Source organism: Enterobacter sp. 2VL, from assembly GCF_005503595.1.
GTDB lineage: Bacteria > Pseudomonadota > Gammaproteobacteria > Enterobacterales > Enterobacteriaceae > Enterobacter > Enterobacter cancerogenus.
Genome location: NZ_SCNE01000008.1, coordinates 57,672 through 113,170, shown reverse-complemented (window position 1 = coordinate 113,170; position 55,499 = coordinate 57,672). Strand labels below are relative to the sequence as shown.

Annotated in this window: 61 protein-coding genes (2 of these 61 cut by a window edge); 18 read left to right on the top strand and 43 right to left on the bottom strand. The window is 56.3% G+C overall.

The window, feature by feature from the left end:
• Positions 1-209 carry the 3' end of a cation/acetate symporter ActP gene (gene actP, locus FFS28_RS17795; protein WP_137903594.1) on the top strand. Its footprint begins 1,441 nt before the window's first position, so the window shows 209 of its 1,650 coding nt (coding positions 1,442-1,650); its start codon lies off the left edge, out of view; the stop codon is at positions 207-209.
• Between the two features lie 30 nt (positions 210-239).
• On the opposite strand, the gene FFS28_RS17790 is transcribed toward actP, so the two are convergent.
• Positions 240-929, bottom strand: coding sequence for an LrgB family protein (locus FFS28_RS17790; RefSeq protein WP_006177372.1), 690 nt, complete (start codon positions 927-929; stop codon positions 240-242).
• Positions 922-1,332, bottom strand: a complete 411-nt coding sequence (locus tag FFS28_RS17785) for a CidA/LrgA family protein (protein ID WP_006177374.1) — start codon at positions 1,330-1,332, stop codon at positions 922-924. Before FFS28_RS17785 ends, FFS28_RS17790 begins: the two co-directional genes overlap by 8 nt.
• A 102-nt stretch (positions 1,333-1,434) precedes the next feature.
• On the opposite strand from FFS28_RS17785, the gene FFS28_RS17780 reads away from it, so the two are divergent.
• On the top strand, positions 1,435-2,322 hold the full coding sequence (locus FFS28_RS17780) for a LysR family transcriptional regulator (RefSeq protein WP_137903593.1): 888 nt from the start codon (positions 1,435-1,437) through the stop codon (positions 2,320-2,322).
• Between the two features lie 74 nt (positions 2,323-2,396).
• On the opposite strand, the gene FFS28_RS17770 is transcribed toward FFS28_RS17780, so the two are convergent.
• From FFS28_RS17770 to soxR, 4 genes are all read right to left on the bottom strand, one after another.
• Positions 2,397-4,043: a Na+/H+ antiporter gene (locus FFS28_RS17770; protein WP_137903592.1), complete on the bottom strand. Its 1,647-nt coding sequence runs from the start codon at positions 4,041-4,043 to the stop codon at positions 2,397-2,399.
• A 150-nt stretch (positions 4,044-4,193) separates the two neighbouring features.
• On the bottom strand, positions 4,194-5,543 hold the full coding sequence (gene ghxP, locus FFS28_RS17765) for a guanine/hypoxanthine transporter GhxP (RefSeq protein WP_042321127.1): 1,350 nt from the start codon (positions 5,541-5,543) through the stop codon (positions 4,194-4,196).
• A gap of 296 nt (positions 5,544-5,839) precedes the next feature.
• Positions 5,840-6,511 carry a glutathione S-transferase family protein gene (locus FFS28_RS17760; protein WP_137903591.1) on the bottom strand — a complete coding sequence of 224 codons (672 nt, stop codon included), beginning with the start codon at positions 6,509-6,511 and terminating at the stop codon, positions 5,840-5,842.
• A gap of 365 nt (positions 6,512-6,876) precedes the next feature.
• Complete coding sequence (gene soxR / locus FFS28_RS17755) at positions 6,877-7,335, bottom strand: redox-sensitive transcriptional activator SoxR (protein WP_006177388.1); 459 nt, start codon at positions 7,333-7,335, stop codon at positions 6,877-6,879.
• Between the two features lie 98 nt (positions 7,336-7,433).
• On the opposite strand from soxR, the gene soxS reads away from it, so the two are divergent.
• Complete coding sequence (soxS, locus tag FFS28_RS17750) at positions 7,434-7,760, top strand: superoxide response transcriptional regulator SoxS (protein WP_013095071.1); 327 nt, start codon at positions 7,434-7,436, stop codon at positions 7,758-7,760.
• Between the two features lie 6 nt (positions 7,761-7,766).
• Here the strand turns inward: soxS and pdeC are convergent, their stop codons facing one another.
• The gene (gene pdeC / locus FFS28_RS17745) at positions 7,767-9,332 is read right to left on the bottom strand and encodes a cyclic di-3',5'-guanosine monophosphate phosphodiesterase PdeC (RefSeq protein WP_137903590.1); all 1,566 of its coding nucleotides are present in this window, start codon (positions 9,330-9,332) and stop codon (positions 7,767-7,769) included.
• Between the two features lie 336 nt (positions 9,333-9,668).
• A complete protein-coding gene (locus tag FFS28_RS17740) occupies positions 9,669-11,069 on the bottom strand; it encodes a GGDEF domain-containing protein (protein WP_137903589.1) in 1,401 nt (466 codons plus the stop codon).
• Between the two features lie 438 nt (positions 11,070-11,507).
• On the opposite strand from FFS28_RS17740, the gene FFS28_RS17735 reads away from it, so the two are divergent.
• Positions 11,508-11,789 (top strand): YjcB family protein, encoded by a 282-nt coding sequence (locus FFS28_RS17735; protein ID WP_042321134.1) that lies wholly within the window; start codon positions 11,508-11,510, stop codon positions 11,787-11,789.
• 55 nt (positions 11,790-11,844) lie between these two features.
• Here FFS28_RS17735 and FFS28_RS17730 read toward each other — a convergent pair whose 3' ends face one another.
• The 12 genes from FFS28_RS17730 to FFS28_RS17675 all read right to left on the bottom strand — a co-directional run bounded on the left by FFS28_RS17730 (position 11,845) and on the right by FFS28_RS17675 (position 21,361).
• On the bottom strand, positions 11,845-12,363 hold the full coding sequence (locus FFS28_RS17730) for a hypothetical protein (RefSeq protein ID WP_058610876.1): 519 nt from the start codon (positions 12,361-12,363) through the stop codon (positions 11,845-11,847).
• Positions 12,356-13,405, bottom strand: a complete 1,050-nt coding sequence (parM, locus tag FFS28_RS17725) for a plasmid segregation protein ParM domain-containing protein (protein ID WP_006177402.1) — start codon at positions 13,403-13,405, stop codon at positions 12,356-12,358. Before parM ends, FFS28_RS17730 begins: the two co-directional genes overlap by 8 nt.
• Positions 13,406-13,485: 80 nt before the next feature.
• The gene (locus FFS28_RS17720) at positions 13,486-14,250 is read right to left on the bottom strand and encodes a C40 family peptidase (protein ID WP_137903588.1); all 765 of its coding nucleotides are present in this window, start codon (positions 14,248-14,250) and stop codon (positions 13,486-13,488) included.
• Between the two features lie 10 nt (positions 14,251-14,260).
• A complete protein-coding gene (gene lafU, locus FFS28_RS17715; RefSeq protein ID WP_058610873.1) occupies positions 14,261-15,181 on the bottom strand; it encodes a putative lateral flagellar export/assembly protein LafU in 921 nt (306 codons plus the stop codon).
• On the bottom strand, positions 15,181-16,044 hold the full coding sequence (gene motA, locus FFS28_RS17710) for a flagellar motor stator protein MotA (protein WP_006177405.1): 864 nt from the start codon (positions 16,042-16,044) through the stop codon (positions 15,181-15,183). Before motA ends, lafU begins: the two co-directional genes overlap by 1 nt.
• 7 nt (positions 16,045-16,051) lie before the next feature.
• Positions 16,052-16,753: a FliA/WhiG family RNA polymerase sigma factor gene (locus tag FFS28_RS17705; protein WP_137903587.1), complete on the bottom strand. Its 702-nt coding sequence runs from the start codon at positions 16,751-16,753 to the stop codon at positions 16,052-16,054.
• Positions 16,754-16,766: 13 nt separating this feature from the next.
• The gene (locus FFS28_RS17700; protein ID WP_058610871.1) at positions 16,767-17,237 is read right to left on the bottom strand and encodes a flagellar basal body-associated FliL family protein; all 471 of its coding nucleotides are present in this window, start codon (positions 17,235-17,237) and stop codon (positions 16,767-16,769) included.
• Positions 17,238-17,247: 10 nt separating this feature from the next.
• Entirely contained in the window at positions 17,248-18,306 is a 1,059-nt protein-coding gene (locus FFS28_RS17695; RefSeq protein WP_171007417.1) for a flagellar hook-length control protein FliK, read from the bottom strand.
• Positions 18,303-18,611, bottom strand: coding sequence for a flagellar protein FliT (gene fliT, locus FFS28_RS17690; protein WP_137903586.1), 309 nt, complete (start codon positions 18,609-18,611; stop codon positions 18,303-18,305). Before fliT ends, FFS28_RS17695 begins: the two co-directional genes overlap by 4 nt.
• Complete coding sequence (gene fliS / locus FFS28_RS17685) at positions 18,604-19,002, bottom strand: flagellar export chaperone FliS (RefSeq protein ID WP_042321138.1); 399 nt, start codon at positions 19,000-19,002, stop codon at positions 18,604-18,606. The genes fliT and fliS overlap by 8 nt, the downstream gene beginning before the upstream one ends.
• A gap of 15 nt (positions 19,003-19,017) precedes the next feature.
• Positions 19,018-20,310, bottom strand: a complete 1,293-nt coding sequence (gene fliD / locus FFS28_RS17680) for a flagellar filament capping protein FliD (protein WP_137903585.1) — start codon at positions 20,308-20,310, stop codon at positions 19,018-19,020.
• Positions 20,311-20,509: 199 nt separating this feature from the next.
• Positions 20,510-21,361, bottom strand: a complete 852-nt coding sequence (locus FFS28_RS17675) for a flagellin N-terminal helical domain-containing protein (RefSeq protein WP_137903584.1) — start codon at positions 21,359-21,361, stop codon at positions 20,510-20,512.
• A gap of 691 nt (positions 21,362-22,052) precedes the next feature.
• On the opposite strand from FFS28_RS17675, the gene FFS28_RS17670 reads away from it, so the two are divergent.
• Together FFS28_RS17670 and FFS28_RS17665 are read left to right on the top strand one after the other, a co-directional pair.
• A complete protein-coding gene (locus tag FFS28_RS17670; RefSeq protein ID WP_058610793.1) occupies positions 22,053-22,976 on the top strand; it encodes a winged helix-turn-helix domain-containing protein in 924 nt (307 codons plus the stop codon).
• Entirely contained in the window at positions 22,954-23,418 is a 465-nt protein-coding gene (locus tag FFS28_RS17665) for a hypothetical protein (RefSeq protein WP_137903583.1), read from the top strand. Before FFS28_RS17670 ends, FFS28_RS17665 begins: the two co-directional genes overlap by 23 nt.
• Positions 23,419-23,484: 66 nt before the next feature.
• On the opposite strand, the gene FFS28_RS17660 is transcribed toward FFS28_RS17665, so the two are convergent.
• The 12 genes from FFS28_RS17660 to flgB are packed head-to-tail and all read right to left on the bottom strand — an operon-like array spanning position 23,485 to position 33,239.
• Positions 23,485-24,495: a hypothetical protein gene (locus FFS28_RS17660; RefSeq protein WP_137903582.1), complete on the bottom strand. Its 1,011-nt coding sequence runs from the start codon at positions 24,493-24,495 to the stop codon at positions 23,485-23,487.
• Complete coding sequence (flgL, locus tag FFS28_RS17655) at positions 24,495-25,412, bottom strand: flagellar hook-associated protein FlgL (RefSeq protein ID WP_137903581.1); 918 nt, start codon at positions 25,410-25,412, stop codon at positions 24,495-24,497. The genes FFS28_RS17660 and flgL overlap by 1 nt, the downstream gene beginning before the upstream one ends.
• A 20-nt stretch (positions 25,413-25,432) precedes the next feature.
• Positions 25,433-26,803 carry a flagellar hook-associated protein FlgK gene (flgK, locus tag FFS28_RS17650; RefSeq protein ID WP_137903580.1) on the bottom strand — a complete coding sequence of 457 codons (1,371 nt, stop codon included), beginning with the start codon at positions 26,801-26,803 and terminating at the stop codon, positions 25,433-25,435.
• 3 nt (positions 26,804-26,806) lie between these two features.
• Positions 26,807-27,199 carry a rod-binding protein gene (locus tag FFS28_RS17645; protein ID WP_137903579.1) on the bottom strand — a complete coding sequence of 131 codons (393 nt, stop codon included), beginning with the start codon at positions 27,197-27,199 and terminating at the stop codon, positions 26,807-26,809.
• 9 nt (positions 27,200-27,208) lie between these two features.
• Positions 27,209-28,300: a flagellar basal body P-ring protein FlgI gene (locus FFS28_RS17640; RefSeq protein WP_042321141.1), complete on the bottom strand. Its 1,092-nt coding sequence runs from the start codon at positions 28,298-28,300 to the stop codon at positions 27,209-27,211.
• A gap of 11 nt (positions 28,301-28,311) precedes the next feature.
• A complete protein-coding gene (gene flgH, locus FFS28_RS17635; protein ID WP_058610796.1) occupies positions 28,312-28,977 on the bottom strand; it encodes a flagellar basal body L-ring protein FlgH in 666 nt (221 codons plus the stop codon).
• A 24-nt stretch (positions 28,978-29,001) separates the two neighbouring features.
• Positions 29,002-29,787, bottom strand: a complete 786-nt coding sequence (gene flgG, locus FFS28_RS17630) for a flagellar basal-body rod protein FlgG (protein ID WP_006177426.1) — start codon at positions 29,785-29,787, stop codon at positions 29,002-29,004.
• A 17-nt stretch (positions 29,788-29,804) separates the two neighbouring features.
• Positions 29,805-30,536, bottom strand: a complete 732-nt coding sequence (locus tag FFS28_RS17625; RefSeq protein WP_006177428.1) for a flagellar basal body rod protein FlgF — start codon at positions 30,534-30,536, stop codon at positions 29,805-29,807.
• Entirely contained in the window at positions 30,536-31,723 is a 1,188-nt protein-coding gene (gene flgE, locus FFS28_RS17620) for a flagellar hook protein FlgE (RefSeq protein ID WP_137903578.1), read from the bottom strand. Before flgE ends, FFS28_RS17625 begins: the two co-directional genes overlap by 1 nt.
• Before the next feature lie 12 nt (positions 31,724-31,735).
• Positions 31,736-32,440: a flagellar hook assembly protein FlgD gene (flgD, locus tag FFS28_RS17615; protein ID WP_058610799.1), complete on the bottom strand. Its 705-nt coding sequence runs from the start codon at positions 32,438-32,440 to the stop codon at positions 31,736-31,738.
• A gap of 3 nt (positions 32,441-32,443) precedes the next feature.
• Positions 32,444-32,869 (bottom strand): flagellar basal body rod protein FlgC, encoded by a 426-nt coding sequence (gene flgC, locus FFS28_RS17610; protein WP_006177431.1) that lies wholly within the window; start codon positions 32,867-32,869, stop codon positions 32,444-32,446.
• Between the two features lie 19 nt (positions 32,870-32,888).
• Complete coding sequence (flgB, locus tag FFS28_RS17605; protein WP_006177433.1) at positions 32,889-33,239, bottom strand: hypothetical protein; 351 nt, start codon at positions 33,237-33,239, stop codon at positions 32,889-32,891.
• Positions 33,240-33,325: 86 nt separating this feature from the next.
• Between flgB and flgA the strand changes: the two genes are divergently transcribed.
• The 3 genes from flgA to FFS28_RS17590 all read left to right on the top strand — a co-directional run bounded on the left by flgA (position 33,326) and on the right by FFS28_RS17590 (position 34,944).
• Entirely contained in the window at positions 33,326-34,111 is a 786-nt protein-coding gene (gene flgA, locus FFS28_RS17600; protein WP_137903577.1) for a flagellar basal body P-ring formation chaperone FlgA, read from the top strand.
• A 120-nt stretch (positions 34,112-34,231) separates the two neighbouring features.
• Positions 34,232-34,504 (top strand): flagellar biosynthesis anti-sigma factor FlgM, encoded by a 273-nt coding sequence (flgM, locus tag FFS28_RS17595; protein WP_006177437.1) that lies wholly within the window; start codon positions 34,232-34,234, stop codon positions 34,502-34,504.
• A 2-nt stretch (positions 34,505-34,506) separates the two neighbouring features.
• The gene (locus FFS28_RS17590; protein WP_137903576.1) at positions 34,507-34,944 is read left to right on the top strand and encodes a flagellar protein FlgN; all 438 of its coding nucleotides are present in this window, start codon (positions 34,507-34,509) and stop codon (positions 34,942-34,944) included.
• Positions 34,945-35,279: 335 nt separating this feature from the next.
• On the opposite strand, the gene FFS28_RS17585 is transcribed toward FFS28_RS17590, so the two are convergent.
• From FFS28_RS17585 to FFS28_RS17540, 10 genes are read right to left on the bottom strand one after another with little or no spacing between them, the layout of a single operon-like run.
• On the bottom strand, positions 35,280-36,356 hold the full coding sequence (locus tag FFS28_RS17585; protein WP_137903575.1) for a glycosyltransferase family 2 protein: 1,077 nt from the start codon (positions 36,354-36,356) through the stop codon (positions 35,280-35,282).
• A gap of 38 nt (positions 36,357-36,394) precedes the next feature.
• The gene (locus FFS28_RS17580; protein WP_212743978.1) at positions 36,395-37,333 is read right to left on the bottom strand and encodes a hypothetical protein; all 939 of its coding nucleotides are present in this window, start codon (positions 37,331-37,333) and stop codon (positions 36,395-36,397) included.
• A 35-nt stretch (positions 37,334-37,368) separates the two neighbouring features.
• Positions 37,369-38,754 carry a glycosyltransferase family 2 protein gene (locus tag FFS28_RS17575; protein WP_137903573.1) on the bottom strand — a complete coding sequence of 462 codons (1,386 nt, stop codon included), beginning with the start codon at positions 38,752-38,754 and terminating at the stop codon, positions 37,369-37,371.
• Positions 38,755-39,198 (bottom strand): flagellar export protein FliJ, encoded by a 444-nt coding sequence (gene fliJ, locus FFS28_RS17570; RefSeq protein WP_137903572.1) that lies wholly within the window; start codon positions 39,196-39,198, stop codon positions 38,755-38,757.
• Between the two features lie 6 nt (positions 39,199-39,204).
• Positions 39,205-40,524 (bottom strand): flagellar protein export ATPase FliI, encoded by a 1,320-nt coding sequence (gene fliI, locus FFS28_RS17565; RefSeq protein WP_137903571.1) that lies wholly within the window; start codon positions 40,522-40,524, stop codon positions 39,205-39,207.
• Positions 40,517-41,263, bottom strand: a complete 747-nt coding sequence (fliH, locus tag FFS28_RS17560) for a flagellar assembly protein FliH (protein WP_006177448.1) — start codon at positions 41,261-41,263, stop codon at positions 40,517-40,519. Before fliH ends, fliI begins: the two co-directional genes overlap by 8 nt.
• 3 nt (positions 41,264-41,266) lie before the next feature.
• Positions 41,267-42,301, bottom strand: coding sequence for a flagellar motor switch protein FliG (locus tag FFS28_RS17555; RefSeq protein WP_006177449.1), 1,035 nt, complete (start codon positions 42,299-42,301; stop codon positions 41,267-41,269).
• Positions 42,279-43,952, bottom strand: coding sequence for a flagellar basal-body MS-ring/collar protein FliF (gene fliF / locus FFS28_RS17550; RefSeq protein ID WP_137903570.1), 1,674 nt, complete (start codon positions 43,950-43,952; stop codon positions 42,279-42,281). The genes FFS28_RS17555 and fliF overlap by 23 nt, the downstream gene beginning before the upstream one ends.
• A 10-nt stretch (positions 43,953-43,962) precedes the next feature.
• The gene (gene fliE / locus FFS28_RS17545; RefSeq protein WP_137903569.1) at positions 43,963-44,337 is read right to left on the bottom strand and encodes a flagellar hook-basal body complex protein FliE; all 375 of its coding nucleotides are present in this window, start codon (positions 44,335-44,337) and stop codon (positions 43,963-43,965) included.
• Positions 44,338-44,358: 21 nt separating this feature from the next.
• Positions 44,359-45,390, bottom strand: coding sequence for a sigma-54 interaction domain-containing protein (locus FFS28_RS17540; protein WP_006177452.1), 1,032 nt, complete (start codon positions 45,388-45,390; stop codon positions 44,359-44,361).
• A gap of 479 nt (positions 45,391-45,869) precedes the next feature.
• Between FFS28_RS17540 and FFS28_RS17535 the strand changes: the two genes are divergently transcribed.
• Genes FFS28_RS17535 through FFS28_RS17505 form a run of 7 tightly spaced genes read left to right on the top strand, consistent with a single transcriptional unit; the run spans position 45,870 to position 52,165 of the window.
• Positions 45,870-46,751, top strand: a complete 882-nt coding sequence (locus FFS28_RS17535; RefSeq protein ID WP_137903568.1) for a FliM/FliN family flagellar motor switch protein — start codon at positions 45,870-45,872, stop codon at positions 46,749-46,751.
• Positions 46,744-47,145, top strand: a complete 402-nt coding sequence (locus tag FFS28_RS17530) for a FliM/FliN family flagellar motor switch protein (protein ID WP_006177455.1) — start codon at positions 46,744-46,746, stop codon at positions 47,143-47,145. The genes FFS28_RS17535 and FFS28_RS17530 overlap by 8 nt, the downstream gene beginning before the upstream one ends.
• Positions 47,142-47,894, top strand: a complete 753-nt coding sequence (gene fliP, locus FFS28_RS17525) for a flagellar type III secretion system pore protein FliP (protein ID WP_137903567.1) — start codon at positions 47,142-47,144, stop codon at positions 47,892-47,894. Before FFS28_RS17530 ends, fliP begins: the two co-directional genes overlap by 4 nt.
• Before the next feature lie 2 nt (positions 47,895-47,896).
• Positions 47,897-48,169: a flagellar biosynthesis protein FliQ gene (gene fliQ / locus FFS28_RS17520; protein ID WP_006177457.1), complete on the top strand. Its 273-nt coding sequence runs from the start codon at positions 47,897-47,899 to the stop codon at positions 48,167-48,169.
• 6 nt (positions 48,170-48,175) lie between these two features.
• Positions 48,176-48,949, top strand: coding sequence for a flagellar biosynthetic protein FliR (fliR, locus tag FFS28_RS17515; RefSeq protein ID WP_137903566.1), 774 nt, complete (start codon positions 48,176-48,178; stop codon positions 48,947-48,949).
• The gene (flhB, locus tag FFS28_RS17510) at positions 48,946-50,082 is read left to right on the top strand and encodes a flagellar biosynthesis protein FlhB (RefSeq protein ID WP_171007418.1); all 1,137 of its coding nucleotides are present in this window, start codon (positions 48,946-48,948) and stop codon (positions 50,080-50,082) included. The genes fliR and flhB overlap by 4 nt, the downstream gene beginning before the upstream one ends.
• Positions 50,069-52,165 carry a flagellar biosynthesis protein FlhA gene (locus FFS28_RS17505; protein ID WP_006177460.1) on the top strand — a complete coding sequence of 699 codons (2,097 nt, stop codon included), beginning with the start codon at positions 50,069-50,071 and terminating at the stop codon, positions 52,163-52,165. The genes flhB and FFS28_RS17505 overlap by 14 nt, the downstream gene beginning before the upstream one ends.
• On the opposite strand, the gene FFS28_RS17500 is transcribed toward FFS28_RS17505, so the two are convergent.
• The gene (locus tag FFS28_RS17500; protein WP_137903564.1) at positions 52,166-53,158 is read right to left on the bottom strand and encodes a lysozyme inhibitor LprI family protein; all 993 of its coding nucleotides are present in this window, start codon (positions 53,156-53,158) and stop codon (positions 52,166-52,168) included. It lies immediately after the preceding gene.
• A gap of 172 nt (positions 53,159-53,330) precedes the next feature.
• Here FFS28_RS17500 and FFS28_RS17495 point away from each other — a divergent pair, with 172 nt between their 5' ends.
• Positions 53,331-53,579, top strand: coding sequence for a hypothetical protein (locus tag FFS28_RS17495; protein ID WP_137903563.1), 249 nt, complete (start codon positions 53,331-53,333; stop codon positions 53,577-53,579).
• A gap of 534 nt (positions 53,580-54,113) precedes the next feature.
• On the top strand, positions 54,114-55,499 hold the 5' portion of the coding sequence (locus FFS28_RS17490) for a sensor domain-containing diguanylate cyclase (protein WP_137903562.1). 63 nt of this gene lie beyond the right edge of the window; 1,386 of the gene's 1,449 nt are visible here — the first part of the coding sequence; its start codon is at positions 54,114-54,116; its stop codon lies beyond the right edge, outside the window.

Below are 55,499 nucleotides of genomic sequence, written 5' to 3'. Positions count from 1 at the left end.
CGATTTGGGTGCAGATCCTCGGTCACGAGAGCGCCATCTTCCCGTATGAATATCCGGCGCTATTCTCTATCGCCGTGGCGTTTATCGGTATCTGGTTCTTCTCGGCGACGGACAACTCACCGGAGGGCAACCTGGAACGCGAAAAATTCCGCGCCCAGTTTATCCGCTCACAAACCGGCCTGGGTGTAGAACAGGGCCGCGCGCACTAAGCCTCCCTCCCCGGCCGCAGGGCCGGGGAGTTAAAACATCACCCACGCCACCAGCGGCGCGATCAGCACCATCACCACGCCCGAAAGCATCATCACCAGGCTTGCCACAACGCCCTCCTGCTGACCCAGCTCATACGACCGCGCCGTGCCCGCACCGTGCGACGCCGCACCAAACCCTGCCCCTTTGGCCATCCCTTCCCGGATGGAAAGACGCAAAAACAGCATATCGCCAACCGCCATGCCAAACACGCCCGTGACGACCACAAACAGCGCCACCAGATCCGGCTGGCCGCCGAGCGGTTTCGCCGCCGCCAGCGCAAACGGCGTGGTGACCGAGCGCACGGCCAGGCTGCGCTGGATCTCATCGGAGAGGGTAAACAACCGCGCCAGCCAGACGGAGCTGCACACTGCCACCACCGTGGCGGTCATCACCCCCGCGCTCAGCGACATCCAGTGGCGTTTGATGATCGCGAGGTTGTCGTACACCGGCACCGCAAAGGCGATGGTCGCCGGGCCGAGCAGCCACAGCAGCCAGTGGGATTCGCCGATGTAGTTCTGCCAGGAGATATGCCCGAACACCAGCATCAGCACCAGCAGGATCGGCGTGAACACCAGCGGCATCAGCGGCAGCGCGTGAAAACGACGATACAGCCGCTTGTTGGCAAAATAGATAACCAGGGTAGCCACCAGGCACAAAACGCTGATCTGAAAATTAGTCATGCTTCTGCCTGCTGATTTCAAAGCGGTACACTTTATCCACCACCCACGCGGTAGCACCCAGCACCATCAGCGTGCTCAGGGCGATGACCGCAAAAATACGCCAGCCGTCGACCATCAGCAACTGCGCGTAGTTCACCACCGCCACCACCGCCGGTACAAAGAACAGCAGCATTTCCGCCAGCAGCCAGCGCGCCCCGGCGCGCACCCAGTTCAGGGGAAGTATGCGGCAGAGAATGAGCGTCAGCATTAGCACCATCCCCACCAGATTGGCGGGCAGCGGCAGATGCAGCCAGCCGACAAGATATTCAGCAAAAACAAAGAGTCCGGCATAAAGCAGTACCTGAACCGGTACCTGGAGTCGTTGTACAACGGCAGGCGTAACACGGCTTAACGCCACGGCCATGGGTGATTTCCTCAAAAATGAGACGGAGCGCCAGTATAGTGAGCGCACGCCCCGGGCAGAAATGAATTAAAATCATCGAAGGTATAGTTCCGAGGAATAATCATGGACATAAGAACGCTGCGCTATTTTGTCGAAGTGGTTCGCCAGCAAAGTTTTACCCGCGCAGCGGAGAAGTTATTTGTCACCCAGCCCACCATCAGCAAGATGCTAAAAAACCTTGAAGATGAACTGAACTGTACCCTGCTTATCCGCGACGGGCGCAAGCTTCTGCTGACCGACACCGGGCGCGTGGTGTTTGAGCGCGGGCTGGCGATCCTCGCGGAGTTCCGCCAGCTGGAAGCGGAGCTGGGAGATATCAATCACCTGACGAAGGGGCTGCTGCGCCTGGGCATTCCGCCGATGGTCGGCATGATGATGGCCGGGCCCATCAGCCTGTTTCGCCAACGCTACCCCGGCGTGGAGCTTAAAATTTCCGAGTTTGGCGGCCTGACGGTGCAGCAGGCCGTGACCAACGGCGAACTGGACGTGGCGATGACGGCGCTGCCGGTTGAGGAGGAGAGTGGTCTGGCGACGCTGCCCCTGTTCAGCCATCCGCTGTGCGTGCTGGTGCCACGTTCCGGTGAATGGCTGCACATCGACTCGGTGAAACCCGAGCAGCTCGGCGAGCATCCGCTTTTGATCTACAACGAAGATTTCGCGCTCAGCCGCCAGCTGATGGCGCTGTTTCAGCAGCATAACGTCAAGCCGCGCATCGCGGTGCGCAGCGGCCAGTGGGATTTTCTGGCGGCGATGGTGCAGGCGGGCGTGGGGATTGCGATCCTGCCGCAGCCCATTTGCGAACGGCTGGATAAAAACACCCTGCGCTGGATCCCGCTGGAGAGCGAGCTGCACTGGCAGCTGGGCATGATTTGGCGCGAAGGGGTCTATTTGTCGCACAGCGCGCAGGCGTGGCTGAAATGCTGCGAGGGGTTTTGGATGCCGCCTGAATAGCCGGGTGGCGGCTTCGCCTTACCCGGCCTACAGGACTTGTAGGCCCGGTAAGCGCAGCGCCACCGGGCAAAACGCTACTGATTCTCTATCAACAGCGCTTCCAGCAGGTCCAGATCGTGCAGCAGCTTTTGCAGCGTCTCGTTGCTGATCTGGCGCGTGGCGCGCAGGTGATACAGCTCGGCGCGCTCGGAGCGCAGCGCCGCCAGGCGGAACCGGCGCTCCAGGTTCTCTTCCTGCAGCGAGCTTTCCACGTCGTTACGTCCGTCCGCGCGGCGGCGCAAATTACCGATCACGCGGGAACTCACCTCGGTCAGCAGCTGGTTATCAATGTTCTCTTCGCTGTCTGCGGCAAGGCGCTCCTCCATCTTCTGGATCGCCACAATCGCCACTTCGGCCGTCGCTGCGCGGGCAATCCGCTCCTCTTTGTGCTGCTGGCCAGAGTCACCGACATCAATATGCTGGAGCAGCATCGGCAGCATGATCACCCCGACAAACAGCGAGAACAGGATCACGCCCGCCGCCAGGAAGACCAGCTCGTAACGCGCCGGGAAGACGTCGCCCGTGGGCAGCAGCAGCGGAATGGAGAGCACACCGGCGAGGGTAATCGCCCCGCGCACGCCCGCAAAGGAGGCGATCAGCAACTCGCGGGTGGACCATGAACCGAACTCCATCGGCTTTTTCTTCAGGAAGCGCATGCTGAAGTTCTTCATCGTCCACAGCCAGCCGAAACGCACCAGCATCAGCGCCAGGTAGATCAGCACGATATCGGTGAACAGCATCCAGGTTTCGACGTTAGGGTCAGCTTCTGCCGCCACCAGCGACGACTCCAGAATGCCCGGCAGTTGCAGGCCCAACAGCAGGAACACCATGCCGTTAAAGACAAATTCCAGCATCGCCCAGGTGCTGTTGGCGCGCAGACGCATCGCCAGCGGCGCGCGGCGCATCACGCCGGAGCGGGTGATGGTCATCCCCGCCGCAACCGCCGCCAGAATGCCCGACACGCCAATGTGTTCGGCAATCAGGTAAGAGGCAAACGGCAGCAGGAACAGCAGCACGATCTGGGTGGCCGGCTCATCGCCGCCCCAGCGGCTGAGGAAGCGCAGCGAACGGCCATACAGCCAGCTCACCACGAAGCCCGCCAGAATACCGCCGATCGCCACCTTAAAGAATTCCATGGTCGCACCACCCACGGTGAAGACCATCGTCCCCATCGCGACTGCCACGGCAAACTTCAGGGCGACCAGGCCAGAGGCGTCGTTCATCAGCGCCTCGCCCTGCAAAATGCCCATGATTTTCTTCGGAATACGGCCTTCGCCGACAATGCCTGACAGCGCCACGGCATCGGTTGGCGAGAGCACGGCCGCCAGCGCAAAGGCCGGAATAAGCGGAATGCCCGGCACTGTCCAGTAGATCAGGTAGCCAATCCCGACCACGGTGACCACCACCAGCGCCAGCGCCAGGCCGAAGATCTCTCGCCCGTGCTCAAGGAATTCGCGGGTCGGCGTTTTCCAGCCATCGGCGAACAGCAGCGGCGGAATAAACAGCACGAGGAACAGCTCGGGGTCGAACTCGACGTGCAGGCCAAACGTCGGCCACGCCAGCAGCGCGCCGATAGCAATTTGCATAAGTGGAAGCGGTAGCTGGAAGGGCAGTACGCGTGTGACCACCCCCGATAACGAAACCACCAGGATCATGATGAGTATTGTGAAGAAGATTTCCATGCGTTCCCTGTTTGCTGTGTTGCTTATGTACCTCAAAAGGCGTCGTGCCTTTCAGTCTATCCTCTCCAGAGTAACGCAAAAGGCAACGAGATGAGTTCTGAAAATAAAAACGGGCGGCCTGGGCCACCCGTTTTCGCAGGAAAAGACAAATCAGATGGCCCAGCCGCCTGCGTAGAACGCCACCAGCGCGATGGCGATCACCACGGTGCCGATGTTCAGCTTGCGCCACTCGCCGGAAACCAGACGACCAATGACCAGCGACGCGAAGCCGATCATGATACCGGTCACGATGTTGCAGGTCAGCACGATGAACACTGCGGTAATAAGGCCAGACATGGCATCCACGAAATCGGCAAAGTCGATTTTCGCCACGTTGCTCAGCATCAGCAGGCCGACGTACATCAGCGCCGGTGCGGTTGCGTAAGCAGGCACCAGGTAGGAGAGCGGAGAGAGGAACAGGATCAGCAGGAACAGCACGCCCACGGTGATCGCCGTCAGGCCGGTTTTACCGCCTGCCGCCGTGCCCGCTGCGGACTCAATGTACACCGCTGCCGGGGCCGCCCCAACCAGACCGGAGAAGACGCTGCTCAGGGAGTCAGTCGTCAGCGCTTTGCCGCCATCAATAATCTGGCCGTCTTTATCCAGCAGGTTCGCCTGACCGGCGACCGCGCGGATGGTCCCGGTGGCATCAAACACCGCCGTCATCACCAGCGCCAGCACGCTTGGCAGGATCACCGGGTTCAGTGCGCCCACGATATCCAGGCTGCCAATCAGGGAGTTACCGTTGTCATCGCTCAGCGACGGCATGGCAAAAATGCCGGAGAAGTGCACGGTCGGGTCGAAGATCAGGCCAACAATGGACACACCGATAATGGTCAGCAGAATGCCGCCAGGCACTTTCAGTTTTTCCAGACCAATAATCACCGCCAGCCCCACCAGGGACATGATCACCGGGAAGCTGGCGAAGTTGCCCAGCGCAACCGGCAGGCCGTCCAGCGGGTTCTTGATCACCAGGCCAACGCCGTTTGCGGCAATCAGCAGCAGGAACAGGCCGATACCGATACCGGTGCCGTGCGCCACGCCCTGCGGCAGGTTGCGCAAAATCCAGCTACGAATACCGGTTGCGGAGATAATGGTAAACAGCACGCCCATCAGGAACACGGCGCCGAGGGCGACCGGTACGCTAATGTGTTGACCCAGCACCAGGCTGAACGCGGTAAAGGCGGTCAGCGAGATGGCGCAGCCGATAGCCAGCGGCAGGTTCGCCCACAGGCCCATGACGATAGAACCAACGCCCGCCACGAGGCAGGTGGCAACAAAGACAGCCGCTGGCGGGAAGCCCGCCTTGCCCAGCATGCCCGGCACAACGATGACGGAGTAAACCATCGCCAGAAACGTGGTCAGACCGGCAACGACTTCCTGACGCACGGTGCTGCCGCGCGCAGAAATTTTAAACATGGCGTCAAGCGAACCGCCGGTACGCGCAGATGGCGTAGACATAGAAAACATCCCCTGAGAATTTTTTTAGATCGCCTGCAAACGTGGTGGAGACTCCACTGCCAGCTAAACGTCAAATCCTTGTGCTACGTTTGCGACGAAAGGGGCGTCACAAAAAAAGCAAACGTTTAGCTCCGCGCTTACAAAACGGGTGGTCAATTTAAGGCAAACGATTATCTAGCCTAATCCCCGCCCTTTTCAACTGAACTTTCTCGTTTTGGACTAATTTTCGCGTATGTCGCCGAAGAAATAAGCAGAGGATGCGCAAACGTTACCGTGGATGCGCATTTTCGTAACAGCTACGCGTCACCGGGAAGGGTCAGCGGCCCGCCTTTTTCGAGGGTTCTCTGCCAGGCCGGGAGGTTCTCAACTTTCGCTTTCCACGCCCGGGTGTGCGGCAGGTTTTCAATGCCGCCTCGCGACAGCAGGGCAAAGATCGGGAAGCTCATCTGAATATCGGCCATGCTCAGCGTCTCCCCGGCAAACCAGCTGTGTTGCGCAAGATGGGATTCGATAAAGCGCGCGTGGGTTTCCAGCTGGCGGTTGAGATAGGCTTTTTGTACCCCCTGCCCCAGCGCTTTACCCAGCGTTCGCAGACCAAACGGCACCGGCGGTTTGCCGAGGCTGTTGAAAACCAGCTTCATCAGGAGCAGCGGCATCAGCGAGCCTTCGGCATAATGCAGCCAGAAGCGGTACTGCACCTTGTCGGCGGCATCCTGCGGCTTGAGCCGGGAATCAGCATCGTAGGTTTCCTGCAGGTATTCGAGGATCGCGCCTGATTCCGCCAGAATCAGGCCGTTATCTTCCAGCACCGGCGATTTCCCCAGCGGATGCACTTTTTTGAGCGACTCGGGTGCCAGCATCGTCTTTTCACGCTGGTAGTGAACAATCTCATAGGGCAGAGAGAGCTCTTCAAGCGCCCAGATGACCCGATGTGAACGCGACTGGTTAAGATGGTGGACCTTTAGCATCGTCTTCTCCTGTGAATGATCACTTTTAACTATAGAAAATCGAACAACATCGCGAAAAAATTTCGGCTAAAAAGCGTTCAGCTGCGCTGGCGAAATAGCCGGGCCTGGGTAGAATTAAAGTGTCAGCACAAACCGGAACCTCACCCAACTTGCTCGACACGAGGGGTGCTGATGTCGGGGGAAACCCTCCTGTGAACCAGCGGGATAGAGAGAAAGACAAAGACCGGGAATAAACTAAAGCGCCCTCCTGTGGCGCTTTAGTTCTTTCTGCGTACGGGATTTTGCCGGGTGGCGGCGCCGGGATTGAGGATTGCGGGCATAACGCAGGCCGGGTAAGCGAAGCGCCACCCGGCGAACGCACGCATTCACTCCTCCTCCAGCAATCGCGCCCCTGTGCCCTGCTCGCCCAGCCTGTCGCCAGGGTTACGCAACGGGCAATCGCTGCGCGACAGACACCCGCAGCCAATGCACCCGTCCAGTTCATCACGCAGGGCCACCAGGGTGTGGATGCGCCGGTCAAGCTCCTCCCGCCACTGGGATGACAGCTCCTTCCACTCTTTTGGGCTGAGAGAGTGGCCTTCCGGCAACACGCCAAAGGCATCGCCGATGGTCGCCAGGGGGATGCCGATACGTTGCGCTATTTTGATAATCGCCACATAGCGCAGCACGTCGCGAGTGTAGCGCCGCTGGTTACCCGCATTGCGGATGCTTTTAATTAACCCTTTGCTTTCATAGAAGTGGAGCGCCGATACCGCCACGCCGCTTCGCTTAGCCACTTCTCCGGGGGTTAACAACGCTTTTATTCGCGGCAATCTCTTTTCCATAAAACCTCTTTACCTCAAGTTAACTTGAGGAATTATACTCCCCCGCAGAGAAAACGACGAATTAACCGAGATAGATGTATCTACAGAGGGGCAACCTTATGTCGCATCAGCAAATTATTCAGACACTTATTGAATGGATTGATGAACATATCGACCAACCGTTGAACATTGATGTGGTCGCAAAGAAGTCGGGCTATTCAAAATGGTACTTACAGAGAATGTTCCGCACCGTCATGCACCAGACGCTGGGTGAGTACATCCGCCAGCGCAGATTACTGCTGGCGGCGCAGGCGCTACGCTCTACGCAGCGGCCCATTTTTGATATCGCGATGGATCTGGGATACGTGTCACAGCAGACCTTTTCCCGCGTCTTCCGCCGCGAATTTGACCGCACGCCGAGCGATTATCGCCACCAGCTGAACTAAGGCGTGTTAGCCCAGAGGTTGCTGCTGCCAGGAGATAAACTCCTGCGGCGGCATCGCTTTCGCGAAGTGCCATCCCTGACAATACTGCACGCCGCGCTTTAACAGCCAGCTCACCTGCTCTGCCGTCTCCACCCCTTCCGCAATGGTTTTCAGACGCAGGCTCTGCGCCATTTCGATGATGTGCTCGGCAATCAGGTGGCTGGTGCTGTTGGTGGCTAAGGTATCGATAAAGGATTTATCAATTTTCAGAATATCGACGTTCAGGGAATAGAGGTTGTGCAGGTTGGAATAGCCGGTGCCGAAATCATCGATTGCCACCTCATAGCCCGCCTGGCGGAAGGCCTGGATCACCGGCGTGGTTTTCGGCACATCGATAAACCCGCGCTCCGTCACCTCGATTTTGATCTGCTGCGCGCGCACGGCGAAGTATCTGGCTTTGTCAGAGATCATGGCGATCAGCCGCGAGGAGTGGAAGTCCGATGCCGAAAGGTTAATCGAGATATACAGCTGCGGATGGTTTGCCAGGTAGTGTCCGAGATCGCTAAAGACCTCTTCCACGACGTAGTCCGTGATGCGTTCGATCATCCCCTCTTTTTCAGCCAGCGGGATGAACTCTGCCGGGCTCATCACCTGCCCGTTAAATCCCGGCCAGCGCAGCAGCGCCTCCGCACCGACGCACTGATTATTTTTAATATCGATAATCGGCTGGTAGTGCACGCAAAGCTGGCGTTTATTGAGCGCCCGATGGAGCAATCGCCCCGGAGAGTTGAATTCACGGTGGGTACGCGACCAGACCAGCAGAATAATCAGGCTGCAGATCATGCCCAGCGGCAGCGTCAGGGTTGCCTGGTGATAAAGCGTTTCATAAAAGCGGGCAGTGGATGTGGACACAATCGCCGCTATAGGTCTTTTTTCAGATTTGACGATCGTATAGAAGCGGTCATCTTTTTGAAATGCCGATTCCTTATCGCCAATCACCGAATTTAATAATGAAATATCCGCTTTTGCGCTGACGGAAAATAATGCATTGGTGACCGTGTCATACATCCCCCACAACAATGAATGGTCGGATGACATCACTTCGCTGTAAAAAAGCGGATTGACCACCACCACATAATTTCCCCGCTGCATATACGTCATTTTATAGCCCGGGAAAAAGGGCGTATCGCGATAATAATAGATAGCGACGTCGGGTTTACGGATGAAATTGGCGGTGGGGATAGCGTAAGGCTGGTCTGGGGTTAATACGGTCGAACAGAGAAAATTTTGCCCCTCGGCATAAATTAAATCAGCGACGAAGAGGCGGGCGCGAACAACATTCAACATATATTGACGATGCGCAGGGGTACACCGCTCTCCCTGATATTTTTCGGCATCGTCCCGGGTTAAATCAACCTGTTGAATCACCAGCTCGGTTTTATCCAGCGCCAGTTCGGCAAAGGTGCGCAGCTGGCTGGTGGTCTCCGACACGGCTCTGAGCTGGGCAAACCATAGCGCAAGCATCACCGGCAGCATAACTACCATGATGATCCCTACCACCCTGAGCATCTTGCGCCGCGCGCTACGATTCATTTCCCGCCCTATATCCCTGCATGTTGTACGCCTGTAGTACTGAAGGCCGGATGCTTTGACAAACAGGTGATTACGTTGCATGAATCATGCGAAGTTAGCAACTGACTTTTCGTATTAAAAATCTTAAAAATCGTTATGACGATAATATTTTCCCGTAAGCCAAACTGAAGGAATTCGTTCCGTTTCAATTAAGGAAAATAATTATCCACCAAAAGCAGGACGTTTAAGATAACACAGCCGGGGATCGTTGATTAAAACAACTGACGTCAGCATGAAAAAAGTACAGCCTGAACATAAATGTGGCGTTATTTGCACGCACGGCGTTAATGCGTTGCGTTATAAATAATCTGACGCCACCACGGTTTTTCCTCTTCCCGTACGTTTGGCATCATATAATGCTTTATCGGCTCGCGTGAGTAACGCCGATGAGTCGCGTTGTCCCAGACACACCTCGACCACGCCCGCGCTAAAGGAGAGCACCAGGCTTTTATTGCCCACCTGCAGAGGTTTGCTGCTAAGCATCGTCCGTAACCGGGCAGACAACAGCGTGGCCGCCTCCCCGTTGCCCCTTGCCAGCAGAAGCAAAAACTCTTCACCGCCCACGCGCCCCAGCAGCGAATCCGCCGGGCTGAGCGCGCGAATGCAGTCGCAGAAATGGCGCAGCGCCGCATCGCCCACCTGATGACCCCACTCATCGTTAATCTGCTTAAAGTAATCCAGGTCGAACATCAGCACGCAGAAATGGCTGCGGGGATCGTGACGGGAGTTCACCGCCAGCGCCATTTTCAGCTGGTGCAAAATGGCGGAACGGTTAAGGCAGCCGGTGAGATCGTCAGTGGTCGCCTTCACGGCCAGCCGCTGCTCGGCTTTTTTACGTTCGGTGATGTCGAGGCCAATATTGAGAATGGAGTTGTCCGGCAGCAGGATGTTCGACCAGAGGATGGTGAGCGGCGTGCCGTCCTTGCGTACCGGATGCCATTCATACATGTCTTTTAGCGGCGAGTGATGAACCGACTCTCTGACCCGCCGTCGCTCGTCCGGATCGGGATAAAACAACGTTAGCGGGTCCGCATGGGCCGCAATTTCTGCCCTGCTCCAGCCGAACACCTTTTCACACTCTGCGTTCCATAAGACGCAGCGGTTATGCCTGTCGAACGCGTTCATTAACACCGGGGCACGTTCAAACAGGGTTTTATATTGCGTGACGACCCGCTGCATTTCCTGCGCCGTTTTTTCACGGGCAAGCATCTCTTCAAAGTAGTCTTTTAATTTTTCGACCAGCAGCGCCACAATATTTTTCAGGATCGGCAAAGCAGACAGTTTTTCATCGAACGCCAGAAAGAAATACCCGCTGCACTGCCCGTGCCGGGTTGAGAGTTTGCAGAGCACCCCGCTCTGCAATTGTGCACAGCCCGGATGCTGCGGGGCGAAGTGCGCCCGACCAATGTTTTCTTTCCAGTAGATCACGCGCCAGGCGCGATGATGGCGTTGCAGCAATGTGCTGGCAAGAAAATCCGCCACTTCAAAGGGGTGGCAGGTGACCTCACCTGCGCTCACCACCCGCTGCACCCCTTCCCCGTCAACGCTGACCCAGGCGAGCGTCGAGCCCAGCGCGCCGTTGATGGTTTTCAGCATCTCCGCCAGGGAACACTGTGCGTTAAGTTGAGGGATCAGTTTTGCCAGAGCGTGCAGCGCCTGCATGCTGTCATTAACAATCTTGTTTCTTTTTTCTTTCATCTTTTTTTCGCAGGTCATTAATGAAATAGCAACCACAGCAAATCAGATAAGAAAAAGAATAAACCGAATGGTCAAATAAGGGCTGAGTGTAAATGAAAAGGTACGAAATAATAAAAAAGCCAAATAAATCATCAATCTGACGTATTTGCCGCTGGTACATTTATTTATCCACTCAAGCATAATCCATAGGTCAACTACTGTAAACGTTATACACCTTACGGGTTATTGCCGCACTTTGGCTATCCTGATGAATTTATTATAAAGAGAAGGAGAAATGGCCTGCTGCTCCTGCGAAGATATATTTTCACTGGTTATAAATACCCGCTTTTTACCCACCCGAGGCTGGCGAATAAATCTACAAACGTGATATAGTTCACACATATTATGTAACGCAAGACACTGTTTCAGTGTAGTTCGTCTGTTTTGAGGATGGGTTTTATGGCAACCATTACAACCAGCATGGTTCTCCTGCGCTGGCCCTTGTGCAGTGCGGTATTGATGTTTTTAGCCAGCACGCTGAATATTCAGTTTCGTAAATCTGACTACGCCGGTCTCGCGGTGATCAGCACCCTGCTGGGCGTCGGCGCGGCCTGCTGGTTCGCTACGGGGCTGCTTGGCATCACCCTGCTGGATATCGCCGCCATCTGGGAAAACGTTAAAGTGGTGATGGTAGAAGCCATGAGCCATACCCCACCCGACTGGCCGGTCGTCATTACCTGATCCGCGTTTCCCTTTGCCCCCATCACTGACGATGTTCAGACAAAGGGACCTCGCCTCAGAAGATCCCTTTCTGGCGGATCTTCTGCATTTTCTCTACCGGTGCGTCAACCTTGCTCACTTCAACGTTATCGCGTTCGGGCGCTGGCGCGCTGGCGGTCTTTGCCGCCATGCGTAGCTGCTGCAGTGCGAGTTTGTGCTGTTCCATCAGAGGTTTAAGCGCGGCGACCTCCTCACGAATTTTTTGCAGTTCCATCAGCTGTGCGGATGGCTCCTCCTGCTTTTCCGGCGCGGGCTGAAGCTCGCCCAGAAGCGCACTGAGCGTGAGATTTTCGCGCCCCAGCGACTCCGCCACATGGTGGCAGAGCGCCGGATCTAACAGAAACAGCTGCAAACCGGCCAGGTAGACGTCACGATGAAAACCACGGATAGCCATGTTGGCATCGTCAACGCTGTCTGCCTGGTTTACCGACTGATGCCATTTTTGCAGCTGCTGCATCGCACGCCGATCCGCGTGCGACTGTTCCGGCGTCAGGTGAAGGGAGAGGTTAACGCGGCGGATCTGCCCCTTATGCATCCTCGCCCACCTCGGCCATTAACGGTTCATCGATGGTCTGCGCGCCCGCGTCCGAGTGATAGAGGCAAATTTCGCGCGACAGCGCGCTTTGCGGGTTGTCGATAGTGACCACGCGGTCGCCAAGGGTGGCGTACGCTTCCCGAATCGCGCCTTCAATCAGATGCGCACCGCCACCCACCAGGTAAACGCGGTTCGGGTTTTTGGCAAATTTCTTCGCCTCATACGCCACCTGATCGCCCAGCTCCTGAATCTTGATGTCGATTTTTTCGAGGATCTCGTCGATACGCGATTCGTCGTTAATGACGCTTTTCACGAAGTCGAGGTCGTGACGGCGTTTGATCAGCTCATTCGCCACCAGGTAGCTTGAGTCGCTGTCGGCGGCGGCGAGCAGCTTGCGCGTCGCGTCCGTGACCATCGCCACGCCAATTTCATTGTTACCGTAAATGGCGGAAACATCATCAAACTCCCCCACGACGATGCCCATATCCAGGGTGGTGCCACCGCAGTCCACCACCAGCGATTTTGTGAATTCGTTAACGCTGGAATTCAGCAGATGCGACAGCGCGGCTGGCAGGCTTTCCGGCATCACCTGAACGTCGACGATACGGAACAACTCGCCCTTGTTGAGCGTAATATCGCGCATCAGGTTCTGACGTTTCGCCTCAATGCGATCTTCATTGCGCTGGCAGTCGTCCGGGTTATAGAACTGGGTGATCGGCAGCGTCACAATCACTTCAACGTCACACGGGGTCACGCCGGTTTGCAGCAGCGCGTGGTGTACCGCCAGCAGGTTCAGATCGTCGTACTGATAGTCGATATGGGTGGTCGACAGCGCCTTATCCGAGGTGGCGTCGTAGGTGTATTTGGTGGTGCCGATGGTGTAGTTATGCACCGCCTGGCCGCGCAGCAGCGCCGCGCTCTTCCAGTCTTTACGGAAGGAGTTGGGCGAGACCACGGTTTTCAGCGTGCCATTCTCAATCCAGCTGATTTTGACGTTGGTGGAGCCATCATCAATGGCAAATTTTTTACGCGTCTGGTTCATACAAGTCTCTCAGTCAATCTTTATACAGGAGGGCCATCCCTGGCGGCGCATACCTTGAGGGGGTATTCAGCGTCAGGCCGTTACAGGACGGCCTCTTCAGTTAATATCCGGCGGGCACCGAGGTAGTGGTCCTGCCAGAAGCTGTCGGAAAGCTGGCTCACGCGGATATTCAGACCGGTGCGCGGCGCTTCGATAAATTGTCCGTCGCCCAGGTAAACGCCGACGTGATCGGCCCCCGGGCGCTGGCTAATGTTGAAAAAGACCAGGTCGCCGCGACGCAGTTTCTCTTGTTTGATCGGGCGCAGCGTGCGGTCCTGGAACATCCCGTTGGCCGTGCGCGGCAGGGTGCGGCTCAGTACCGGGTTAAAGGCGTAGAACACCAGACCGCTACAGTCGAACCCCTGCTCCGGCGTCTCGCCGCCCCAGACGTAGGGTTTGCCAAGCTGCTGCTGCAACAGGTGAATCACCTGTATAAGCGAGGCCTGCAGGCGCGGGCTGATCTTCTCGCCCGGCAGCGGTTCCCAGATCATGTCAGTGGACAGCTTTCCGGGCTGCCAGCGCTTGTGCATCGCCAGCAGCTCGCGGTTTTCTGCGCGCTCAAGGCGACGTTTTTCGCTTTCACGCCGCTTCTGTTCCGGCGTGACAGGCACCACCGCCAGGCGCACGCGGCTCTTTTTCAGCAGTGCTTCGCGGTTGCGCATCCTGGCCTTGGCCGCCTTTTCCTTCTCGGTGGCAGCCATTTTTTCACTGCGTGGCGCAGCCTGAACGGAAGGGCTGCACGCCATCATCAGCGCGGCGGCGAGGGCCAGTCCGGCCGCTTTTTGAAGGGGGGTCAGAGTAAACATCGTAAAATCGTTAGTTCTGCTGCGTGAGTTTATCGACGATCGGCTTGATGACCTTTTCACCGTGCTGGCCAAAGAACTGGTACAGCGAGTCGCTGGCCGAGTGGGTCAGGACCATGATCTCAATACGCCTGTTCGATGAGCTGAGCGGATTCGCCGGATCGAGAAGCATCTGATCCGCCATACCGCTCACCTGCAGCACCTTGTCCTGATCCAGCCCGGCATGGGTCAGCACTTTGCGCGCCTGCATTGCGCGTTCGCCGGACAGGTTGTAGTTGTTATAAAGATCCTGGTCACGAAAACGCGTGGCATCCGTATGCCCGGTAATGATGATCTTGTTGTCGATCTTGTTCAGCGCCGGGGCAAACTCGGTTAACAGGCGTTTGAAGAACGGCGTTAAGATCGCGCTGCTGCGCTGGAACATTTCGCGTTTTTGATCGTCGGTGATCAGAATGCGCAACCCTTGCGGCACAATCTCAATTTTGAGGTTTGACTGTGCATCATAGGCTGACGTGATTTTCATGATAATGCGGGCGAGATCTTCAATCTCGTTCTGCGAACGCGACTTCACGTCGTCGAGGCTGGCGCTTTTGGCCATCGCCGCTGGCGTCGGCGTCTCTTTCTGCGGGTGCTTATGATCGCCGCGATCGCGTTTTTCGGTCACCGCGATTTTGCCGCCCACGCCGTTAGGCTGGGTGATGGGCGACAGCGTCTGTCCGTCAAAAATGGATTCGCCGTTAAGCTGAGAAACGATCTCTTTACGCTCCTCCTCCGTTACCGCCCCCATGATCCACAGCACCATAAACAGCGCCATCATGGCGAGGGTGAAGTCGGCAAAGGCCACCTTCCACGCGCCGCCATGAAAAGTATCATGGCTTTTGCGCGAGGAGCGTTTGATGATCGTGGTATGTTCTTTACCGCGAGTGCCACGCATCAGGATTCACCCGTCATTTGGTTCACCCAGCTGTCCAGCGTCGCGAAGGTCGGTTTTGAATCCAGCGGCAGCATTTTGCGCCCCGCATCCACCGCCAGCAGCGTGGGTTTACCGGCCACGTGGTTGACCAGCACGGTACGCACGCACTCGATAACCGCCATCTGCTTCTTGGTCCGCTGCTCCATGGCGTTCGCCACGGGATCCATCAGGCAGTAGCAGAAGAACACGCCGAGGAAGGTGCCGACCAGTGCCGCCGCCACTTTGACGCCGATCACCGCAATCGAACCATCGATCGACTGCATGGTGATGATGATCCCCAGTACCGCCGCGCAGATCCCGAAGCCCGGCATCGCTTCCGCAGTGCGCTGCAGCGAGCGGGACGGCTGCAGCAGGTTCTCTTCCATCGCCACCAGCTCCTGCTCCAGGATCCCTTCCAGCTCGTGTTCGTTGATTTTGCCCATCGCCATCAGGCGGAAGTTATCCGCAATAAAGGTGATGATGGCTTTGTTTTGCAAAATCAGCGGGTACTTCTGGAACAGCGGGCTGCTTTCTGGCACTTCGATGTGTTCATCCAGCACCTTCAGACCGCCGTCCTGCACCAGCTCCAGCAGTTCAAACAGCAGCATCAGAAGCTGACGCTGATACTCATCGGTGTATTCGTTTTTACGCATAATGCCGCGAAACTGGCGATACATTTCCGCCAGCACCGGCTTGGGGTTAGCCAGCACCATGGCGCCCAGACCGGCACCGAGAATGATGATGATCTCACCGGGCTGCCAGAACGAGGCCAGCCGCCCACCGGACATAAGAAAACCGCCGACGACGCAGGCGAAAATGATGAAAATACCGAGAAACTTTTGCATATACCTTTCACTTCTGGAAAAAACACTGGATCTTTTGAGCGATCTTTTTATTGAGCTGACAAACGCGCGCCTCGGTTAAGTCGAGCACTAACGCGATCTCCTTCAAACTCATCTCATGCTGGTAATAGAGCGAGAGAATTAACTGCTCGCGCTCATCAAGGCTTGCCAGCGCAGCCCTTAACGTCCCGCTGGTGACCATTTCGTCCTCCAGCGAACGGGTATTTAGCGTGCCGTTCAGGGCATCTCCGCCCAATAACTCATCGAGACTTTCCAGCGTCCTGGCACAGTCCAGCAGCAAGTATTCGTGGTACTCCTCGGCGGTGATGGAAAGATGCGTGCTCAGATCCTCAAAGCTCGGCGTTCGGCCCAGCTTGCGGGTCACTTCGCGAATCGCGTCGTTTAGCTTATGGCTCTTCTGTCGCAGCCGACGCGGACGCCAGTCCAGCTCGCGCAGCTCATCCAGCACCGCTCCGCGAATACGCTGGGCGGCGTAGGCTCCAAACTGCTCGTCCGGGTGACCATAGCGGCGCAGAGCGGTCAGCAGCCCCATCAGGGCTATCTGTTCCATATCCTCTCTGTCCATGACGCTGCTGGTCTGCCAGGCGAGCTGTTTCACCACGCGATGTACCAGGGGCAACCAGGCGCTCACGTATTTCGCTTCATCCGCCGGGGTCAGCGAGTCATCCGCAATAAAATCATTCATTTCCATCAACGGCCGTTACTTACTGGAAAACCATTTTGCTGATGATTACGTCCTTAAACGGCATCCGCGTATTCAGGCTCTTGAAGCGTTCCGAATAGGCGTTCATCAGCTTGTCGCGCAGCACTTCCACGCTCATCGCGCGCACGGCGTCGTAATCCATTGCCGACAGCAGGTTGACGGTCGCCCCGCGAATGGCGGGTGAAAGCTCTTCGGCACGGTGCGTATCGGCCGCGCTTCCCGTGGTCAGCGCCAGCTCAAGCAGCAGGTAGCGCTCGGAATCGCCGCGGCTTTTTAAGGTGACGACCACGTTTTTAATTTCTACGAACTCCACCACGCTCTCGTCATCGGAAGAGGTAAAGAGGCTGGTGATGGCCGAGCGTTTATGCTCGTCCTGGCTCAGAAGGTGTGTACCCACAACGGTGAGTACAGCGGCGAACGTTGCTGCGATAAGGGCAATAACCAGCCCTAAAGAAAAAGTCTTCAATGTCATATGGGTATGCTTAAACCGTAAGTAGTACTGAATCGTCGTGGTCAGCCGTCGTAAAGCCGTCGTCTGCGTCTATCACCGCGCCCGCCATCGGGTTTGCTTCCTGAGCGCTGCCCGACTGCTGCTGTCGCTGCTGATGCTGTCCCGACTGGGAAGAGACCTGCACGTTGACCTGAACAAAGTTTTGCTCGGTCAGGCTCTGGCGCAGCTCATTGCTGATCTGCTGGAGCGAGCGGTAGGTTTCACCGTTGCTGGCGCTGATATGCACCTGCATGCGCCCGTTTTCGATCTGCAGGGAGATATCCACTTTGCCCATCTCCGGCGGATCCAGACGGATCGTGGCGTGCTGAACCTGGTTTCGGACCTGGATCTGCAGACGATCGTTAAGCGCGCTGTGCAGCTGCTGCGCCCACTTTGCTTCGTCTGCGTCCATCTTGATCGGCGGCAGGTTAACCGGCTGTTTGTCCGTCACGGTGGACGGGGTCTGCACGGCAGTCGGTTGCCCGGCCACGGGCAGCACTGTTGCCAGCGTTTTGGTGAATTCCGTCATCGCCGGTTTGGTCGCCGCATCCGTTGCAGGCTCGGGCGTGAGGGATAAGGTCATCGGCTGCGGCACGGCTTTCAGCGGTGTGGCAATGGGCGGATTGCCCACGGCGAAACTCTGCATCTTCAGCCTGTCGCCGGGTAGCGGTACGCTCTCCGGCGTCGCGTTAAGCGTTTTCGCCGGCATCCGGCTGGCCATCAGCAGCGCATCCAGCAGTTGCTGCGGCGAACCGATCAGGTTTTGCGCCAGCGTTTGTGCATCAGGGGACTGCGTGTCCCGGTCGTCATCGCTGTCGTCTTTCGCTTTCACGCCGGCCAGAACCATGGCGTTGTCGCGCGGCTGCTCGCCGCCCAGCAGCGAATTAACGATATTCAGCAGCGCGTCGTTAAAGACAGGTGTGGCCTGGCTGGCCGCATCCTGACTTTCGGGCACAGCGGCAGCCCCGGCGTCGGCGGGCTGCACCGGCGCGACGTCGGTCGGATCGGCGGCAACGGGAAGCTGCGTCAGCTGTGAAAGCATCAGGTTCATTGGCCCCTATCCTCAGCATCGGCAAACAGCGCATAGGCGGTCGCCCCTTCGCGATTACGGCGCGCGCTCGCCATCTTCTGCTCCAGATCGTCGCTTTGCGCCTGGCAGAACCGGCTGACGTTGGCGTGCGTTTGCTGAAGGTCAGCCAGCGCCTCGCGTTTTTCCGCGCTCAGGGTCTGGCCTTTCAGCGAGGCCAGCAGCGCAGCGATCTGGGCGTCAACGTTCTGCATTGCCGGCCAGTCGTGCTGACTGGCCGCATGAGTCAGGGAACGCGCCAGATAACGCATGACCTGTACATCATCCATTCTGCTGCGTCCCCATTCTTTCCCAGCCGTCCTGCAGGTTAGCGAGGATCACCTCCACTTCTTCGATGCTTGCGACGGAGAGCTTGTGGCTGGCATCGTAAAGCCGATACACGCAGTAGTCGTAAAGGTTGGCCAGGCTTAACGCCAGCTCGCCGCCCTTCTCAAAATCCAGCGAGCTGGTGAGGGCATTGAGAATATCGATGCACTTGTTAATGCTCTGCACTTTGCGGTCGAAGCGGCGTGCGGCGATATGGCTTTTGGCCCGCACCAGTTCGTCCATCAGGCCGTTAAACAGCATCAACACCAGCTGATGCGGATTGGCGGCGGCGGCCTGAATAGCCAGATCGGATTGTTGATAATGGCCGAAGCCCTGCTGCTCGTTCCCGTACATAAAAGCGGTCATTCCTTACGCTAAACCAAACATACTCATGGTGTTGTTCATCTGTGACATCGCCTTCTGCAGCTGCGTGAACTGCTTCAGATAGCGGTTGTAAGAGCTTTCGTAACGCGCGTTCATGGCGTCCGTTTTGGTGTCGATGTCGCTTTGCTGGCGATCAAGCACGTCCTGACGGCCTTTCAGCAACCCGTTGGTCGAGTTGAGATAACGGTCAAGCGACTTGTCCATTTTGCTCAGCATCCCCTCTTTGCCGTTGAACAGATCGTTGAGGGTCTGCGGGTCAGCCTTGATGGCGTCGTCCAGCTTTTTGCTGTCGATCTCCAGCTTGCCGTCTTTGTCCGCCGTAATGCCGAAATCGGACATGCGTTTGCCGCCAAAGACCTGACGCATCACGTCATTCAACTCGCGATCGAGGGAGGACATGGTGGCGTCACCGGCAAACGCGCCGCGCGTTTCATCATCGCCGTTGCCGCTTTTTGTGAGCTTGGTGAGCGTGTCCTGCAGCGTGTTGTAAGCATCAACAAAGGTCTGAAGCTGCTCTTTGGTGCCCGAATTGTCGGTATTCACAGAGACCGTCAGCGGTTTGCCCGCTTCTGTCAGGGAGGTGAGCTCAATCGTGACGCCGTCAATCAGCTTATCCAGGGTGTTGGAGCTGTTGGTGAAGGTCATATCACCCATTTTGATCTTCGAATCGGATGCTTCAGAAATGAGCTTCGCGTTCTTCGAATCGAAGCCGCCCGTACCACCTACGGAAATCGTATTTTTTGAGCCGCTCTCATCGCTGCTCAACATCAGCGTGACGTTGCCGTCGGCGCGGATCAGCGACGCCGTTACGCCAGGGTTATCCTCGTTACCGTTGATGGCCTTGGTCAGATCGCTCAGGCTTTCCATGTCGTCGAGATTGACGGAGAGGGTTTTGCCACCCAGCTCAATGTCCATGGTGCCGGTGGCATTTTTGATGCTCTCATCGGTCATGCCGTCAAAGCCGATCTGGTGGGCAGAGGCAAGTTGCGTCACCTCAATGTTGTAGGTGCCCTTCAGCGCGTTCGAGTTTGCGGTAATGTTCGCAATGCCTTCCCGGTTCATGCTGACGGCGTTTTTCAGCATGCCGCTGTTGGTTCCGTTCAGCCCGGACATCGCGGTGCGAAAATCGCCCAGCGCCGTTTTCAGGGCATCCAGGGCTTTCTTCTGGGAATTCATGGTGCTGGTTTTGGTCTTCAACTGGTTTTGCAAAGACATGATGTCGTATGACGCCAGAGTCTGAGCCAGAGCTTGGGGATCAATGCTGCTAAAATCTGCCATGTTTATGTTCTCCGTTCGCACCTGTTGCTAAACCACATCTGCTTTATGCAACTGTCGTGCCAATTTTTATATTGTTACTATTCAGTACGTTACAATTTAGAGGGAAGGCAACTTTCCCCGGATGGGAAATAGCAGGAAGGGAAGTGCCGCAAACAAAAACACCGCCTTACAGCGGTGTTTATTGCAACGGTGTGGATGATTAGCCCAGCAGGGACATCACCATACCGGACATGCTGTTGGACTGTTTCAGCATGGACATACTGGTTTGCGCCAGCATCTGGTTACGCGTCATGCTGGACGCCTCGGAGGCAAAGTCAGCGTCGCGGATGTTACCCAGCGCCAGGTCGGTGTTGTCTTTCATGTTCGCCAGGTTAGCCGCGGTGTGGCCCAGACGGTTGATGTTCGCACCCAGCTTAGAACGCAGGGTACCCACGGAAGCAACGGCGGTTTCGATTTTGTCCATCATCGCCTGCGCGCCAGAAACGGTAGTAATGGTGTTACCGGAGCCGGTCAGACCCTGCATGCCGCTTGCACCCGCCACTGCTTTCAGTTCATCGCTGATATCCACAGACAGGCTTTCATCTTTAGATGCACCGATCTGGAAGTTCATCGCCTTGGTGAATTTACCGCTGGCAGCAAACAGGCTCTCACCCGCATACTTGGTGTTGCCCATGATGTTGGACAGTTCAGCGTTCAGCTCGTCCATTTCGGACTGCAGCGCTGCACGATCATCTTTGCCGTTGGTGTCGTTCGCGGCCTGGGAAGCGAGGTCTTTCATGCGGTACATGATGTTGCTCACTTCATCAAACGCGCCTTCAGCGGTCTGCAGCAGTGCGGTTGCGTCAGAGATGTTGCGCTGTGCAACGGCCATACCGTTGGACTGCCCCTGAAGGCGGGTAGCGATCTGCAGGCCTGCTGCGTCATCCGCTGCGGAGTTGATGCGTTTACCGGTACCCAGACGCTCCATAGCAGTGGACAGCATGCTGTTGGATTTATTCAGCGCGTTAACAGAAGCCATGGAAGAGGCGTTAGTAAAAATAGAAAGTGCCATGTTTGAATTCTCCTTATGAACCTGTCTGTCAGGTTCTTCTCTCTGGTACTCAGGTAAAACGACACAGCGTGATGGCGAATTAAATCGAAAATGAAAAAAAATTATTTATCTGTTTATCGCACCCGGTACGCGCGCTTAGCCGGAAAGCGAATAAGAAAGAACTTAAAAAACAATTAAAAAAGAAATAGAAGCGGCACAACAACGCTGAAACTTAAATTCATATAACAAATTCTTACGTTTTTTATTCACGAACAGGAAAGACTCTCATTCGCAAAATACCGACGTCGATCAAATTAATTACAATGCGGCAAAAGATGTTAATAAAAATATCAACACTCCATCTTTTTTAACTTTTCATTAAGTGTATTAATACGCCATCAAATTATTTGCTTAATAATTTGTTGCACATCACACTTTTATAGCGTAAAAATGTCTCCCGGAAGCGAATCTTCCTAATCACGCCTACGAAAAGGCTTAAAATGCCTGGCTGACTTTCCTCCTGGAAATCGGGAATGTTGGCTTTTCACACCAGGCTGTGTCTTTTCTTTGCACCATTTCCGCAGGCAAGCGGCAATTCCCAGCGAATTTTAAACGGACTTAATGATTAATTTACATTAAGCATTGTGCTTAACTTGTGCACAATGCCTGGCAAATTAAATTCTTCAGGAGTGGATATCCACCATCACTTGCCATGAATAAAACCTATTATTCAATCAACAACTGGTTAGTCGATTTACCCTCAGGCGCGATTATTAGCCTTGTTACAGGTGAAAGAAAACGTCTGGGCGAGTATCAATTAAAGCTACTTGATGTCCTTGTAAACAATGCCGGAAAAATACTGACCCGAGAAGAACTTACCACCCTCGTCTGGGAGCGGCGGGTTATCGGGAATAATAGCCTTCCAAACGCCATTCACGCATTACGCACCGCGCTGGAAGATGACGGCAAAGCTCAAAAAATTATTAAAACCATTCCCAAAAAAGGGTATTTGCTGGAGCAGGCCTGGTGCCGCGCCGTTGAGCATGACAGTGAAGACATCGAGCCGCCCGCCGCGCAGGTTGAGGAGGTTGTGACCGAGGAGCCAGACGTACTGCCGCCCGCGCCGGATCTCCTCGTTCAGCCGGAGCCGGAAGCCGTTCAGCTCCAGGCGATGACCTTTCAGGACGCACCGCGGCCACGGCGTCATCACCTGTTCATCGCTTTACTGGTTTTCATCGTGGTGGCTATCAGCGGGGCGGCGGGCTGGCAATACGCCACGTCGCAGGGTTCACGCCTGATCGCAACCGAACAAGAGACGGGCGTTTACAGCAATATCCGCATCTACGAGATCTCCGAAGCCAACCGCCTGGCGATGAATAAAGAGGATTTTTACAGCAAGATTAAAGATTCGCTTTACGCCATTAATCAGCAACTCAAGCCGCAGTCAGTGCAGATGACCGTCTATTACCAGAGCATCAACCAGACGCTGAACTACACCTTCGCGTTAAAAAGCCGCTGCGACAGCAAACAGCTGGTGATGGCGATTTACCACTGGCGCATCGACCCGACGCAACTGAACAATCTCATACTTCGCGAAACGAGGAGGAAAATCAGTGAGATGGAAACCTGTTCTTAACTGGAAGTGGCTGCTGAGCTACGTTCTGATTGCCGCCGCGGTCTTTACCGGCGTGCGGGTATGGCACCCCCCCGTTTCGCCGCAGGCCAATATCGAAGGGTTTTTGCAGCTGGGCTTTTACGATCTCATGTCGAAACGTAAAGAGATTTACGACTCGCATATGCAAACCGTCAACCATGCCATTTTGACGACCATCACCAGCCCGAATGACAACCGGTTCGTGCTGAAGGGCAAATTCACCGAAATCAACGAGCAAAACGGTAAGCGGTTCTATTCCTATACGCCGATCTACTACAGCACCGCCCAGAAGGGGCTGATGATTGATGGCCTGGTGGATATGCTGATGCACGTTGATTTTTGGATGCAGCCGGTCGATGGCAGTGCCGAACAGCTGGTGGCAGGGCAAAGCGGGGCGATATTTTTGTATCCCCTGCGCAAGTAAACGCAGAGGCGGTTTCCGCAAGACGTCGGGGCGGCAGCCATCAGCCGCCCCGGCCGGAAAAAAAGCTTAACCCAATAAATTCTTCACCGTGGTCAGCGAAACGTTCCCCTGCGCCGACAGCGCCTGTGAAAGCAATCCGAACTGCTTACCGCTTTTCGCCAGCGCATCGCCCAGCGCCCGCGCCGTGTCGAGCGCTTCGCGCGGCGTATAGGCCGTTGACATATCCTGAATACGCGATGAGACGCGCTCCTGATGCTGATGCAGCTTGCTCCGCTCGCGGGTGATTTTTTCCAGCGTCTGCTGAAGCTTGCCGCTGGCCCCCCGCTCCCACTGGCGCGTAAGCTGCCCGACTTCATCCTCCTGGCTGGCTTCCGCCTGTGGCGCGAGCAGCGTAAAGGCCTCCGCCGGGAACTGTTGCCCTTCACCGCGCACGCTCAAATGCTGGCTTACCCGCGGCCAGCGCGCCTCATCCACCTGAAACACCGCCTGCCCGTCGCTTTTTAACGCGGCGTGAATGCCCAGCCGACCCAGCCCGACGTTGAGCTTTACCAGCGCCTGACGCGGCGTGGCGTTTGCCGGTATCGACACGCCCGTCAGCTCACGCTTGCTGCCACCGAGCGCAAAAACCAGCGTCTCGCCCGGGGTTTGTTCGAGTATTTTTTCCAGCCCCGGCAGGGTAAACGTCACCTGGCTTTTTTGCTGCAAGGTGACGTTAAAGTTGCGGTCAACCGTTCCGCCCGACAGCGTGCTGCGCTGCTGCAACAGCGCGTTAACGGAGGCCGACGGCTCGCTGGCGTTGCCGCGCGTCGCCTGATGGCGCAGCATCAGCAGCTGCGTCTCGGTTTCTGAGAGATAATTTTCCGCCTTTTGCACCGCCGTGAGCTGCTGATTAAGCTGTACGTTGTAGCGCAGCGGGCGTCGTGAAAGCAGCGCAGATTCGGGAAACGGCGGCGCGTTGTGACGTACGTTTTCCGCCTGCCCGGTACGCGCAATAGAGGGTGCCGCGCCCGGCGTCGTTCTGACGGCGCCGGGCGTGGTGGTTAACGAGGTTGTTTTTAAGCCGACTTGCATAACCATTACAACATACTGAAGAGCGAGAGCTGGCTGATCATGCTGTACGCTTTGTTGGTGATTTGCACCGAGTTATGGAACAACTGCAGGTTGATACTGGTGGTGGCCCAGTCGGTGTCGGAGAGATCGCGCACCACCTGGTCGTTTGCCATGCTGACATCCGTATGCGCATCGGCCAGCATCGTCAGGCGGTTCTGACGGCCACCCAGGTCGGTAAACAGCGCCGCCACTTTGTCACGGGTCTGACCGGAAAGCGAAATCATCTCGTTGATATCGTCCTGATAATCCTCGAGCGGCACATCCGGATCCTGCATCTTATCGCTCAACGCCTTAAGCTTGTTCAGCATCTCCAGATCGTCGCCGCTGCCGGAGAACGCCGCCGTGACGTTGGTGTTTTCCGTCACGTTTACACCATTCGCCACCGTGGTTTCACGCGTGCCGTTATTGCCCTGATAAACGTATTTACCCTGGGTTTCATCCCAAACCACCGGTTTGGTGTCGGTTTTGGTGCCGGAGAAGAGGTATCCGCCGCTTTCGTTCTGGGCGTTGATCGACGCCACCAGCGAATCGAGCATGGACGACAGCTCCGCGCCAAATCCTTTCATATCTTCACTGCTGTGGGTGCCGTTGGCGGCGGCCAGCAGCTTATCGTTCATTGACAGCAGCTGGTTGCTCATGGCGGTCACCTGCGCCTCCTGAACGGAGAGTGAACCGCTCAGGCCGGTGATGTTGCTCTGGTACTGCTTAATGGCCGCCTGCTCGCGGTTAAGCTGCACCAGGCGCGTGGCGGCAACCGGATCGTCGGACGGGACGTTGATCCGCTTCTGCGTGGCCATCTGTTCCATCAGCTTGCTCATGCGGGTGCCATTAACACCAAGCTGCGCCATCATGGCATCGGAGTTATAAAGACTACTGATTCGCATAGTTGGGTTCCTTAAACCGGTTAAAACAGGCCTAACAGGTCGTTGAAAATCTGGTTGCCGGTGGCAATCACCTTGACGTTGGACTGATACGCCTGCATGTAAACCTGCAGGTTAATCGCCTCTTCGTCATTGTTTACCGCGCTGAGGTTATTGCGCTGCAGTTGCGCCTGTTCGAACACGCCCTGTGCCGCCTCAAACTCGCTTTTGGATTTTTTACTGGCGATACCGATATTGGAGATGATCGCCGCGGCCCCTTCGTTGAGGCTCATGTTGCCCATGCCGCCGATGTCGACCTTCTGGTTTTTAAGCTTAATCAGCGCCTGCAAGTTGCCATCGTTGCCCTGCTCGTCCGGGTTGTCGGAGAGGGCCAGCTCATCCTGCGTGAGATCGGTAACCTGCAAAATCCCGGCCGGGTTTTTCAGGTCAAAGGTGAACAGCGGTTTACCGGGGTTGCCGTTCTTATCGAAGCCTTTCGCCAGCTGGTCGTTGAAGAGCGTTGCCACGGCCTCTGCCATGCCCTGCACCGACGACTGCATCTGCGCCAGTTCGCCGGTTTCATAGTCGTACAGCGCCCCGAGCTGCCCGCCCGTCGACGGATTTAATGAAAAGCTGGTATTGGAGAAGTTCAGGCTTAACACCGGATTACCGTTGCCGTCGAGGCTGCTGCTCAGCTCGCCCGCCACTTTGCCGCTGACCAGCGGCTGGCCGTTTTTCATCGCCACGGCGTAGCTGCCGTTGCTGTCCTCAGTGACTTTCACATCGGCATAGGTGCTTAGCTGTTTGACCAGCTCATCGCGCTGATCGCGCAGCACGTTGCTGTTGCCGCCGGTGGAGTCCATCTCCATGATTTTTTTATTGTAATCCGCGATGCCCGCCGTCAGGCTGTTGATCTGCCCTACCATAGTGTTGCGCTGGTTAGTGACCGACGTCTTCTGGCTGTTGATGAAGTCGTTCATGTTGTTAAAGCGGGTCGCCAGCGAGCCGGCCTGGTTCAGCAACTGCTTACGGGTGGCGTCACTTTCTGGCTCTTTGGTTAACGCGTTTAAGGCGGAAAAGAAGTCGTCCAGGCCGGTACCCAGGCTGGTGGAATCGGTGCCGATCACTTTCTCAAGCGAACTGAGATACTGGTTGTTGATGCCGTAATAGTTGGCCTTGCTGTTGCTCTGCCACACCTGATTGGTCAGGTACTGATCGGAGACGCGGCGAATACTCTCGACCTGCACCCCGGCCCCGGCGGACATGCCGCCCTGGCCCATGGTCACCACCGAGCTCTGGATAATACCCTGACGGCTGTAGCCCGGCGTCAGCGCGTTGGAGATGTTCATAGAGGTCACGCTCATCCCAAACTGCGCCGCCTGCAAACCGCTCCAGGCAATATTGATCATGTTCATGGTTTACTCCTGCCCGCGACGCATTACCGGCACAACGGGGGTTTTTAATTCCTGTAGATGTTCCTCTAAAGCGACCGCGCGGGACCCATTCTTAAGCGACGCGCTCTCCTGCGGCCCCAACTGCGCAATAATCATCTGCGCCATGCCGGTGCTGCGCTGTGACGCCAGCTGAGAGGTGAGCTTATCGTCGTAGAACTCCTGCATCATGCGCTGCTGTTTGCTGTCGAACGGGTTATCGTCCACCAGCGCCTGCGACGCTTTTCGCATCTGTTTCATCATTGAGCGTAAAAACATGGCTTCGAACTGCTCCGCCGCCTGCTCAAGGTTCTGCGGTTTCACCTGCCCGGTGATATCACCGGGCAGTACGCTGGTCTGAGAGTGAATCGCCTGTAGCATGCTGTCTCCTTAAATGACGACCAGTTCCGCATCCAGCGCGCCCGCTTCATGCAGCGCCTGCAGGATCGCCATCGTGTCGTCCGGCGCGGCACCCAGGCTGTTCAGCGTGTTCACAATGCTGCGCAGGCTGGTTCCCGCCGAGATCTCAACCATCTGCCCACGGCCACGATCGACGTTGACGTCGCTGTCCGGGGTGACCACGGTCCGGCCCTGGCTAAAGGCGCCCGGCTGGCTGACGTTGGACGATTCGCGGATGGTCACGGTCAGATTGCCGTGCGACACCGCCGCCGCGCGCACCACCACGCCGTCGCCAATCACCACCGTTCCGGTGCGGGCGTTAAACACCACGCGCGGCGGCTGCTTGCCGGCGTTGATCTGCACATCTTCCAGCATCGACATAAAGGCCACGCGCTCACCGGCAGCCAGCGGGGCGTTAACCGCCACGTTCGTCGCGCTCTGCGCCGTCGCCGTGCCCGAGCCAAACGCATTGTTCAGCGCAACCGCCACGCTGTTGGCGGTTTTGAAGCTAGGGCGTTTCAGGTTGAGGATCACCTGCTGGTTTTGCTGAAAATCGGACGCAATTTCGCGCTCCACCGAGCCGCCGTTCGGCACGCGGCCCACGGTGGGAGTATTGATGGTCACGCTGGAGCCGCTGTTGCCTTCGGCCTTAACGCCGCCGACCACCACGTTCCCCTGCGCCAGGGCGTAGACTTCACCGTCCGCACCGCGCAGCTGAGTGAGGAGCAGCGTTCCGCCGCGCAGGCTTTTGGCATCGCCGATCGAGGAGACGGTCACGTCAATCGCCTGACCCCGCGCGTAGCCCGGCGGCAGCGTGGCGCTGATCGCCACGGCGGCGACGTTCTTCACCTTCGGGTCAATTTTGGTCGGCAGCTGAACGCCAAACTGGCGCAGCATGTTGGTCACCGACTGGCTGGTAAACTTCACCTGATTTTTATCGCCGGTCCCGTCCAGGCCAACCACCAGGCTGTAGCCCACCAGCTGGTTGCCGCGCACGCCCTGAATATCCACGACGTTGCCCAGACGCTCCGCCGCCGCGCCTGTCGACCACAGCAGCATCAGAAATAGCATTGCTTTACGCATGGCAGACTCCATTAAATCGGGAACAGCGGATGGTTGAAGAAGCGGGTCAGCCAGCCTGCCGAGTTGGCGTCGCTGAGCGCGCCGCGTCCGGCGTAGGAGATCCGCGCGTTAGCAATGCGCTGAGACGAGACCGAGTTATCGCGCTCGATATCCTCCGCACGCACCAGCCCGGTGACACGCATGTACTCATCCCCCTGGTTGAGGGTGAGCCATTTTTCCCCGCGGATCGCCAGCACGCCGTTCGGCAGCACCTTGTAGACCGCAACGGTGATGGCACCGCGCAGGCTGTTCTGCTGCTGCGAGGTGGCATTACCATTGAAGTTACGGTTGCCGTCTATCGAACCCGAGAGCTTATCCACCGAGTGGCCGAAGGCCTCCGGCACGCCGATAGAGACGTCGTTTTTCTTACCAAAGTTGGTGCGCGCCTGCTTGCTGGCCTGGGTGGATTCATCCAGCTTTACCGTCAGAATGTCGCCCACGCGGTAGGCGCGGCGATCCTGGGTTAACGACCAGTTGTAATTGGCGTTGTAGAGACCGCCCCCCTGTACCTGAGTGGGTGGCAGACTAAAATCTTCCGGCGGCGCGAAGGCCGCGTCGTCTTTATGCACCAGCAGGGCCGGGCTTTCACACCCGGCCAGCAGCAGCGCAAAAAAGCCGATAACTAACTGCTTTTTCATTTTTCGTTCACTTCGCTTCACGCGTTACATCGACTGCGTGACAAACTTCAGCATGTCATCCGCCGCCGAGACCATTTTGGCGTTCATCTCATAGGCGCGCTGGACGGTGATCATATCGACCATCTCTTCCACCACCTGGACGTTCGAGCCTTCCAGCGACCCCTGCTCGAGTTGACCGAACGCCTCTTCTCCCGCCACGCCCTCTACCGCTTCACCGCTTGCTGCCGTTTCGCGATACAGGTTGCCGCCGATGGCTTCCAGTCCGGCCGGATTGACGAAATTGACCAGCGTAATCTGGCCCAGCTCCACCGGATCGGTTTCGCCCGCCACCGTGGCGGTGACGGTGCCGTCTTTGCCAATCTGGATATCTTTCACGTTGTCCGGCAGCTCAATCTGCGGCACCAGCGGCAGCCCCTGCGCATTGGTCAGCATGCCGTCCGGGTTTTTCTGGAAGTTACCGGCGCGGGTATAGGCAATATCGCCATCGCTGGTTTCAACCTGGAAAAAGCCCTGACCGGTGATCGCCACGTCCAGCTTCTGTCCGGTGTTCTGAATGTTGCCGGTCGAGAACTCTTTCTGGGTGCCGAGGATTTTTACGCCGGTCCCGAACTGAATACCGGTTGGCGAGGTGTTGTTCTGATCAAGCTGGCCGCCCGGAGTGCGCTGATTCTGGTAAAACAGATCGGCGAACATCACGCGGTCGCGCTTGAACCCGGTGGTATTAACGTTCGCCAGGTTATTGGAGATTGCGCTCATCTTGGCGTCTTGCGCGGCAAGACCGGTTTTACTGATCCATAAAGCAGGATTCATCGTTATTCCTTACTACATCAGGTGTTACGCAGCAGGCGGTTGCCTGCCGTCGCCAGATCTTCCGCCGCCTTCATCATCTTGATTTGCGCTTCGAACTGGCGGTTAAGGGCAATGCTGGCGACCATCTCAGAAATCGCCGACACGTTAGAGCTTTCGAGATGGCCCGAGACCAGCTCCACCTCCTCCGTGCGCGGATTGACGTTGGCGTTAGTGATCATAAATCCGGCCGCATCTTTGCTGAGCTGCGACGCGGGGATGTCCACCAGCTTGATGCGGTCGACGTCCATCGGCGCGGCCACGTTGCCGTCGTCCGGTACGATGGAGATCACGCCGTCGTCAGCGATGTTGATGGACGAGAACGGCGGCAGCACAATCGGGCCGTTGTCGCCAGCCACGGGCAGGCCGTCGATGGTCAGATCCCCTTCCGGGCCGACCTGGATCTGGCCGTTGCGGGTATAGACCTCACGGTTGCCGCTCACCAGCGCAATCAGGCCGCTGCCTTTGATGGCAACGTCGAGATCGCGCCCGGTGTCGCGCGTGGCGCCCGGCGTCAGGTCAACGCCGCCCTGCTGCTGCTGCACCAGAAAGCGCGAGGCATACCCCTCGCCCTGGATCTGCTGCGACAGGGCGTTATCCAGATCGTGACGGAACCCCTGCGTGTTGACGTTCGCCAGGTTGTTGGCGTGGATCTGCTGCTGCGCGAGGCTACGGGAGGCCCCGCTCACGGCGGTATAGATTAAGTGGTCCATTACACCGCCTGGAACAGCGCCGTCATCATGCTGTCGTTGGTGCTGATCACTTTGGTGTTGGCCTGATAGTTACGCTGGGCGGTCATCAGCCCGACCAGTTCATCCGTCAGGTTCACGTTAGAGGCTTCCAGGGTGTTGGAGGTCAACGCGCCCAGCAATCCAGTCCCCGGCGTGCCGAGCAGCGGTGCGCCGGAGCTGGCGGTCTGCGTCCAGGTGGTGCCGTTTTGTGAGGACAGGCCGTTCGGGTTAGAGAAGTTCGCCAGGACCACCTGCCCCTGCAGCAGACGCTCGCCGTTAGAGAAGGTCGCGTATACGCTGCCGTCTTTATCAATGGTCTGGCCGGTACGCTCGCCGGAGGCATAGCCATTACCGTTGTTTTTGCTGACGGAGAAATCAGAGCCGAACTGGGTCGTGCCGTTGTAGTTCAGGTCCAGGGAAATGCTGTCCGCACCGGAGATGGCAGCAGTGAGATTGACCGCACCGTTAGGCTTCAACAGAATGCCCTGCTCGTTAAAGGTCATGTCCTTCGCGTCGCCCATGGACTTATCGTCCATGTAGTAGTGCACCTGCCAGGTGTTATCGTCGGTTTTCACGAAGTACTGCTTCAGGGTGTGTTCACGGCCTAACGAGTCATACACCTGGGTGGCGTAGGTGTGGTTGTAGGAGGTTTCGTCGGTCGGATCAAACGTTGCCGTCTTCGGTTTGTCCTCGTTGGCGTTGAGGTTAGCCGTGAAGTCCAGCGAGCTGGTTGCTTTTGCCGGAAGTGAGCCGCTGCTGATGGTCAGGTTGCCGACGGTCCCGGTCTGGATCACGCCGTTGGCATCGACGGGATAACCCTGCAGGTACATGCCCTGGTTATTGACCAAATTACCGTTGCTGTCGGTCTGCATGTAGCCCGCGCGGGTATAGGCCGTGGTGCCTGAACTGTCGCGCATGACGAAAAAGCCCTGGCCGTTGATCGCCAGATCGAGACTGCTGGCAGAGGCAAAAACGGTTCCGTTTTTGGAAATACTCTGCGCAACGTTGGTCACACCCACGCCCAGCGGCTGACCTTCGGCATACAGAGACGCAAACTCCGCACGGCCAGACTTAAAGCCCACGGTCCCGGAGTTAGCAATGTTGTTAGAGATCGCGCCCAGCTGCTCGTTGATGGCGTTCAAGCCAGAAATTGCAATATCAAAGCTCATAAAGGTTCCTGATTAACTCATCAATTTTTTGGAAGTGTTGGTGTTCGACTGCGTCTGGCCAAACTGCGTAATCTGGTGATAAGGCACATCGCCAATGCCCGGAATATTGAGCACAATCGCGCTGCCATCGACGGGGATACGCACGTTGTTCACCACGCCGCTCACTTCGATCGGCACCTTCTGCTCATCGGTGTCGGTAACGACCGTCATGGTGTATTTACCCTCTTTCAGCCCCAGTGCTTTCGGGTCGACGGTAAAGTTCACCTCTCCGGCTTCCTGCTTGCCCAGCTCAACTTTGGTTTCCTTGCCGCTCTCGTCTTTCAGAATGACGGTAACGGTATTGGCAGCATGTTCCAGCGTCAGGCGGCCATCGACGCTGGTGCTGCCATCGGTCTGGAGCGTGTCGGTTTGCACCATCACTTTTTGCCCGACGAGGTTGCCCGTCGACAGGGTTTGCAGGTTGTCCATCAGCACGCCGATGTTCTGCATCCCCACCGTCATGTTTTCCATCGACTGCACCTGCGTCAGCTGCGCGAGCTGGCCGACGTACTCGGTCCCGTCCGTCGGGTTAAGCGGATCCTGGTTCTGGATCTGCGCCACCAGCAGCTTCATAAAGAGATTGGTCATCCCTGCTGCACTGTTGTCGTTGGGGGCGATGCCGCTGTCCGTTGTGGTTGCGGTATCGCTCGCTTGAGTCGAAACGCCGTTTACGCTCATGTATTACGCCTCACCAAGACGCAGCAGGCTCTGCTGCATGCTTTTCACATTGTTAAGAACATCGACGTTGGTTTCGAAGTTACGCGACGCCGACATCATGTCGGCCATCTCTTCCACCACGTTGATGTCCGGGTACCAGACGTAGCCGTCCGGGTTAGCCATCGGGTGATGCGGCTCGTAGCGCTGCACCGCATTTCCTGACTCCACCACGTCCAGAACCTGAACGCGGGCACCGGACAGGGCCTTGTCGCTCATCAGCTCATCGTTCTGGTAAACCGCGGCAAATACCGGACGACGCGCCTTGTACACATTCCCCTCATCCACCGCCGGGGTTTCGGCGTTGGCGAGGTTACTGGCGATGGTATTCAGGCGAACGGTTTGCGCCGTCATTGCTGAACCCGAAACGCGGTAGATATCGCTAAAAGCCATTTTCTGTCACCTGATTCAATTACTTACCTTCAATTGCCTTCTTCAGGCCGGTGAATTTCATGTTTAAAAACGCCAGGCTCATCTGGTAGTCCTGCACGTTTTTAGAAAACTCCGCCTGTTCCACATCCAGCGCGACGGTGTTGCCGTCCGAGGAGGGCTGATAGGGCACGCGATACATCTCCTGCGGCGCTGAGCCGGGAAAGAAATCCCGCTGCGAACGTTGCATCTCAGCGGCAAAATCAATATCTTTAGCCTGGAAATTGGGGGTATCGACGTTAGCCAGATTTGCTGAAAGCAGTTCCGCCCTGGAAAGTCGAAGTGCTACAGCCTGCGGATGAACACCCAATGCCTTATCAAACGTAATACTCACAACTCACTCCTTCGTGATGATGGACGCTGCGATAGTCCTGTTGCTTCAGCCTTTTAAAGCAACTATCGTGCCAGGTTTACAACATCATGATTTATAAAGATTTACCTACAACCGCGACCGCAAACGGGAAGCGCCGTTTCCGCCGGACCATGCCGGCCGCGCTGCTCTGCTTTCTCGCGTTTTCCGCCGTGGCACAGCCGCAGCCCTCCACCGCGCGCAAGCAGGTTTATGCCCGCGTTCAGCAGCAGGCCGCCGACCTTATTCGTCATGAGGCGGAACGTCAGCGCTGGGAGGATTACCAGGCGAAGCTCAACCTGTTTATTCCCGCCGAGATATCGAACTACGCCCCGTGCCCCGTGCCGCTGAGCATCAGCTCACCGGGCGGCGAGCGCCTGGACTTGCGCCGCCTGCGCTTTGACGTGCGCTGCGACGCCGCAAGCGGGTGGGACATCGCCGTCACGGTCAAACCGGACATCTACCTGCAGGTGCTGATGGCCAAAAACACCCTGGAGCGCGGGCACGTGATGACCGCATCCGACATCACGCGCAGAAAATTCAATATCAGCAATTTGCGCAGCGGCTACATCACCCGCCCGGACGACGTGGTGGGCCTGACGCTGAAACGCCGTATCCGCGAGCTGCAGCCGCTGAGCCTGAGCCAGCTGGATTCACCGGTCATGGTCGAGCGCGGCCAGCGGGTGTTAATGATTGCCGACCAGGACGGCGTGGAAGCACGCACCATGGGGATTGCGTCGAAAAAGGGCCGTAAAGGGGAGATGATCAAGGTGAAAAACGAGAGCAGCGAACGCGAAGTGACGGCAATGGTCATTGATATGGGCGTTGTCAGAACCGGCTATACCGCGGCGAAATAAAATCCTCGCCGCGTTTAAGTTTTGCCGTTCATGCGCCGCTTTACCCTGGTAAGGCGCCCGGAAAGCCACTTTCCGCCCCGGCGAAAACGACCAATAAAAATCCGATGATGGAGTAATGCGATGAAAGTGACATCCAGCCAGTATGCAATGACGAGCGCGATCAACCAGGCCAGCTCTGCGGCCCCGGTGCGCAAGACCGGCGCTGAAGAGATGAAAACGACAAAAACCGCAGCCATCGACCCCGTTCTTGGCGATGCGCAGACCCAGATGGCAGCTCTGCCAGAGGTCGATATGGCGCGTGTAGCCAGTATGAAAGAAGCGATTGCCAGCGGGAAAATCAGCGTCGATCTTGACTCGCTGACCAGCGCAATCGAGAAATATTATCAGAGGTAAAAATGAGTAACGCCGCACAGTGCGTCAAAACGCTGGTTCAGGGTATGGTCGAAGACCGCGACACCTATGGCAAATTGAAAACCCTGCTCGCCGACCAGCGCCAGTGGCTTATCGCACGCGATACGGCAAAGCTGGACCAGCTTAACTCACAGCTTATCGCCTGCTACGAGCAGTTGTCGCACAACAGCAAACAGCGCTACCAGCTGCTCACCCAGCTGGGTATTCCCGTCGGCACGCCCGGCCTGCGCACGCTCTTTTCTCGCCTTCCTGCTGCCCACCAAAAACAGTTAACCACCCTCTGGGGTTCCCTTGAACAGGTCGCCGCCGAGTGCAAGGCGCTGAATGATCGCAATATTACGGTGCTGACCATGCAGCAGGACATTCTGCAAAATCTGTTAAATATCAGCGAGCCGGAAAACTGGCTGTATGAGCAGGGTTAACGCTGCCGCGACGCTCAGGCCAGACATCAAATGAAGAAAATTTACGTGTATCTGGACGCGGCAATGGGGGATACCTCTACCTTTATGCCGCCAGCCAGGCTGAAGCTCTGACGCCGCACAGCGTTTAAATGCCTGAAGCACTATCACCCCGCCACGCTCTTTTTAAAAATGGCCGAATTTATGCTGAGGGAGGAATGACATAAACTCCCCCTCCCCCCCAGGCCTTTTTATGAAAATAGTCATGAATCCGGCAGTTATTGTTAACCATCTGCAGACACAGGGGTTCCCCTGGTAAATTTTAAGGGCAGATCCTGACTTCCGATTAATTCATCGAGTTACGACACAGAAATTGCAAGTAATTCTCGTTTGTTGACGATTGCCCGGCGTAATCTCTCCATAGTTTCTTTAACGACACTGTCTTCAGTCAGTTCCGTGTCACTGGCGATTTTATCTACAAGCGCCAGCATAAGAAAAAGACCATTCTCCGTTGCACTGTTTAAATAGTGCTCGTGCAGGCTAGCGGTCAGAAAACGAATCATTTTATGTGCTGAAAAGACCTGCGTGACGCCATGAAGTTGGTGTGTAAAAGCATCCAGGTAAAGCATGTCTGCATACATCATCAGGCACTGGAAGGTTTTTTTATCCGTTATTTCACCCGCCAGCGGGAGTAACAGACGGAAAGTATCCAGTATCGCCAGCGTACGTTTAACGTGACCTGCGGTTGTGGTGATCGACCCTTCACGCAAAAGATGATGATATAGCCTGTCTGCCAGACATTTCACCTTCGCCTGGGGACGACCTAACAATAACGCAGTAGTAAAGTATTCATCTTCAAAAAAGCGGGTCTGGAAACGAAGATCGGCGTAATGCTCACGACGCCATGCATATCCCCAAACGACAACGGAATAGCCATAGCCAACCCTGGCACGCTCAGTAATACAGCCATTAAAAAAGGTTTGTGCCTCTACAATCTTATCAATCATTTTTCTCGGGCGTTGATAATAAACGGCAGCGGCGGGATGAATATCATTAGCAAGATGATCTTCCAGATGCGTTGAAAAGAATAAAACATCAAGTTCATTCTGCTCCATTTCATTGAGGATCGTTTCAACACATTTCGGTGAAAGATAATCATCGGAATCAACGCAGTAGATATATTTCCCGGTCGCCAGGTCTAACGCTGCGTTTCTTGCGCTCGCGAGCCCCTTATTTTCCTGACTGACAATGCGTAACGCAGGAAAACGAGAGGCATATTTTTGCAAAATCGCCAGAGAATTGTCAGTCGACCCATCGTTAATAGCGATAATCTCCATCCTCTGGCAACGCTGCGCTACTAGCGAATCCAGACAACGTTCAAGATAACGTTCAACGTTATAGACCGGCAGAATGATGGAAAGAAAATCCTGAGGCATCTTTATGCTTCCTGCTATGGCGGCGCAGGCCGCCCTTTTTAAATCAGAGACAACCCGCAGAGCAGAGTATAATCGGCGGTGTGCATTGCGTTATCGATCAGGGGATGTTGAACCTGCCAGTGATACCAGGCGCAGAAAAGAACAATAAAATCGTCTTCGCTCAGCGTAACGTTGTCTTCAATCCATAGCGCGCACAGCATTCTCAACTGGAAGAATTGACGGGTTAATGCGAGTAAAGCCACCCCGTAATTACTGGAATTCACGCCGGGAAGGTAGCCATCGTACAAACGGTAAAGCAGCAGGTTATGCAAAATATGCGGCTGCTCTTGCAGCAGAGGTATGGCGGTTAATTCCAGCTCACGCAGGCGCTCCTGCATACGTGATGGCTCAATAACGGAAAACTCGCTCAGCTTGAGCATCATTTTCATTTTCTGCATACCCGGCACATTCAGGTTCAGGCGCATTGCGCCCATCTCGCCCAGCGCCTCGACGCGGTTCACCTCAATCGGCGGCAGCAGAGACAGTTGCTCGTTTAAAATGCCCGCCTCAGCCAGCTGCGCAAGCTGTTCGCCCATGGCGATCAGATCCTGCGGGTCGCACTGGTTCTCATCACGATAGCGCTGCGCCTTGCTGAGGAGCACGCCGATGGCGTAGAGGCGGCTTTCCAGCGTCAGCCCTGGATGGACCGCCATGTTGATACACTGCTGGTTTAAGGCTTCATCCCAGAGGCTATGCTCCGCAATGCCGTCAATTTCGGTTTCGCCGGTATGCAGCATAAACGCTTCCGGGTTTAGCAGGATCTCCCGCGCCGCGCTTTCGCAGGCCGCGTTGAGGCTCTCTCGCTGCTGGTTTCCTGCCGTCAGACGCGTTTTTGGCCAGTCGCCAGCGGCGTCCTGACAGGCCGGGCATTCGCACGCCGCGTGGCGAGCGTTAAACCTGATCACGTATTCAGGTTGGTACTGTTCTATCAATTCCATACATGCTGCTCCAGCCGCTACAGTGGCGGCGATACTCATTGAAAGTTTTTGCGAAAAAACCAGTGGGTACAGTCGATAACGTCACCGCTGGCGGGATCGGGGATCTCAGGTAAAAAGGCAAAGCTGGGCTGTAACCCCAGCCAGCAGTGAGACTGCATCTGCATGGGCCAGCAGGCGTCGAGGCTGACGCCATGCTCGTGCGCCTGTTGGTAAAAATCACGCAGCGTCGGGATATAGCTGCTGTTAACGGCATAGGCACAGCCGCAACCGGCGCTCAGCACACGCGCTACGCCGGGCAACGCTTTCAGGAGCGAGATGTCGTTATATCGCGCCCCCAACAACACCACCTGCCAGTCGATATGCGGCAAACGGCTCAGCAGCTGATTGACCGTTTTCAGCGAGTTCTCTTTGCGCACATACTTCAGGCGAGCATCAAGCAGCACCACGCTGCGCCACTGCTCACGTTGCGCCATGTCCAGCACCTGGATGTGCGCCTCCAGCTCGCTATGGCCGGGGTCGTGGGCAAACGGCACCAGATGGTGGTTATCAAGCCCCAGTGATGAGAGCGCCTGCAGTTGCGCCGCAAGAACTTCGGGCTGCGCCGGGTCATACATCACCGCCACCTTGTCAAACGCGGCCCAGTCCACCGAGGTGCTCAGCGGTGCCTGGCTCAGACGCCGGTAGTGGCTCAGCAGGTTGCGGTCGGTGACAAAGTCCTCCAGCGTCAGGTCCACCGGCGTGGAGGAGCCAAGCACAAAATCTTTGTCGTAGGTGTTGGCGCTGTGGGAGATACACAAAATTGCGTCGCGCGGATCGATCTGCTGTATCGGCGCGGTGAAATTGTTCAGAAACGCCTGCTCTTCCGCGAGGGTGGCCGTGTCTTCATAACGGTGATTTTTCAGGAAGTTGCGGTGATAGCCGAACGTGCCATTGAGCGCATGGCGCTCACCAAAAGCGTGCGTGCGGTAAATTTTATCGAGATGGCTGTACCAGATATAGATGGTGTCGCTACCGGAAAACAGCGCGTTGTTATGCTGCATCGCCGCCACCTGCGTGCTAATTTTGGTCGGCGGATAATAGTCGTCATCGTCAAAACAGAGGATGTATTCGCCGCTCGCCATCTCATTCAGCATGTTGCGCTTCTTACCGAGATCGAGCCGCTCCGGGCTGTGCACGTAGCGCACGTTACCCACCGCAGGGTCGACCATCATGGCGATCAGGTCTTCGTTACTCTGTTCCGAATCATCAAGAATAATCAGCTCGCGCTTGTCGGCCGGGTAGTCCTGATACTGGAAGATATAGAGCAGATAGGGCAAAAACGCCCGGCGATTCCAGGTCGGACAGACGACGCTCACAAACGGGGTTGCGTAGGTCTTTTTCTGCTGCTGGCGTTTCAGCAGCGTCTGCATCAGGTTGCTCATTTATCGGTGTCGCTGTGCCTGTTGTTGACGCAGCCAGCACTGGGCGGAGACCGCGTCCGTGGTTTTCTGATCGCGGCGCTCCTGCGCCAGACGACGCTCTTTCCGACGCGATTCCAGCACCACTTCGAGGCTTTTTTCGCGGCGAGACTCCGCCAGCAGGTTGCCCTGAAGTTTTTGCGCCTCGACGTGCGCCAGCGCCTGCTCCTGCTTCTGCCAGTCGATCACGCGCTGAATATGGCGCTTATAGCCGGACTGATTGCACAGCAGCGTTGCGCTGCCCTGCATCTCCTGCACGCTGTTGTTCGCCAGGTGGGTCAGGGCGTCAATATTCTTCTCCAGCCGCTGGCACAGCTGCTGCTGGGAGGCCAGACGGGCGCTGAGATCGTTCACCGCGCGGTTGCGCACTAGGTGTAGCTGTTCAAGGGTAGTAATCAGTTTGCTCATCGCGAATTATCCTGCCTGGGCCAGCGCGTTAAGGTCGGCAATGGTGTTGCCGAGCGGGGCCGTGTTCTGCACTTCCTGCTGCAGGAAACGGGTTATCGCCGGCGAGAGGTTGACCGCTCTGTCGGCCACGGGATCGGCTCCCGCCACGTAGCCACCCAACGGGATCAGCGGCTTAATGCTCTGGTATTCGGCGTAAAGCTGCTTGAGGGTGCGGGCGGCGCGTTGATGATCCTGTTCCGTCACCTGGCTCATACAGCGGCTGATGGACTGGCCGATATCAATCGCCGGATAGTGCCCGGCCTCTGCCAGATGGCGCGAGAGGACGATATGGCCGTCGAGCACGGCGCGCGCGCAGTCGACAATCGGGTCCTGCTGATCGTCACCCTCCGCCAGCACGGTGTAGATGGCGGTCATGGAGCCCAGGCTTTCACTGTTGCCCGCGCTTTCAACCAGCTTCGGGATCAGGCCAAACGCTGACGGCGGATAGCCTTTAGTGGCAGGCGGTTCGCCCAGCGAGAGCGCGATCTCACGCTGCGCCATGGCATAGCGGGTAAGGGAATCGACCAGCAGCAGTACGTCCTTGCCTTTGTCGCGGTAGTAGCTGGCGATGGTATGGCACAGCTCGGTGGCTTTAATGCGCATCAGCGGCGACTCATCCGCCGGGGCGGCGACAATCACCGATTTACGGCGTCCGGCCTCGCCCAGCGAGTGGTCGATAAACTCTTTGACCTCGCGTCCACGCTCGCCGATCAGCCCAACCACCACTACTTCGGCCTGGGTGTAGCGGGTGATCATCCCGAGCAGCACGCTTTTCCCCACGCCGCTGCCCGCCATCAGCCCCACGCGCTGGCCTTTGCCAATGGTCAGCAGGCCGTTGATCGCCCGCACACCAACGTCGAGCGGCTCCGCAACCGGCTGGCGTTTTAGCGGATGAACCTGCGGGAGCTGCTGCGGCAGCACGGTATCGCCGGTCAGCTTGCCTTTGTCGTCGATCGGTTCGCCAAGGCCGTTGACCACGCGCCCGAGCCACTGGTCGCCAATCAGCACGCCGTGCTGTTTGTCCATCGGAAAGACGCGCGCGCCCGCCATCAGTCCGGCAGGCTGTTTGAAGGGCATCAGAAAGGTGACGTCGCGGTCAAACCCGACCACCTGGGCGTCAATCAGCTCGCCCTCGCCCCCTTCCACCTGGCACAGCTGGCCCACGGCCAGACGGCAGCCGACGCACTCCAGCAGAATGCCCGCCACGCGCACCAGCCTTCCGGCCACGCGGGCGAGGTTAATGTTTTCAAGCGAGCGCAGGACCTGCTCGAAATCGTGATCACTCATCGTGCGATTCCGGCAGCAGGTTAGCTTTCAGAGCGTCCATACACTGATCGAGGCGGTGCTGGCAGCCCACGTCCATCTCGGTGGTATTGGTGATCACCCGGCACTCGCCGGGCGGCAGGTCGGGGTCTGCGGTCAGCCCCCAGTGCGCCGCTTTGTCCGGCTCCGCTTCGCTGATGCGGCGATGCTCGTCGCTGTTGAGCAATACTTTGACCTGCTCCGGCTGCTGCGGCAGCGCGGCAAGCGCCTCCTCCACGAGGGTGAGGATTTGCGTCGGATGCAGGGTCAGCTCGCAGCGGATCACCTGGCGGGTCACTTTTTCCACCAGCTGCAATAATTCTTCCCGGCGACGCTGTTCGTAATTCGCCATGAAGGTTTCCATCGAGGCGATAATACTGTCCAGCGGGTGCGCGGCTTCGAGGAACTGCTGGCGCGCCTGCGTTTTGCCTTCGGAGCGGCCCTTGCGCACGCCCTCGTCAAAACCGAGGCGTAATCCTTCCTGATACCCTTCCTCTTTGCCCTCTTCCAGCCCCTGCGCGAAACCGCTGTTCAGCCCTTCCTGAAAGCCTTGTTGCAGTTGGGATTGCAGGGCGGCATCGTCCGGGACGTGGCGCATCTCGTCGGGGAGACTCTGAGCCACGCGACGTTTGCGCAGCGGCGGAAACTTGTGCAGACGCGGTTTAATCACCGCCTGTCGGCTGTTGGTCAGAGCGCTCAGCGGTAAGCTTTGTTTTTTGTACATGGGTTACTCCATGGTCTGCTCGGTGAACAGCTGAACCTGAATTTCGCCCTCTTCCGCCAGCTGGCGCACCGTCGCCATGATCTCTTTACGCACGTGTTCGATACGGCTCACCGGCACCGGCCCCAGACGGGTGGTGGTGGATTGCAGCAGCGTCACCTGGCGTTTCGGCATCACGTTGAAGATGGCCTGACGCAGCACCGGCTCGGTGCCCTTAAGCGCAATCGCCCACTCTTCAATGGCAATTTCTTCCATCAGGCGTTGCAGCGTCGCCGGGGTTTGACGGCTGAGAATGAAGAACTCGTACATCTCCTCTTCCAGCTCATCCACCACGTCGGCATCGCGCTCGCGCAGCTGATCGAGCAGTTGCTGCTGGTTGCCGGAAATGCGGTTGACGATGTTGGCCGCGTGTTTGATGCCAACCACTTTTGAACCGTGCTCGGAAAGCACCGCCACGCCGCGCTCGATGAGCCGATCCAGCTCGTCAATCACGTCGCGGTTAACGTCGTCCAGGCGCGCCACGCGCCAGACAATCTCATCCTGACGCTCCGGGGACAGCGCGCTCAGCACCCCCGCCGCCACGTCCGGGGGCAGAAACGCGAGGAACACGGCCTGAAGCTGGAGGTGTTCCTGCTCGATCAGCGCCGCCAGCTGCGGGACATCCACCCACTGCAGGCGCGCCATACGGTGGCGGATTTCATCGCCGTAAATGCCGTTGATCACGCTGCTGGCAATCTCGCCGCCCAGCGCTTTTTCGAGGATCCCGCGCAGGTAGCTGCGCGACGCGCCGTTGATGCCGCTCTGCTCGCGGTAGTCATCAAAGAAGTTGTTCATCGCGTGGCGGGCGTGATCGACCTTTACGCCGTGCAGACGCGCCATGGTGTCGCTCAGCAGAATGACCTCATCGCGGTTCATCTTCTGCATCACTTTCGCCGCCGCTTCTTCGCCCACGCTGAGCAACAAAATGGCGGCCTGTTCCAGTCGGCTGCGTCCTGTTTTGACGCTACCCTTACTGCTGTTACGTATTGTCAGTTCGCTCATTGCTGTTGATCCATTGTTTCAGTACTTCAGCCATACGTTCCGTTTCGTTTTCCGCCAGCATTTGCAGGTACTCCACCTTGGTTTCAAGGCCAGAGCTTTGCGGCGGCAGTTCGGTGTCCTGATTGAATGCCGGGCCAGGCAGGCCGGTCAGACCGGATTCGGTGGTTACCATGTCGTTCTCAATCGCCTCGGCCTGGGCGCTTCCTTCAATCGCCGCCAGCTCGACAGGTTCACGTCGACCGTAGCGCTGCGCCAGCGGACGCAGGCCGAACAGCAACGCGAGCAGGATCAGCATGCCGATGCCGCCGTTTTGCCCCCAGTACTGAATGTTCGGGTCCTGCCACCACTTCGGCTCCGGGAAGCCGTCTGGCGTTCTGTCGATAAAGGCCAGCCGGTCCAGCGTCAGGGAATCACCGCGGTCTTTTTCAATGCCCGCCGCGTCTTCCACCAGCCGGGTTAAGGCGGTGAGTTGTTCCGGCGTCATGCTGGCGAGCGGCTTAGCCGCCTGGTTTAACGCCACCGCCACGCGCAGTTTCTCCAGCTTGTAGCCGGGATGGCGGATATGACGAATGTCGCGGTCGAAGGCATATTTACGCTGCTCCTGCGAACGGCTGGAGAGCGAGCTGGGCGTGCGGTTTTGCGTCTCGGTTTGTGCCGTCTGCGCGTTAGCCGCCATCGGCGGGGTAGCGGGCGCAGGCTGGTTAACCGGGCGGTTGCTGAGCGAACCGGGGATACCCATCGCCAGCTCGTTAGTGGTGTTCTCGCGCGAGATATTTTCATCGCTGACCTGGGGTTCTTTACCCAGGCGCTCCTGCGTCTCTTCGACGCTGCTCATGTCAACGGTCGGCGTCACGCTGATGCGGAAATTCTCGTTGCCAAACAGCGGGGACAACAGCGCGGCAATATTGTTGGTGGTTTCATTTTTGATGCGCTCAATGACGTCACGCCCCTGACGAATGCTCGCCATGCTGGTGCCGCCCTGCTGGCCGTTTTCCGAGAGTAAATTGCCCGCCTGATCCACCACGCGCACGCTGCCCGGCTGCATACCCGGCACGCTCCCCGCCACCAGCTGGACAATGGCCGCCACCTGCTGTTCATCAAGATGCTTGCCGTAGCGCAGCTGGAGCATCACCGAGGCGCTGCTCTGGGGTTTGTTGGTCATCACAAACGAGCTGGACTCGCTCAGCCCCAGGTGGACGCGCGCATTCTCGACCGGATCCAGCGCCATAATGCTGCGGGCCAGTTCTCCCTCCAGGCTGCGCTTGTAGCGAACGTTTTGCACAAACTGGCTGCTGCCGAGCATCTCGTCTTTGTCCATCAGCTCGTAGCCGTCCGGCATCACGGCGGTAATGCCTTTTGCCGCCAGCGCCATACGCGCGCGCGGGAGTTTATCTTCCGGAACGAGGATCTGGCCGTTGTCAGGGTTGATGCGATACGCAATGGACTCTGCGCCCAGCACCTCAACCACCTGTGCCACCGGGAGTTTTTCATCGCTGCCGTACAGTGCGACATAGCCCTGATTGCTGCGCCAGAGAGAGAAAACGATCGCCGCCACCAGCAGCACACCACCCGCCGCCATAAGCCATTGCGGTTTGATGCGCCCGGTCGGCAGCGGGAGGGCAGAAAATGTATCTTTTAACTTTGTCAGCACGAGGGAAACCTTACAGCGGAGTATTCATCACTTCGTCGAGCGCAGTGGTGAGCTTGTTACGAACCTGCATCATGGCGGAGAAGGCCACGCTGGCTTTTTGCGATTCAATCATCGCCCCGGCCAGATCGTCACTCTGACCCAGCTCAATGGCTTTTTGCTTTGCCCCTGCGGCGTGCTGCATGGCATCAATGTTGTCGATAGCGTTATTCAGAACCTGCGAAAAAGAGAGATCGCGTGCGCTGTTCACGCCTGGGAAATCGGCACCTGGCGCAATAAACGTCGACGCGCCGATCCCCCCCGAGGAGGCTACGGCGGCGGTGTTGTGCAGCCTGTCCAGCATCGCCTGCTGGCTGGCCTGCATACCGAGAGCGGTAATTTTGTCCATGGTGTTAGTCTCTTGCACACATCAGGAATAGCACTCGATATTGATACCTTCTTCGCGCATTGAGGCGAGTCGGTAGCGCAGTGCGCGCGGGGTGATGCCTAAAAACGCGGCGGTTTTCGACTTATTGCCGTTGTGGCGTTTCAGCAGTTCGATGATGTACTGGTACTCCGCCATACGCCCGTGCAGCTTAACGTTGCCGATGGCCGACGGTGCAGCCTGCGCTTCGCGGTAGGCGGGCATCAAATCGACGCCTGACGTGGCCGTCATCGTGGCCGGAACGGGCAGGCCAAAATCATTGGCGGTGATCACTTCACCGTTACTCAGGATCATGCCGCGCTGAATCACGTTCTCCAGCTCGCGCACGTTGCCCGGCCAGTCATAGGTCAGCAGCGCCTGACGGGCCTCTTCGCTCAGGCGAATATTGCCTTTATGAAAGGCTTTATATTTAGCGATAAAACGCATCGCCATTGGAATAATATCCAGACGGCGCTCGCGCAGCGGCGTGATATGAATCGGCACCACGGAAATACGGTAAAAGAGATCCTGACGGAAACGTCCCTCCGCAATTTCCTGCTGCAAATCTTTATTGGTAGACGCTACAAGACGAATATCCAGAGGGATTTTTTTATGGCTTCCCAGACGTTCGACTTCCTGCTCCTGCAATACGCGTAATAATTTCGCCTGCAGGGCTAATGGCATATCACCAATTTCATCCAGCAGCAGCGTTCCGCCGTTGGCCTGTTCAAATTTACCCGCCACGCTGGTGACCGCACCGGTAAATGCACCTTTCTCGTAGCCGAATAAAATGGCTTCGAGCATACTTTCCGGAATCGCCGCGCAATTAACGCCAACGTAAGGCGCATCTGCCCCTAAGGCATTTTCATGAATGTAGCGGGAAACGCACTCTTTACCTGTACCCGTCTCGCCTGTAATGAGTACCGACACATTATATTTAGCAACACGACGGGCTAATGAAAATACATTGATGCTTTCTGGCGCACGGGCAACAAATCCATTTTCATTATGGGCTTCATGTTCAATAACAATACTCATAACAACTCACCAACATTTAAGCTAATTGTTAACCTGGAGCGAATACGGGCCCGCTGCACCTTTTCAGGTACATTATAGAAAGACGCCTATTCAATATGGATAACAGCGAATTAACCGGGTATTTTTCAATACGGGAATTCATGACTGGAGCGCATTATAACTCACCGTTAGGAATTGTCTTGTTTTTAATGGGTATTAAAATCTTAATCCTTAAAAATCATTAAGTTACATGAGTTATTAATGCACATTAATCGAGCTAAAATAACGAATTAATAATCCATGGCATCTTGATTATGACAGACGAACAGCGTCTAATTCATATCCCTAATAAAGCCACCCGACAATATGGCTTTATAGTGACGCAGACCGACTCACTCACAAAGCGACACGGTTAAACAAAACTTAAATATTTTTATGCCGCTAAGCAATGTGTAAAGACATCTGCTTTATGCTTACGGCGATCGTTATCCGGAAGATCTATGCAAGCAGCTCCTCAGCGAATCAGAATCTACCAACGTCAGGCGCTCCCCGATATGGTAAAGCTCGACGTGAGCAAGCTTGGACGTCCGTGGCATAAATTGCCCAAGATGATGAACGACAGTTTTGATATCTTCGATGCGCGTTTAAGCATTTATTTTCTGAAAAAATTGCGTGTCAACGTCGCGCTGCAGTCGATGACCTTTGCCATCGACCAGACATATAAAAATACGCAGCTCTTTTCAACGCCGTTTGGGTCAATGGCCTTTAGTATTGAACGCACGCTGTTGTTGCAAATACTTCACGATTATTACGGACTGGGGAAAGAGAGCCGTAATAAATCGCTGGACATTCATCAGCCGGTGACAAAAACCGAAGATCGCCTGAAAAATAAAATTGGGCTGGATCTCACACGGTTATTAATCGACAAAGAGACATTCGGCCAGGACGTTGAGATTAAAAGTGATAACACCACCGTCATTAATCAGTGGTCCTGGTGCGTCACCTTTACCCTCGAAGGCTATGAGCAGGGCAGCTTTACCCTGCTGTTTGATAACGCACATGTCGATCACCTGCTGGCAAAACTGCGCTCGCCTGACGCCGATCAGGCCACCAGCCGACAAGCGCCGCCGACGCCCGCCCAAATCGAAAGGATATTTTACGGTCTGCCGCTGAAGCTTCACGGCCATGTGACCAGCCTCAACCTCACCGTGGCCCAGCTGGCGCGGATAAAGCCGGGGGATATTATCCCGGTCAATATTAACGAAAACATTCCTGTGTATATCGGCAAAGAACAGATTTTTGACGCCAAAATCGCTGAAGATCGCGGCAAGTTATTACTCTGTGAATTTAACGACAGAACCATTGAGAAGCATTATGAGTGATCTGCAACAAGACCTGAGCCAGTCCCTGGATTTTGGCGACCTGAATCTCGGCGAGATGCCGCGTGAAGAGACCGTTGAGGGCAATATCCGCATGGACATCCAGGCGGAACCGGAATCGCCGGCAGGCATTGACGATCTGCGCAAAATGGCGCTGTTCAGCCGTATACCCGTCACGCTGACGCTGGAAGTGGCCTCCGTTGAGGTGTCGCTGGCAGAGCTGATGACCGTCGGTCACGACTCGGTGATTGAGCTGGATAAAATGGCCGGCGAGCCGCTGGATATTAAAGTCAACGGCATCCTGTTTGGTAAAGCGGAAGCGGTTGTGCTGAACGATAAGTACGGCCTGCGCATTCTCGAATTCAACAGCAAAGAGCTGGGCGAGTTAACAAGATGACGTTACACCTGCGCACCGCCCTGCCGTGGCTGCTGTTGGGCGGTTTACTGGTCTCTCCGCAACTGCTGGCGGCGAACGGCGATATCACTCTGTTCAGTTCGTCCACTACCGCTGGCGGCCAGGATTACAACGTCAAAATTGAAATCCTGATCCTGATGACATTGCTGGGTCTGCTCCCGGTAATGCTGATGATGATGACCTGCTTTACGCGCTTTATCATCGTGCTGGCGATCCTGCGCCAGGCGCTCGGCCTGCAGCAAAGTCCACCCAATAAAATCCTGACCGGGATTGCGCTGGCGCTCACGCTGCTGGTGATGCGCCCGGTGTGGACCACCATTTATCAGGACGCCATCGTGCCGTTTCAGAATGACGAGATCACCATGAAGCAGGCGTTCGGCAAGGCGGAAACGCCGCTGAAAAACTTTATGCTGGCGCAAACCAGCAATAAAGCCATGTCGCAGATGATGACGATTGCGGGCGTGACGGGCGATCCGAAAGAGCAGGATTTAACGGTGGTGACCCCGGCGTATCTGTTGAGCGAGCTGAAAACCGCGTTCCAGATAGGCTTTATGATCTACATTCCTTTCCTGGTCATTGACCTGATTGTCGCCAGTATCCTGATGGCAATGGGGATGATGATGCTTTCGCCGCTGATTGTTTCGCTGCCGTTCAAGCTGATGCTGTTTGTCCTGTGCGACGGCTGGACGCTGATTGTCGGTACGCTTACCTCCAGCGTGCAGGGGCTTTAGCAATGGTCACGATGGACATTGCCGGGGACATCATGGCAACCGGCATTAAGCTGGTGCTGATTATCTCCGCCGTGGCGATTATTCCCAGCCTGATTGTCGGCCTGTGCGTCAGTATCTTTCAGGCGACCACGCAAATTAACGAACAAACGCTGAGCTTCCTGCCGCGCCTTCTGGTCACGCTGGCGGTGCTGATTATTGGCGGTAAATGGATGCTTACCCAACTGGTGGATTTCACCGTCAATATTTTTCAGCAGGCGGCGGCGCTGGTGGGATAGCGGGCAATGGGCATTGATATCTCTACGCTGATCAACCCGCTGCTGGCGCTGGTTTTTCCGTTTTTCCGCATTCTGGCGTTTCTGCACTTCTGCCCGGTGCTGGACAACCGCGCCTTCAGCCGACGTATCAAAACCGTGCTGGCACTGGCGCTGGCGGCAATCATCACCCCGATGCTGCCGGATAAAGTGCTGATCACCGAGCTGATGTCGATGCGCACTGTCCTGCTCATCGGTGAACAGCTGCTGTGGGGCATGCTGTTTGGCATGGCGATGCAGCTGGTCTTCGTTGCGCTGCAAACGGCGGGACATATTCTTTCAATGAATATGGGGCTCGGCATGGCGATGATGAACGACCCGGTGAACGGCAGCTCAACCACGGTGATTTCGCAGATGATCTACACCTTCTGCGGCCTGCTGTTTTTCGTGATGGACGGGCACCTGCTGGTGGTCACTATTCTCTACAAAGGCTTTGTCTGGTGGCCCATCGGCCAGGCCATCAATAAACCCACCCTGCTGCTGATTGTGCAGAGCCTGGGCTGGATTATGTCGTCGGCCACGCTTATCGCGATCCCGACCACCTTTGTAATGCTGATTGTGCAGGGCGGCTTCGGGCTGCTTAACCGCGTCTCGCCCACGCTCAACCTGTTCTCGTTGGGCTTTCCAATCAGCATGCTGTTTGGCCTGCTCTGTATTTCGATGATGATGACCAATATTCCCGACCACTATCTCAACCTGACCACCGAAATCCTGGCCAGGCTCGAAGCCGTGAGGACGCACTGATGGCGGCCGGTGGCGATAAAAGCGAAAAACCCACAGCGCAAAAGCTGCGCAAAGCGCGCGAAAAGGGTGATCTCCCGCGGTCCAAAGATCTCACCATGGCCGTGGGCCTGCTGGCGTCGTTCATCACCATGGGCACCTTTTTCCCCTATTACAAAACGCTGGTCGAGGAGTCTTTTACCTCGGTCGGCATGATGGCGGGACGGCTGGATGACCAGGGGGCGTTGAGCCAGTTTTTGATGTTGAACGTGTGGGTGATTATCCGCTTTATTATCACCCTGGCACCGATCCCCCTCGCCTGCATCGTGGCAAGTCTGGTCCCGGGCGGCTGGGTGTTCACCGTTTCAAAGCTCAAGCCCGACTTTAAAAAACTCAGCCCCATCAGCGGCGTGAAGCGCATGTTCTCCAGCAGCCACTACGTTGACGTCGGCAAGATGATGCTCAAGTGCGGCATTATTCTGGCGGTGCTTTACACCATGGTGCACAGCTCGCTCAACCCGCTGCTGCACCTGCAGCGGCTGAGCCTGAGTCAGGCGATTCATCACGGGTTTGGCATTCTGCATCACGTGCTGATCTATTTCATTGCGGTGATTGTGATCTTCGCCCTGCTCGACGTGCCGCTGGCGAAGTTCATGTTCACCAAAAAAATGCGCATGACCAAGCAAGAGGTGAAAGAAGAGTACAAAAACAACGACGGTAACCCGCAGATCAAAGGCCGTATACGCCAGCTTCAGCGCCAGATGGCGATGGGGCAGATCAACCGTACCGTGCCGGAGGCAGACGTGATTATCACGAACCCGACGCACTACGCCGTTGCGCTCAAATACGATCCAAAAAAAGCCGAAGCGCCCTACATCGTGGCAAAAGGCATGGACGATATTGCGCTCCATATCCGTGACGTGGCTCGCCATCACCAGATTGAAGTGGTCGAATTCCCACCGCTGGCGCGTGCGGTTTACCACACCACCCGCGTAAACCAGCAAATTCCGGCCCAGCTTTTTCGCGCGATTGCGCATGTGCTGACCTACGTCATGCAGATTAAATCCTGGCGTACCGGCCAGCTTGAACAAAAACCCCGCCTGAACAGGCAGATCAACATTCCAAAAGAGGTCTTAAAAGCCGATGGCGAACAGTAAGTTACAGCAGGCGCTTGCCATACTCAGTAAAGGGCGAATAGGCGTTCCGGTACTGCTTCTGTGCGTGCTGGCAATGGTCATGCTGCCATTGTCCCCGCTGATGCTGGATATCTTATTTACCTTCAACATTGTGCTGGCGGTAGTGGTGCTGCTGGTGGCGGTCAATATGCAGCGTCCGCTGGATTTTGCCGTCTTCCCGACGCTGCTGCTGATCACCACGCTGATGCGACTTACCCTGAACGTCGCCTCTACCCGCGTGGTGTTGCTGCATGGTCATGAGGGCGAAGGCGCGGCCGGTAAGGTTATCGAAGCCTTTGGTCAGGTGGTGATTGGCGGCGACTTCGTGGTCGGGTTCGTGGTCTTTATCATCCTGATGATCATCAACTTTGTGGTGGTCACCAAAGGGGCGGAACGTATTTCTGAAGTGTCGGCCCGCTTTACGCTGGATGCCCTGCCGGGTAAACAGATGGCGATCGACGCCGACCTAAACGCCGGGCTGATTAACCAAAACCAGGCGCGAGACCGCCGTAAAGAGGTGTCGAAAGAGGCCGACTTCTACGGTGCGATGGACGGTGCCTCGAAGTTTGTGCGTGGTGACGCCATCGCCGGGATCATGGTGCTGGTCATCAACGTCATCGGCGGGATTTGCATCGGTATCTTCAAATACAATCTCGATGCCAGTCACGCCTTCCAGCAGTACGTTCTTCTGACCATCGGTGACGGCCTGGCCGCGCAGATCCCGTCCCTGCTGCTCGCCACCGCCGCCGCGATTATCGTGACCCGCGTCAGCGACGGCGACGACGTCAGCGATGAGATTAAAACGCAGCTGCTGGCGAAACCGCAGGTGCTGTATACCGCCGCCTTCGTCATGTTCATCCTGGCGATTGTCCCCGGCATGCCGCACATCGCGTTCCTGTGCTTCACCGCCCTTTTGCTGTTTGCCGCCTGGCGACAGAGCAAGATCGTGAAGCCCGCCGCCGAAGAGACCGACTACGACGCCATTAGCGACGCGCTGGCAACGGACGCGACGCCTGCAATTAACTGGGAAAGTATTCCGCTCGTCGAGCCGATTGGGCTGAACCTAGGCTATAAGCTGGTGACGCTTATCGATACGGCGAAAGGAAGCCCGCTATCGCAGCGTATTCGCGGCGTGCGTCAGGTGGTGTCTGAACAGTGCGGCGTGCTGCTGCCGGAGATCCGCATTCGGGAGAACTTCCGCCTGAAGCCCGCCCAGTACGCGATCTACATCAATGGCATCCGCACGGCGCTCGGCGAAGTGTATGCCGAGAAGCTGATGGCCATTCCAGGCGCAGAGCTGTACGGCGAAATTGACGGCGTGCTGGATACCGATCCGGCCTACGGCATGGCGATCGTCTGGATCGATCCTGACCAGAAGGCCAAAGCGCTGAACCTGGGCTATCAGGTAGTGGATTGCGCCAGCGTGGTGGCAACGCACGTCAACAAGGTGGCGCGCGAGCATCTGCCGGAGCTGTTTAATTATGACGATATCACCCACCTGCACGCGCGTCTGGCGCTGCAGGCGCCGAAGCTGGCGGAAGATCTCTCGAATGCGCTCAACTTTAGCCTGCTGCTGCGCATTTACCGGCAGCTACTGCTGGAGCAGGTGTCCCTGAAGGATATTGTCACCATTGCCTCTACGCTGCTGGAAAGCTCCGCCGTGACCAAGGATCCGATTCTGCTTACCGCCGACGTGCGTTACGCGCTGCGCCGCGCCATCCTCCACGCCATTAACGGCGATCGGCAAAAGCTGGCGGCTTATACCATTGATAACGCGCTGGAGAATATTTTGCTGGCAGCGCTGAACCAGTCTCAGCAAACCGGCAAGGTGGCGCTGGACAGTTTTGCCGTTGATCCGAACATCCTGACGCAGCTGCAAAACACGATGCCTGTGATTCAGGAGCAGATGAAAGCGAAGGGTCTGCCGCCGCTGCTGCTGGTGACGCCTCAGCTGCGGCCGCTGATTTCACGTTACGGGCGTCTGTTTGCCAGCAACCTGCACGTGCTGTCGTACAACGAAGTGCCGGACGACAGCGATCTCACCATCGTCGGCACGCTGGCGTAACTATTCGTCGAGAAAACGCACCTTCCAGGCGGCCAGCGTACGCGGCATTTTACGCTGGTCGCTGCCGTCGGTGCTGTAATAGCGCAGCTCCAGCCCGCCACCTTTCACCGGAGAGATCCGGCCTGCCCAAATCTCGCCTTTTGGCGTGTACATGATGATAGCCGTGCGGCTGTTCGCAGCACCCTGAACCCACATTGAGAGCACGCGCGCGCCGATATTGTCGATATCGTTCTGGTAGATATAGACGTTGGCACTGTCGACGAAGTTTTGATAATCCTCCCCCACCAGGGCGCGGAATTTCTCATCCAACGCGCTATCCGGGAAGATACCGAGAGAGAGCAAGGTGGGTTTTGGCCGGGGGTCGGTTTCGGAAAGCTTGTACGCGCCGTCCAGGAACACCCCAGTGGGCATGGATAAACGGCATCCCCAGTCGGAATTACTGTATACCTGCAACGAGCCGTCCTTTCTGGGGATCAGCAAGAGCTTGCAGTTGCTGGTGTCCACCACGCGTTCAACGGCCAGCATGCCGTACAGCCGTCTCGCTTCGGCGGTAAACTGATCTTCATTGATGCCTGCCCAGGCGCGAATATCCAGGGTGACGCTCCACTGGGCATTGCGGCTGAACTGGATCACGCCGCCGCTCATATTGGGCGCCAGCATGTTCCACCATTTACCTTCCCATTTGAAATTACGGTCGGTGTCGGAGATCGCACTGATGCCGGCATAGTAAGCACGTTCTATGCAGGTGTCAGAGGTACATTTCTCCAGCAGCTTTTCCCACTCGTCATATTTTTTATCGATGTCTGCAACCCCCTCCTCCAGAACCGCCTGGTTGTAGATCAGGGAGAGGGTGTTATCCAGCCAGTGGAGGTTGTCATTATTGCAAATGGTATTCTCCAGCGGCGTGACCGCGCGCTGGCAGTTTATCGCCATCGCGCCGCCGCTAAAAAATAATGTCAGTAAAAACAGTAGGCTAAAGCAGCGATGTATCATTTTTGTTCAACTTTCATTCAAAAGGGCGGCTATTGTGGCGAAGGAGAGGCTTTATTGCAATATAAACCATTCACTGTAGTTATATGAATGGACGATGCAGCAAATCTGTTAAGTTATGTACAAATCTTGTCGCATTTTTAATACGGAATGTATTAACTCTGGACAAATAGCGATGAAAATAGACAGCAGTAATCTGACCATGGCGACGGTTGCCGCCTACGGCTCACAAACGGATTCCACCCGGCGTCCCCTGGGGATTAAACGCTCAAGCGGGAATATTTGCCCACAAAGTGGTTTCTGGCAAATTGATCATCCTGCCGTAACGAATGTTGTAAATGTTAAAAAAGGAGAAACATTACCCTGGCAAAATGGTTATCCCGTTAACTGGACGCTCATTGAATACGATTTAAGAAACGAATAATTAACATCTCTTATTCTGCAGGAAATAGATTTTCCTTATTGCAGGAAAGGGTATTTCCTGCCCTTTCGGCATAAAACCCACATTAATTTCATAACGAGCGCATTGCATTCGCTTTAGCCTCTCCCTCGCCACACAAAATCATGCAACATACTGATTATATTAATACTAAGCAAAAACTTACGACCATGAAGATCGTTTTAACCAATCAATGTGAATATATCGATCGATAATAGTTATGTACTTTTTCTAAAAAAATAATGATTGATTTCATCGATCAATATTTATTATTCGATCGACTTTGACAATCAAAAAGTGAGCAGGTACCCTTTGTCCTCAGCGTTATTTTTACTCGTTGTTAACTGTTTGTAGTCCAGAGCCAATACCCCAGCGCATTTAAACATTTCCTCAACGAGTTGCCATTATCCCGCTAAATAAATACCTCATATTTGGTATAACGAGAGTGATCCGGAGTTATCAGTGATCGACAGTTTGAATTTCAGAAGGCCGTTAAATATTTGTTTCGCCGTACTTGCCGTGACCGTTATTGTGGTTGGTACGCTGGTTGCCCTTTCGCAATGGTCCGCCACGCAGGAAGCGAATAAAAGACATAACCGTCTATATATCAGCAATGTCGCATCGTTCCTTGATAAATATCTGGATGGTTACGAGCGTATCGTGCGGGAAATGACGCGCATCGCCGCCGATCAGCATAAATTCGACAAAATAAACGAAAACGACAGGACGCTGCGTAACTGGATGATCGAACGCCTGCGCATTATGCCGGACGCCCTCTCAATCATTCACGTGGACAATAATGGACGTTACATCCGCCTTCCTTATGTGCCGCTCAGCGACGATCAAGAGCAGAAATGGGACCCGCGCAAAGAGTCGTGGTTTTCGATTTCCATCGAAGACTCGGACGAGGCGCACTACAGCGTCAGCCGGGACCCTTTCGCACATAAAGAGCGCGTGATTACCATTTCGTTGCCCATCATTAACGGCTCGGACGGGTCGAATACGGGCGTTCTGGCGCTGAATCTGGACATGGAAAAAAGCACCGAGATCCTCAGCACCGCGCTGCCCCCCATGAAGAGCCGGACTTTTGTGATGAACCGCCAGGGCGAGCTGGTGATCAATCCAGGCTACCAGTTCGACCCGCAGAGGCTTAAAGCCATCGCGCTGAACGCCCGGGAGCATCGCGGCGACTTCGTGATGGACGACCGCTACTACACCTACCGTACGGTCGGCTCCCAGTCCTGGCTGCTGGTGCACGAAGTGGAGCAGAGCGAGCTAAACGACCTCGCCTTTCAACAGTGCCTGAGCACGCTCTGGGGAACGCTGTGTGCGCTTATTGCCCTTCTTTTCTGCTGGTGGTCGACCCGAGCCGCGCTTAACGCCATCTTTATGCGCATTGCGGCGAGCATCCGCGGCGGCACGATCAAGCCCGCCAGCGTGGAGGAGCTGATTTTCGAAGAGATCCACAGCTCGCAGCAGCGGCAGGAGAAAACGGCGCACGAGGCGCTCACCGACGGGCTTACCGGGCTGAAAAACCGTCGCGCCTTTGATGCCGATGCAGCGCGCTGTAACAGTGAGCCGAACACCCATCTGGCGATGGTGGATATTGATAACTTCAAGATGATTAACGATACCTGGGGGCATACGGTAGGCGATCTGGTGCTGAAAACCGTGGCTGAACTGGGCTCGCGGCTGCGCGGTCTGGAAAATATCACCCTCTACCGCTACGGCGGAGAAGAGTTTGCGGTTCTGTTCCAGGGAATTAGCGCTGAAAAAGCATTAAGCTACCTCGAAAAGTGGCGAATTACGGTGAATACGCGGTCGTTCAGAGAACACGATCTCAACGTCTCGTTTAGCGCGGGGCTGTGCAAGATGGGAGGCACCTCGTTGCCGGACACCCTGGGC

Bases quoted from the DNA above. Each gene is read 5' to 3' on its own strand.
- fliH (WP_006177448.1), bottom strand. From the start codon at position 41,263: ATGTACAAAAAACAAAGCTTACCGCTGAGCGCTCTGACCAACAGCCGA.
- FFS28_RS17720 (WP_137903588.1), bottom strand. From the start codon at position 14,250: ATGTTTACTCTGACCCCCCTTCAAAAAGCGGCCGGACTGGCCCTCGCC.
- flgE (WP_137903578.1), bottom strand. From the start codon at position 31,723: ATGAGCTTTGATATTGCAATTTCTGGCTTGAACGCCATCAACGAGCAG.
- flgD (WP_058610799.1), bottom strand. From the start codon at position 32,440: ATGAGCGTAAACGGCGTTTCGACTCAAGCGAGCGATACCGCAACCACA.
- flgG (WP_006177426.1), bottom strand. From the start codon at position 29,787: ATGAATCCTGCTTTATGGATCAGTAAAACCGGTCTTGCCGCGCAAGAC.
- FFS28_RS17770 (WP_137903592.1), bottom strand. From the start codon at position 4,043: ATGGAAATCTTCTTCACAATACTCATCATGATCCTGGTGGTTTCGTTA.
- FFS28_RS17780 (WP_137903593.1), top strand. From the start codon at position 1,435: ATGGACATAAGAACGCTGCGCTATTTTGTCGAAGTGGTTCGCCAGCAA.
- flgH (WP_058610796.1), bottom strand. From the start codon at position 28,977: ATGAAAAAGCAGTTAGTTATCGGCTTTTTTGCGCTGCTGCTGGCCGGG.
- flgL (WP_137903581.1), bottom strand. From the start codon at position 25,412: ATGCGAATCAGTAGTCTTTATAACTCCGATGCCATGATGGCGCAGCTT.
- FFS28_RS17705 (WP_137903587.1), bottom strand. From the start codon at position 16,753: ATGGAAATGAATGATTTTATTGCGGATGACTCGCTGACCCCGGCGGAT.
- pdeC (WP_137903590.1), bottom strand. From the start codon at position 9,332: ATGAATCGTAGCGCGCGGCGCAAGATGCTCAGGGTGGTAGGGATCATC.
- flgK (WP_137903580.1), bottom strand. From the start codon at position 26,803: ATGAACATGATCAATATTGCCTGGAGCGGTTTGCAGGCGGCGCAGTTT.
- fliS (WP_042321138.1), bottom strand. From the start codon at position 19,002: ATGTACGGGAACGAGCAGCAGGGCTTCGGCCATTATCAACAATCCGAT.
- FFS28_RS17660 (WP_137903582.1), bottom strand. From the start codon at position 24,495: ATGGTTATGCAAGTCGGCTTAAAAACAACCTCGTTAACCACCACGCCC.
- FFS28_RS17575 (WP_137903573.1), bottom strand. From the start codon at position 38,754: ATGAGCAACCTGATGCAGACGCTGCTGAAACGCCAGCAGCAGAAAAAG.
- FFS28_RS17555 (WP_006177449.1), bottom strand. From the start codon at position 42,301: ATGAGCGAACTGACAATACGTAACAGCAGTAAGGGTAGCGTCAAAACA.
- FFS28_RS17700 (WP_058610871.1), bottom strand. From the start codon at position 17,237: ATGACATTGAAGACTTTTTCTTTAGGGCTGGTTATTGCCCTTATCGCA.
- FFS28_RS17785 (WP_006177374.1), bottom strand. From the start codon at position 1,332: ATGGCCGTGGCGTTAAGCCGTGTTACGCCTGCCGTTGTACAACGACTC.
- FFS28_RS17735 (WP_042321134.1), top strand. From the start codon at position 11,508: ATGGCAACCATTACAACCAGCATGGTTCTCCTGCGCTGGCCCTTGTGC.
- FFS28_RS17640 (WP_042321141.1), bottom strand. From the start codon at position 28,300: ATGCGTAAAGCAATGCTATTTCTGATGCTGCTGTGGTCGACAGGCGCG.
- FFS28_RS17535 (WP_137903568.1), top strand. From the start codon at position 45,870: ATGCAAGCAGCTCCTCAGCGAATCAGAATCTACCAACGTCAGGCGCTC.
- fliE (WP_137903569.1), bottom strand. From the start codon at position 44,337: ATGGACAAAATTACCGCTCTCGGTATGCAGGCCAGCCAGCAGGCGATG.
- FFS28_RS17740 (WP_137903589.1), bottom strand. From the start codon at position 11,069: ATGAAAGAAAAAAGAAACAAGATTGTTAATGACAGCATGCAGGCGCTG.
- fliP (WP_137903567.1), top strand. From the start codon at position 47,142: ATGACGTTACACCTGCGCACCGCCCTGCCGTGGCTGCTGTTGGGCGGT.
- ghxP (WP_042321127.1), bottom strand. From the start codon at position 5,543: ATGTCTACGCCATCTGCGCGTACCGGCGGTTCGCTTGACGCCATGTTT.
- FFS28_RS17540 (WP_006177452.1), bottom strand. From the start codon at position 45,390: ATGAGTATTGTTATTGAACATGAAGCCCATAATGAAAATGGATTTGTT.
- flgM (WP_006177437.1), top strand. From the start codon at position 34,232: ATGAAAGTGACATCCAGCCAGTATGCAATGACGAGCGCGATCAACCAG.
- FFS28_RS17760 (WP_137903591.1), bottom strand. From the start codon at position 6,511: ATGCTAAAGGTCCACCATCTTAACCAGTCGCGTTCACATCGGGTCATC.
- flgC (WP_006177431.1), bottom strand. From the start codon at position 32,869: ATGGCTTTTAGCGATATCTACCGCGTTTCGGGTTCAGCAATGACGGCG.
- FFS28_RS17645 (WP_137903579.1), bottom strand. From the start codon at position 27,199: ATGCTACAGGCGATTCACTCTCAGACCAGCGTACTGCCCGGTGATATC.
- FFS28_RS17790 (WP_006177372.1), bottom strand. From the start codon at position 929: ATGACTAATTTTCAGATCAGCGTTTTGTGCCTGGTGGCTACCCTGGTT.
- soxS (WP_013095071.1), top strand. From the start codon at position 7,434: ATGTCGCATCAGCAAATTATTCAGACACTTATTGAATGGATTGATGAA.
- FFS28_RS17730 (WP_058610876.1), bottom strand. From the start codon at position 12,363: ATGCATAAGGGGCAGATCCGCCGCGTTAACCTCTCCCTTCACCTGACG.
- soxR (WP_006177388.1), bottom strand. From the start codon at position 7,335: ATGGAAAAGAGATTGCCGCGAATAAAAGCGTTGTTAACCCCCGGAGAA.
- fliQ (WP_006177457.1), top strand. From the start codon at position 47,897: ATGGTCACGATGGACATTGCCGGGGACATCATGGCAACCGGCATTAAG.
- fliD (WP_137903585.1), bottom strand. From the start codon at position 20,310: ATGGCAGATTTTAGCAGCATTGATCCCCAAGCTCTGGCTCAGACTCTG.
- FFS28_RS17670 (WP_058610793.1), top strand. From the start codon at position 22,053: ATGAATAAAACCTATTATTCAATCAACAACTGGTTAGTCGATTTACCC.
- motA (WP_006177405.1), bottom strand. From the start codon at position 16,044: ATGCAAAAGTTTCTCGGTATTTTCATCATTTTCGCCTGCGTCGTCGGC.
- FFS28_RS17580 (WP_212743978.1), bottom strand. From the start codon at position 37,333: ATGGAATTGATAGAACAGTACCAACCTGAATACGTGATCAGGTTTAAC.
- FFS28_RS17500 (WP_137903564.1), bottom strand. From the start codon at position 53,158: ATGATACATCGCTGCTTTAGCCTACTGTTTTTACTGACATTATTTTTT.
- fliT (WP_137903586.1), bottom strand. From the start codon at position 18,611: ATGGATGATGTACAGGTCATGCGTTATCTGGCGCGTTCCCTGACTCAT.
- fliJ (WP_137903572.1), bottom strand. From the start codon at position 39,198: ATGAGCAAACTGATTACTACCCTTGAACAGCTACACCTAGTGCGCAAC.
- FFS28_RS17675 (WP_137903584.1), bottom strand. From the start codon at position 21,361: ATGGCACTTTCTATTTTTACTAACGCCTCTTCCATGGCTTCTGTTAAC.
- FFS28_RS17495 (WP_137903563.1), top strand. From the start codon at position 53,331: ATGAAAATAGACAGCAGTAATCTGACCATGGCGACGGTTGCCGCCTAC.
- fliR (WP_137903566.1), top strand. From the start codon at position 48,176: ATGGGCATTGATATCTCTACGCTGATCAACCCGCTGCTGGCGCTGGTT.
- FFS28_RS17590 (WP_137903576.1), top strand. From the start codon at position 34,507: ATGAGTAACGCCGCACAGTGCGTCAAAACGCTGGTTCAGGGTATGGTC.
- lafU (WP_058610873.1), bottom strand. From the start codon at position 15,181: ATGCGTGGCACTCGCGGTAAAGAACATACCACGATCATCAAACGCTCC.
- FFS28_RS17505 (WP_006177460.1), top strand. From the start codon at position 50,069: ATGGCGAACAGTAAGTTACAGCAGGCGCTTGCCATACTCAGTAAAGGG.
- flgA (WP_137903577.1), top strand. From the start codon at position 33,326: ATGATTTATAAAGATTTACCTACAACCGCGACCGCAAACGGGAAGCGC.
- FFS28_RS17530 (WP_006177455.1), top strand. From the start codon at position 46,744: ATGAGTGATCTGCAACAAGACCTGAGCCAGTCCCTGGATTTTGGCGAC.
- fliI (WP_137903571.1), bottom strand. From the start codon at position 40,524: ATGAGTGATCACGATTTCGAGCAGGTCCTGCGCTCGCTTGAAAACATT.
- FFS28_RS17625 (WP_006177428.1), bottom strand. From the start codon at position 30,536: ATGGACCACTTAATCTATACCGCCGTGAGCGGGGCCTCCCGTAGCCTC.
- FFS28_RS17585 (WP_137903575.1), bottom strand. From the start codon at position 36,356: ATGCCTCAGGATTTTCTTTCCATCATTCTGCCGGTCTATAACGTTGAA.
- FFS28_RS17695 (WP_171007417.1), bottom strand. From the start codon at position 18,306: ATGAACCTGATGCTTTCACAGCTGACGCAGCTTCCCGTTGCCGCCGAT.
- parM (WP_006177402.1), bottom strand. From the start codon at position 13,405: ATGAACCAGACGCGTAAAAAATTTGCCATTGATGATGGCTCCACCAAC.